Genomic DNA, 56167 nt, shown 5'->3' on the forward strand with positions numbered 1-56167 from the left:
CGCCGGGGTCCCCGCCCCGTACGTGCTGGTCGGCCACTCCCTCGGCGGCGCCTACGCACGCCACTACGCGCAGCGGTTCCCCGGCGAGGTGGCCGGGCTGCTCCTGCTGGACCCGACTCATGAGGACTTCCTCGTCCGCGCGCCGAAGCAGGTGCCGAAGATGCTGGAGAAGATGAAGAGCCAGGACCTGCCGGAGCCGACCGACGAGCAGATCCAGAGCTCCCGGGAGGCACTCGCCCGGCACTTCGCGGCCTGGCCCGACTCCGTACGAGACGCGCTCGTCGAACACCACCTCACCGCGTGGCGGACCGCGTGGAACGAGGACAAGAACCTCTACACCGAGGTCGCCGACGAACTGCGACGCGCGCCCGCCCTGCCCGACGTCCCCCTGATCGTGCTCACCGCCATGGGCCACGACCCGACGCAGGCCCACCTGTGGCCCGGGGACCTCCTACGCGAGATCAACGAGATGAAGCGCACCATCCACGCCGAGCTGACCGCCTCGGTCCCTCGCGGCGAGCATCGCGTCCTCGACGACGCCGGGCACGGCTGGATGCACGAGGAGCGCTCCGACGCCGTGCTCGGCGCCATCACCGACGTCCTCCGCGCCGCGAAGAGCTGACCGTCCCAGGCCCAACGATGCGCGGGCCGGTCCCGGGGCGCCGCCGCTGGAACGACGACTCGCCCGGGACCTCGCCGAGCGAGGTACCGGGCGAACCGTGGTTCGGTCAGGGACGGGCGCCGAGGCTGTTCACCCAGCCCATCGACTCGTACGTCATGGTCAGGGAAGGAGCCTTGCGGTCCCCGGACTCCTGAGCGAGGAGCCCCCCCGTGTTCGAGTCGACGATCAGACGGATCTCCCCGCCGCTCTTGGCCTGCCGGACGGTATCGCCGCCGCTGCCCAGCGCGAGGACCGCGCCTTTGCGACCCATCGGATCGGCGGCCGTGCCGAGGTATCGGATTCCCGGCTGCTTGGCGAGCAACCGGTACAGCGCGGCTTTCGCGCCCGGCGTCAGCGGCCCGGCCAGCAGGTCCTGCGCCTCGCCGAAGACGTATTGGGAGAAGTCATCGCCCATCGGCTCGCCGTCGTGCTGTTGCGCCTCCTGGTTCTCGTGCTTGAACCAGGTGCGCATCACCCTCTCGAGGGCCGCCGGGTCGGACGGCAGCTTCGCCAACGCCTCGATCGTCTTGTCCTGTTGGGTGAGGGAGAGCCGCAGGCGCGAGAAGTCGTAGTTGTTGACCTGCGGCTTCGCGCTCGTATCCAGATCCCACTGCTGCCTCTCCCGGAGGCTCATGCTCTTCCACTTGGCCTCATCGGCCGGCGTGGAGAAGGTGATCTTGGGGTCGATGCCGACGATCGTACGGTCGTGGCGGTTGCGGCCGGACCAGGTGTCCTGCGTCTTGCTCACGGACGCGCTCAGGGGGAAGGAGGGCACTCGGCGCCCTGGCTTCTTATCGCCGAACTTCTTGGCGAACGCCTTCTTCTCCTCGGGCGTCGCGGGACTGACGAGTGAGGTCTCGCGTTCGCGGGTGTACCAGTAGGCCCCGGTGGTCGCGGGCGCCTTGGCGGCGCTCTCGGCACTGGCCAGGAGCACGGCCCGTGCGTCCATGATCCGTACGGTCCCCGACGGGGTCGGTCGGCTTCCTCCGGTGCCTCGCGAACCGTCGGTGGCCACGATGACGCCCGCGGCGGTGGCGGCGACCGCTCCGGCGGCCAGACCGGCCACCAGCACGCGCGGCATCCGGCGTCGCGCGGTCGGCACGGAAACGACGCGGTCGGACCCGCTACCGTCCCATGCCTTGGCGAGGTCCTGCTCGCGGCGGCGGGCGTGCGCCTCGGCGACCATGGTGTCCAGACCGGCGGGCTTGAGCGTACGGAACATGTCGTCGGCGTTGTCGTTCATCTGAACTCCAGGGTTCATCGGGTGGCCTTGTCGGCGACGCGGGAGGCGGCGCGGGGGCGGGTGCGGGACGCGGGGGCGTTCTCGATCGCCTTGGCGAGACGACGGCGGGCACGGTGCAGGCGGACGAAGAACGCCGCGCTCGAGCAGCCGACGACCTTGGCGGCATCGCGCGGGGCGAGGCCGTGCCACATGACGAGCGAGAGCACCTCGAGGTCGTTCTCGGACATCCCGGCGATGGCCGCCAGAGCGCTGTCCCGCTCGACGACGTGGTCCGCTACGTCCCACGCGACGAGGTCGTCATCGGTGGTCATCGCGGCGACGCGGTCGACCAGCGCGCGTTTCCGGAAGCCGCTTTCCCGCTGCTTGAGCAGCAGGTTGCGGGCCACGCCGATGAGCCAGGGCAGCGCCGGCTCGTGGATGTGGTCCAGGCGGCGCCACGCGACGACGAACGTCTCGCTGACGATGTCCTCGGCCATGTGCGGATCGGTACGGGTGATCACGTAGCCGAGCACGCGCCGGTAGTTCTCGTCGTAGAGCTCGGTGAAGCGTTTCCGGGAATCCTCGGAGTCCTCCATGGAATCCCTGCCCTTCGTTGAGTCGGTGACCTTTCACCAGTACTTCCGACGGCCCGTCCGGCGTTTACCGATCATTCCGGAGAAGATCGGATTCGGCGGTAGGCGCGGCCGTTACCTAGGACGTAATCGACCCGGCTCCCTCTCGGCTGGGACGCTTCTCGACGTCAGGGAACGTGAGATCCACGAGAAGGAGCCACCGATGTTCTTCGAGACCACCGACGGGACCCGCCTGGCCTACGAGGACTACGGTCAGGGCCGGCCGATCGTCTTCGTCGCCAGCTGCATGCTCAGCACCGACATGTGGGAGTACCAGATCCCCTTCTTCGCCGAGCGGGGCTACCGGTGCATCGCCCTGGACCGCCGTGGCCACGGGCGGTCGGACCGCCCCTCCGGCGGATACGACCTGGACACCACCGCCGACGACCTGGCCGCGCTGATCGAGCACCTCGACCTGCGGGACGTCATCCTCGTCGGCCACTCACTGGGCGGCGCCGAGGTGGCCAACTACCTCGCCCGCCACGGCGAGGAGCGCGTCGACCGCGCGGTGTTCATCTCCGCGATGCTGCCCTTCCTGAAGCTGACCGACGACAACCCGGCCGGCATCCCGGAGGCCCTGTTCGACGCCATGTACGCCAAGGTCCGCTCCGACCGGCCGAAGTGGCTTTCCGACCAGGCGCAGGTCTTCTTCGCCACCCACCTCGGCCCGGCCGTGTCCCCGGCCGTCATCGACTGGATGATCCGGGAGTGCGAGGCCACCTCGCCGTGGGCCGTACTGAAGTTCCAGCACGCGTTGTTCCACTACGACCACCGCGCGGGCCTTCGGGACATCACCATCCCCACGCTGGTCGTCCATGGCGCCGCGGATTTCTCGGCGCCGGTGGACGTGACCGGCCGCCGCACCGCCGAACTCATCCCGGGCGCGGTGTACAGGGAGTACCCCACCGCCGGACACGGCATCTTCGTCAGTCACCAGGACGAGCTCAACGCCGACCTGCTCGACTTCATCAAGTCCTGACGCTGGTCAGCGGAAGTCGGCGGCGTGGTCGAGCGCCCACTGGGCGAACGTGCGGCCGCGCCGGCCGGTGACCTCCTCGACCGTGGGCGAGACCCAGGCGTTGCCGTCGAGGTACCGGCCCATCTCCAGGAACCATTCGATGACCTGCCGCGGATACTGGTTCTTCCAACGTTCGCGGGCCTCGTCGGGGGTGAGCTCGATGAAGCGGACCTCCCGGCCGATGGCCTCGCCGATCAGCCGTACGGCGTCGCGGCGCCGTACCGGCTCCGGTCCGGTCGGGACGTAGGTCTTCCCCGCGTGGCCCTCGTCGAGCAGGGCGGCCGCGGCGACCGCGGCGATGTCGGCCTCGTGAACCATCGCGCTGGTCCAGTCGCCGAACGGCGCCCGGACGGCGCTCTCCGTCCTGATCGACGCGGCCCACTCCCGGGTGTTGGCCATGAACTCGCCCGGGAAGATGTGCGTCCATTCCAGGCCGGAGCTCTCGATGGCCTTGTGCAGGGCGCGGTGGTCCGACTCGATGGGATCGTCGTCGTCGCGGCCGGGGTCGTTGTGGCCGAGGTGCACCACACGCCGTACGCCGGCCTCCTTCGCCAGGTCGAGGATCCGTTGCCCGGTGGTCAGCGACTCGCCGATGGCGACGAGGTGCATCCGGTCGACCCCGCGCAGGGCGGAGATGAGGGTCTCGGGCCGGCCGAAGTCGCCCGCGACCACCTCGGCCCGCGCGGGCAGGGCGGCCGCCGCGCGGGAGCCGGGGTCCCGGGTCACGGCCCGTACCTCGTGGCCCGCGGCCACGAGTTGACGGACGAGGTTGCTCCCGACGGTGCCGGTCGCTCCGGTGACCAGTATCGGCATGGCGTCTCCCTGAAATGCGCAGTGGAATGCGGGCACGGCGAAACAGACCCTTTCCAGGGCCGGATTCGCGGTGGCCTCATCCTCACCGGCGGATTCGGGTAGGGCAAACGCGAACATGTTGTTCACATTCGCGGCGGACCTGCGGAAACGCAAACGACACCGGAAGGCGGGAAAGAGGATTTTCGGCCTCTTCTTACCTGCTCAGCCGGGCGTTACCCGGCGATTCCGGCGGCGATTTCGAGGTTCCCCGCGCCGGCGGCGGTGCGGAGGGCGGCGACGGCCGTGCGGATGGCGGGGCGGCGGGCCGCCTCGGCTCGCCAGATGCCGTACACGTGGCGGGTCAGCGCCGGGCGTACGGCGACGATGCGGACACCCGGCGGCACGTCGCAGCGCCCCAGGCGCGGCAGGATGGCGCAGCCCAGGCCGGCGGCGACGAGGGCGAGCTGGGTCGCGTACTCATCGGCGGTGTGGTTGATCCTCGGCTCGAGACCGGCGGAGCGGAGGGTGTGCTCGAGCCAGTCGCGGCAGATCGCGCCGGCCGACTGGGCGATCCACGCCTCGCCGCGCAGGTCGTTCAGGTCGATGACGTGGCGGTCGGCGAGCAGGTGGTCGGCGGGCAGCGCCACGTCCGCGACGTCATCGAGCAGGGGCGCCTTGACCAGGCCGTCCGGGATCGCGAGCGGCACGTTGAACCAGTCCTGCACGATGCCGAGGTCGATCTCGCCGCGCGCGATGAGGGGCACGGCCGAGTGCGGCTCCTGTTCGCGGAGGCAGACGGCCAGGCGGGGGTGCTCCTCGGCGAGGATGGCCAGCGCGGGCGGCAGCAGGCCGCGCGCGGCGGTGGGGAACGCCGCGATCGAGAGCTCTCCGACGACGGCCCCACGGTGGGCCTCCAGGTCGGACTCGGCCGCCTCGACCATGGCGAGGATGCGCTCGGCGTGCGCGGCGAGGAGGGCGGCGGCGTCGGTGAGACGGACGCCCCGGCCGTTGCGCTCCAGGAGCTTCTGCCCGGTCTCGCGCTCCAGCTTGGCGACCTGCTGGGAGACGGCGGACGTCGTGACGTGCAGCACCTCGGCGGCGGCGCTGACGGAACCGTACGTGGCCACGGCGTTGAGGGCGCGCAGCCGCTCCAGATCCAGCATGTAGTCATGCTACATGGAGACCTTAAGGAAGATTCGCTTGTCCTAAAACGTCGTGCACCCGACGATCGAAGACATGAGACCTCGCCACGTCGCCATCGCGGTGATGATCGCCGCGATCTGGGGGATCAACTTCGTCGTCATCCACGTCGGACTCGGCGCCCTGCCGCCCCTGCTGTTCGCCGCGCTGCGCTTCGTCGCGGCGGCGTTCCCCGCCGTCCTGTTCGTCCGCCGGCCGGCGATCCCCTGGCGGCGGATGGCGCTCATCGGCCTGCCGCTCGGCGTCGGGCAGTTCGGCCTGCTGTTCATCGGCATGCACATGGGCATGCCGGCCGGGCTGGCGTCGCTCGTCCTGCAGACCCAGGCGTTGTTCACCGCGGCCTTCGCCGTTCCGATGCTGGGCGAGCGGATGCGACGCGCCCAGATCGCGGGCATGCTCGTGGCGTTCACCGGCATCGCGGTGATCGCCGTCTCGCTGGGCCAGGGCGGACCCGTGCTCGCGTTCGCGCTCTGCATCGTCGCGGCGGGCATGTGGGGGCTGGCCAACATCGGCATGCGGAAGGCGCAGCCGCCGGACATGTTCGCGTTCATGGTCTGGGTCAGCCTCGTGCCGCCGCTGCCGCTGCTCGCCCTGTCCCTGATCTTCGAGGGGCCGCACGCCGACCTGCACGCGCTGGCTCACATCTCCGCAGGCGGCCTGGGCGCGCTCGTTTACATCGCCTACCTGTCGACGCTGGTCGGGTTCGGCCTCTGGGGCTGGCTGCTGCGCCGGTACGACGCCGGCCAGGTCGCGATCTACTCGCTCCTCGTGCCGCTGTTCGGCATGTCCTCGGCCGCGCTCGTCCTCGGAGAGGACATCACGATCACCGACATCGTCGCGGCCTGCCTCATCGTCGGCGGCGTCGCCCTCGGCAGCCTCCGCCGCCGTACGCCGTCCGCGGCCACGCCCGACGCCCCGGGTGTTCTCGCCCCGACCCGCTGAAGGAAAAAGTCCCATGCCGCACGGAATCCACGTCCCGCTCGTCACGCCGTTCGGATCCGACGGGACCCTCGACGTCCCCTCGCTCGAACGCCTGGCCCACCACGTCCTCACCGAAGGCGCCGCGGGACTGGTCGTCCTCGCCACCACGGGCGAGGGCTCGCTGCTCACCGCCGACGAGCGCCGCACGGTGATCGAGACCTGCCGGAGGATCAGCGACGCGTACGGCACGCCGCTGACCGTCGGGGCGGGCACGGCCGGCACCGACGAGTCGATCCGGCAGGCGGTGGACCGCGGGGTCGCCGCGGACCTGCTGCTCACCGTCGTGCCGTACTACGTGCGTCCCACCGACGAAGGCGTCCTCGACCACTTCGCGGCGATCGGCGCGGCGGCCGGCGTGCCGCTGCTCGTCTACAACATCCCGTACCGCACCGGGAAGACACTGCACCCCGAGACGCTCCTCAAGCTGCTCACCACCGGGTACGTCGCCGGGATAAAGCACTGTGCCGGAGCGATCGACGCGGACACCCTCACCCTGCTGGCCGAGGGGCGCGGCGTGCTCGGCGGCGACGACGCGTTCCTCTACCCGCTCCTGCAACTCGGCGCGGTGGGCGGGATCACGGCCTCGGCGAACGTCGCCCCGGCCGCATACGCCGCCATGGCCGACGCCGTACGGGACGGGGACACCGCCCGTGCCCGCGACCTCCACAACGCCCTGCTCCCCCTGGTGAACGCCCTGTTCGCCGAGCCCTCCCCCAGCGTGATCAAGGCGGTGCTCGCCAAGCAGGGCCTGATCGCCGACGCCACCGTACGGTCGCCGCTACGGCCGTCGGCCACCGCCTCGGTGACGGCCGCGCTCGATCGGCTGCGAACATTGGAATCATGAGGATCGGATTCGGCGCCCCGGTGTCGGGGGCATGGGCCACCCCACGGAACGTCGGTCACTTCGCCGAGCGGGCGGAGGACCTCGGCTACGCGTCGCTGTGGACGTTCCACCGCCTTCTCACCCCGGCCGACAAGGAGGCGCTGGCCCCGGTCTACCGCAGCGTGCTCGATCCGCTCATCACGCTGGCCTACGCCGCCGCCCGCACGTCCCGCATCCGGCTCGGCGTCTCCCTGATCAACTTCCCGTTCGTCACCCCGGTGTACCTCGCCAAGGAGACCGCCTCGCTCGACGTGCTCTCCGGCGGGCGGCTCGACCTCGGGCTGGGCGCCGGCTGGCAGCACGAGGAGTTCGTCGCCAGCGGCACGTCACCGGAGCGGCGCGGCAGGCGGGCCGAGGAGTTCGTCGCCACACTGCGCACCCTGTGGGAGGACGAGGTCAGCTCGTTCGACGGGGAGTTCCACACCGTCCCGCCGAGCCGGCAGGCCCCCAAGCCCGTCCAGAACCCGCACCCGCCGGTGCTGCTCGGCGGCGTCGCGGAGGCCGCGCTGAAGCGCGCCGGCCGGATCGCGGACGGCTGGCTCAGCCGCAGCGCCACCGACCTGTCCCGCATCCACGAGCAGATCGCGGTCGTCCGGCGCGCCGCCGAGGAGGCGGACAAGGACCCCGACGCGGTGCGCGTCGTCGTCCGCGGCGTCGTACGGGCGGGCGAGGAGGCCCACGACAAATCCGGCGAGCGCCTGCGCCTGTCCGGGTCGTACGACCAGATCCGCGAGGACGCCGCCTGGCTCGGCGAACAGGGCGTCACCGAACTGTTCTACGACCTCAACTGGGACCCGCTCGTCGGCTCCCCCGACATCGAGCCCGCCTCCGCCACCGCTCGCGCCGAAGAGATCATCGAGGCCCTCGCCCCGAAGTCCTGAACCGTCATCACAGGTCATCGCGATACCAGGCGTCGACCTCGGCGTCGAGGGCGGCCTGGTCCAGCCGGGGCGCCTTGGCGTTCTCGGCCCACCGCCGGATGAGACGGGAGAGGACGCCCACGGTCTGGTCGGTCACGACCTGATGGACGGCGAAGAAAGCGGCGATCGGCCCGGTGACCGGATCGTCGACGTCGCAGCGGGCGCACAGCAGGATCTCCGTCGTGCCGCTGACCTCGATGCCCTGCTCGGTCCGCCAGCCGTGGGGAACCCGCAGTGCGGCGAGGATGTCCCCGGCACACCGCGGGCACGCCCGGGAGATCGGGAGCGGATGGCGCGTGGGCTCGGCGGTCATGCGCCGATCGCGTTCGCGCCGAGCAGGGACTTGATGTCCCCGAAGAACGACGGTTCCGGCTGGACGCGGAATCGGTCGAGGTCGATCAGCAGCCCCTTCGTGCCCGGTCGTCGAGGCTGCAGCCTTAGGTGCACGGGAGCGCGGCCGGGATGGGAGTCCAGGATGCGCTTCAACTCCTGGACCACGTCCGCGGATACCCGGGCCTCCGGAAGAGAGATCACCACGGGCGGCTCACCGTCGCTCACCTGAGAGACGTCGAGGACGGTGACCTCCTCCCCGTAGATGCTCAGGGTCTCGTCCCGGACGTTGATCCGGCCGCGGATCGAGACGACCCGGTCCTCGGCCAGCGCCTCGCCGTAGAGGGCGTGGCTCTTGGGAAAGATCAGGCACTCCACGGACGCGTCGTGGTCCTCGAGGGTGACGATCGCCCAGGGGCTGCCCTGCTTGGTGACCTTGCGCTGCAGGCCGGAGATGATCCCGGCGACCTGTGTGAACCCGTCCGTACGGCCGGAGGACAGCAGTCCGGCGAGCGTGCTGTCGCGGGCGGCTTCCAGGATCCGCTCGGCGCCGTCGAGTGGGTGAGAGGAGACGTACAGGCCGAGCATCTCGCGTTCGAACGTCAGCAGGGTGCTCTTGTCCCACTCGCCCTCCGGGATCGCGATGGAGAACGCGCCGCCGGGGTCGTCCTCGGGTTCGTCGATGCCTCCGAAGAGGGAGTCCTGGCCGCGGGCCTCGTTGCGTTTGACGTCGATGACCGAGTCGATGGCCTGCTCGTGGACCATGACAAGGGCCTTGCGGTGGTGGCCGAGGCCGTCGAACGCGCCGGCCTTGGCGAGGGATTCGATGACGCGCTTGTTGCAGACGCTCGCAGGCACCTTGGTCAGGAAGTCGTTGAAGCCGGTGTAGGCGCCCTTCTCCTTCCGGGTCGAGGCGATCGCCTCGACGACGCCCGCGCCGACGTTGCGGATCGCGCCGAGCCCGAAGCGGATGTCCGTCCCGACGGCGGCGAAGTTCAGTTCGGACTCGTTGACGTCGGGAGGCAGAACCTTGATGCCGAGGCGCCGGCAGTCCGACAGGTAGACCGCCATCTTGTCCTTGTCGTCACCGACCGAGGTGAGCAGCGCGGCGAGGTACTCGGCCGGGTGGTTCGCCTTCAGGTAAGCGGTCCAGTAGGAGACGATGCCGTACCCGGCGGTGTGGGACTTGTTGAAGCCGTACCCGGAGAAGGGGACGAGGACGTCCCAGACGGCCTTGGTCGCCTCCGCGGAGAACCCGTTGCCGGCCATGCCCGCCGAGAACGTCTCCCACTGCTGGTCCAGGACCTCCTTCTTCTTCTTGCCCATCGCGCGGCGCAGCAGGTCGGCGCCGCCGAGGGAGTACCCGGCCAGCTCCCGGGCGATCGCCATGACCTGCTCCTGGAAGACCACCAGGTGGTAGGTGTCGCCCAGGATCGGCTCGAGCGCCTCCTTCAGCTCCGGGTGGATCGGCTCGACCTCCTGCCTGCCGGTCTTGCGGAGCGCGTAGTTGGTGTGGGCGTTCATCTCCATCGGGCCCGGCCGGTACAGGGCGTTGACCGCGGCGATGTCGGTGAACACCGTCGGGTGCATCAGCCGCAGCAGGATCCGCATCCCGCCGCTGTCGAGCTGGAACACCCCGAGCGTGTCGCCCCGCGCCAGCAGCTCGTACGTCGTCTTGTCGTCCAGGGGCACGTCGCGGATGTCGATCTCGATGCCCTTGTTGGCCTTGACGTTCGCGATCGCGTCATTGATGACGGTGAGATTGCGCAGGCCGAGGAAGTCCATCTTCAGCAGGCCCATGTCCTCGGCCTGGGTGAAGGGGAACCCGGTGATGATCGGACCGTCGGCCTTCGGCCGTACGAGCGGGAGCACGTCGATCAGCGGATCGGACGACAGGATCACGCCGGCGGCGTGGATGCCGGTGCCGCGGGTCAGGCCCTCGACGCCGACGGCGGTGTCGACGACCCGCTTGACGTCCGGCTCCTCCTCGTACATCTTCCGCAGCTCGGCGGCCTCCCCGTGGCGCGGGTGGTTCCCGTCGTGGATCGCCGACAGCGGGATCTCCTTGCCGCCGACGGCGGCCGGGAACGCCTTGGTGATGCGGTCGCCGAGCGCGTACGGGTAGCCGAGGACACGGCAGGCGTCCTTGACGGCGGCCTTGGCCTTGATGGTGCCGAAGGTGACGATCTGGCAGACCCGGTCGTCGCCGTACTTGCGGGTGACGTAGTCGATCATCTCGTCGCGGCGGCGGTCGTCGAAGTCGAGGTCGACGTCCGGCATGGTGACGCGCTCGGGGTTGAGGAACCGCTCGAAGATCAGTTTGTGCTCGATCGGGTCGAGCTCGGTGATCCCGGTGCAGTAGGCGACCATCGACCCGGTCGCCGATCCTCGGCCGGGTCCGAGGCCGATGCGGTTCTCGCGCGCGTACTGGCAGATGTCGGCGACGACGAGGAAGTAGCCGGGGAAGCCCATGTCGTCGATGACGGACAGCTCATAGTCGATGCGGTCCAGGACCTCCTGGGGCGGTTCGCCCTGGTAGCGGCGCCGCGCGCCGGCCAGGGTCTCCTTCCGCAGCCATGACGACTCGGTCTGCCCCTCGGGCACGGGGAACTTCGGCATCAGGTCGCGGTGGGCGAAGACGTCGCCGTAGTCACCGACGCGTTCGGCGATCAGGAGGGTGTTGTCGCAGGCGCCGGGGACCTCGCCGTCCCACAGAGACCGCATCTCCTCGGCGGTCTTGAGGTAGTAGCCGCTCCCGGAGAACCGGAAGCGGTTCTGGTCGGCGAGCTGCTTGCCGGTGCCGATGCACAGGAGGGCGTCGTGCGCGGCGGCCTGGTCCTCGGTCACGTAGTGGGAGTCGTTGGTGGCCAACGGCGGCAGGTCGAGCTCCCGACCGAGCCTCATCAGGTCGTCACGGACTCGCCGCTCGATCGCGAGGCCGTGGTCCATCAGCTCCAGGAAGTAGTTCTCCTTGCCGAAGATGTCCCGGTACGTCGCGGCGGCCTCGACCGCCTTGTCGTACTGGCCGAGCCGGATCCGGGTCTGCACCGCACCCGACGGGCAGCCGGTCGTGGCGATGATGCCCCTGCCGTGCTCGGCGAGCAGTTCGTCGTCCATGCGCGGGTACTTCTGCACGTGGCCTTCGAGCCAGGCACGCGACTGGAGCCGGAACAGGTTCCGCAGGCCCTCGGCGTCAACGGCCCACATGGTCATATGGGTGTACAGGCCGCGGCCCGCCACGTCGCCGCCCTCGCCGAAGTCGTTCGACTTACGCAGCGAGAGGTTGTCGGACCAGAACACCGACTGCTTGTGGAACCGCGACGCCGGGGCGACGTACGCCTCGATACCGATGATCGGCTTGACGCCCGCCCTGTCGGCCGAGTGGTAGAACTCGTACGCACCGTGCACGTTGCCGTGGTCGCTCATCGCGACGGCGGGCATCCCCAGCCGGTCGACCTCTCCCATGAGGCGCCCGACCTTCGCGGCGCCGTCGAGCATCGAGTACTCCGTATGTACATGCAGGTGGACGAACGAACCCACCGGTCACTCCCTTAGGTTGTACGTCTCAGCGGCGTCCGCCATTCGACCGAAAGGGAGCATGGGGTGTCCAACAACCGACACGCCGATCCGCGACAGCCATCGGTTGTGAACCGAGGTGAGCCGGACCTGCACCTCGCGGCCGTCCGCGCCTTCGTCGCCGTCGCCGAGGAGCGCTCCTTCAGTGAGGCGGCCGCCCGCCTCGGCCTGAGCCAGCAGGCGGTCTCCAAGCGCGTCGCACGCCTCGAAGCCGATCTCGGTACCGTGCTCTTCCACCGCTCGCACAGTGGAACCGAGGTGACCGAAGACGGCGCGTCGTTCCTCACGAACGCGCGTGCGCTCATCGCCCTCGCCGACCAGGCCGTCATGCTGCTGCGCGACCGGCGCCGGCCCCTGCGCATCGACGTGCACCGCAAATGGGTGGCGTCGATCGACATCGTCCGCGGATTCCACGAGGCCGTCGACGAGGTCGACCTGGAGATCGTGACCTCGAACGGGCTCGCCGAGGCACTGCCCGCACTGGCCCGCGGATCGATCGACGCCTTCTTCGCCCGAGCCACCGGGGAACTCGGCGAGGACATCGAGTGCACGCCCGCGTACCTCGAACCGCTCCACCTCCTGGTCGGCCGCCGGCATCCGTTCGCCGGCCGGAGCGAGGTGGCGATGTCCGAACTGGCGGGCGAGACGATCTGGATGCCGGGGATCGCCCGGCCGGACACCGAGTGGGCGGAGTTCTACCGCTTCCTCGGCGACGACTTCGCCGTCAAGTACGACACGTCCGGCCTCCCCCTCTTCGGCCACGAGCACCTGGTGGAACGCGTCGGATCGGACGACCTGGCCACCTTCAACGGGGAGCGGACCCGGCTCCCCTGGCGCCCCGATGTGGTCCAGATCCCGCTCACCGCGCCCACTCCCGCGTACCCGTGGTCGCTGCTGTGGCACGGCCGTAACCGCCATCCGGCGCTGCGCTCCCTGATCTCCCACGTCACGGACCGCTACCTGCCGTTCGACCCGCAGCGCCAGTGGATCCCCACTCAAGATCGGTCCCGCTTCACCACCCCGGCCCGATCGTGAAGCGAGCGGTCAACAGTGCGTTGCCGAACTCGTCGTTGTTCGCCTGAAGCGCTCCGTCCACGCTGATCACGGACACTCTGCGGCGGCCTGACCAGGCGCGCGCGGTCGCGGTCAGCGAACGGTGAGCGGACGGTGAGCGGACGGTGAGCGGCCCCGGCGAAGGTGTGTCCGTTCTCTCGAGAAAGGACAGAGCCGTGAACGTCAAGGCGGGCACGAAGGAATGGATCGGGCTGGCGGTACTGGTGCTGCCGTGCCTGATCGTCTCGATGGACGTGAGTGTGCTGCTGTTCGGGATGCCGTTCATCAGCGCCGACCTCAAGCCGTCCGGCACCCAGCTGCTGTGGATCATGGACATGTACGGCTTCGTGCTCGCCGGCATGCTGATCACCATGGGTGCGCTGGGCGACCGCATCGGCCGGCGCCGGCTGTTGCTCATCGGCGCCGTGGCCTTCAGCGCGGCGTCGGTCGCCGCCGCGTACTCCACCAGCGCCGGGATGCTCATCGGCGCTCGCGCGGTACTGGGGCTGGCGGGCGCGACGTTGATGCCCTCGACGCTGGCGCTGATCCGCAACATGTTCCACGACGCCGGCCGGCGCAAGACCGCGATCGCGGTGTGGACCGGCGCCATGACCGGCGGCGTCACCGTCGGGCCGATCATCGGCGGTCTGCTGATGGACCACTTCTGGTGGGGCTCGGCGTTCCTGCTCAACCTGCCCGCGATGGCGCTGCTCCTGCTGCTGGGCCCGGCGCTGCTGCCGGAGTTCCGCAACCCCGCCGCCGGCCGGTTCGACCTGCTCGGCTCGCTGCTGTCGCTGGGCGCCGTGCTGCCGACCATCTACGGCATCAAGGAGCTCGCCGTGGACGGCTACGCGCTCGTCCCGGTGCTCTCGATCGCCGCGGGTCTCGCCGTCGGGGTCGTCTTCTGGCACCGCCAGAAGACGACCGCCCACCCGCTGATCGACCTGCGGCTGTTCCGGCACCGGACCTACAGCGCGGCGGTCGGCGTCAACACGGTGACCAACTTCGCGATGCTCGGCTTCAGCCTCTACACGATGCAGTACCTGCAGGTCGTCCAGGACATGAGCCCGTTCAAGGCCTCGCTGTGGTCGCTGGCGGTCATGCCGTTCATCCTGGTCGCGATGACGATCGCCGGGATCGCCGCCAAGAAGGTCCGCCCCGCCTTCGTCATCACCGCCGGGCTGCTGGTATCGGCCTGCGGGCTGGCCGTGACCACCCAGGTCCACGTCCACCAGAACCTGGCCGTCATCCTGACCGGCGCCGGGCTGCTCGCCGCCGGCATGCTGGTGTCCACCTCACTGACCGCCGACATGATCCTGGCCGCCGCCCCCGCCGAGCAGGCGGGCGCCGCCTCGGCCGTCTCCGAGACCGGCAGCGAGCTGGGCGGGGCGCTCGGCTTCGCGATCCTCGGCTCGATCGGCACCGCCGTCTACCACCACCAGATGGCCGGCGTACGGGTGACCGGCATCCCCGCCGAGACACTGCGCGCGGCCCGCGACACCCTCGGCAGTGCCGCCCGCGTCCCCGGCCACGGCGGCCTGGCCCTCCTGGAGGCCGCCAAGACCGCCTTCACCCACGGCCTGAACGTCACCGGCCTGTCCGGCGGCATCGTCCTGGCGGCCGCGGCTCTGATCACCCTCGTCGTCCTCCGCGACGTCCCGGTCTCAGCCCCCGCCCCCGCCCCCGCCCCCGTCGAGCAGACGCCCGAACCCGAAATGATCCGTCGATAGAGGCGCGAATCCCGTGCGATCGGCACCCCAGGCCCGCCGATCGCACGGGATCCGCGCTCAGGCGATCGGGGAATTCACATCGCCGGGGAGCACCAGCTGGGGAACCTGGCTGAAGCGCCAGCCCTTGCCGTCTCGGGTGAACACCCAGACCACGTCGAAGCGCTTGCCGGCCCACTTGGCGGGCGGCTTGGGATGAACCGCTCCCATGGCGGCGACGATGTCCGGGATCGCACTGTGCTCCCAGCAGACCAGGACGGTCCCGTGAGCGGAGGCGAGCTTCTTACCGAGCGCGGCCTCGTCACCCTTGCCGTAGGAGAGCTTCGGCTGAAGTCCGAGCCTGGCCGCCAGCGGCGTTATCGTCTCGCTGTGGCGCAGGCCCTTGTCGCCGTTCGGCTGGGCCGCGTAGATGGTGGCAGGTCGCACCAGCCCGGCGCGGAGGCTCCCTTTCTGGGGAGCGAAGAGGTCCACCAGTGCGCCTGCCCGCTGCCACCCGCGTACGGTGAGCGATCCGTCGTTCTGCTGGCCGTCCTCGGTGACACCGAACGGAGCACCCTTCGCCGCCGGCTTCTCCCCATGACGGATGATCATTACGGTGTCGGCGCCCACGGCCGACCCGCCGTCGCTCGCCGAGGCGCCGATGACGTTCCTCGATCTGCCGTCACATCCCGCGGCGAGCGGTACGGCCGCCACCGCGCCACCAGCGGTCAGCAGACGCAGCAGAGAACGACGAGAAGTGGCAGGCTCCATCGGTGCTCCTTTGGAGAGATCGGCGTAAGTCGCCTCCATGAGCTCCCCCGGGACACGGCGGCGAGAGATAGCGAGACGATACCCGCAAGATCGATTAGCCGCCCTGGCCTTCGGCTCATTGCCGCCACCATGGACGTACGACTGCCCGAATCGCCCGGATCATCCGGTGACAACAGCAGCGAACAGGCAACCGTCCTGGAGGACTCGACGTTCGCTTTTCCCGAAGATATATTCGGCTGCACAGCGCTGCTCATCCAGCAAGGCCTACGGCCGACGACGCGCGGCGGTCATCTGGTCGTGGACGAGGCCATGCGTGCGCAGTTCGGCGACACCTTCCGCCCGTTCCGCGCGCTTCGCATCCGCCGCAATGAACTTGAGTATCCCGCGATGCCCGATGACGCGGCCACGTACGACGAGGTGAGGGAGGCTCTCTCTGACGCCGGGCAGATCATCTCGGCCGTCGAGAAACTGCTCCCCCACCTCGGGCTCTTCTGAGTCGCCGTTCAGACGGCTTCGGCGGCGGCGCGGGCGGCGTGGGGCAAGGCGTCGGTGATGCGGTCCAGGGCCGCGGTGTCGTGGGCGGCTGACAGGAACCACGCCTCGTACGCCGACGGGGGCAGGTAGACGCCGTGGTCCAGGGCCGTGTGGAAGAACGCGGCGTAGCGGCGGGTGTTCTGCCGCTGGGCGTGCTCGAAGTCCAGGACCGCCTCGTCGGTGAAGAAGATCGAGAAGAGGTTGCCCGCGGTCTGCAGGCGGTGCGGCACGCCCTCCTTGGTCAGGGCGGCCGTGGCGGCCTCGGCGACGATGGTGGCGGCGTGGTCGATCCGGGCGTACACCTCGTCGGTGGCGGCGCGGAGCGTGGCCAGGCCGGCGGCGGTGGCCAGAGGGTTTCCGGAGAGGGTGCCCGCCTGGTAGACGGGGCCGGCCGGGGCGAGGCGGTCCATGATCTCGGCGCGTCCGCCGAACGCCGCCGCGGGCAGGCCGCCGCCCATGACCTTGCCGAAGGTGTACAGGTCGCCCTGGACGCCCTCCAGGCCGTACCAGCCGGCGCGGGAGACACGGAAGCCCGTCAGCACCTCGTCGATGATGAGGAGGGCGCCGTACCGCTCGCAGATGCCCTTGAGGGCGGCGTTGAAGTCCTCGGTCGGCGGGACGATGCCCATGTTGGCCGGGCACGCCTCGGTGATGACGCAGGCGATCTCGTGGCCGTGCTCGCCGAATGTCTCCTCGACGGCGGCGATGTCGTTGTAGCGGAGCACGATCGTGTCGGCGGTGGCCGCGCCGGTGACGCCCGGCGAGTCGGGCAGGCCGAACGTCGCGACCCCCGACCCGGCCGCGGCCAGCAGCGCGTCGGAGTGGCCGTGGTAGCACCCGGCGAACTTCACGATCTTCGAGCGCTCGGTGAAGCCGCGCGCCAGGCGGATCGCCGACATCGTCGACTCGGTGCCCGAGCTGACCAGGCGGACCTTGTCGATCGGCGTGCGGGCCACCATCTCCTCGGCCAGCAGGACCTCACCCTCGGTGGGCGCGCCGTACGAGGTGCCGTGCTCGGCGGCCCGCCGGACGGCCTCGACGACCTCCGGGTGCCCGTGCCCGAGGATCATCGGACCCCACGAGCAGATCAGGTCGACGTACTCGTTGCCGTCGGCGTCGACGAGGTACGGGCCGCGGGCCGAGGCCATGAACCGCGGGGTGCCGCCCACGGCCCCGAAGGCGCGCACCGGAGAGTTGACTCCGCCCGGTATGACCGCACCTGCCCGGTCGAACAGTGCTTCGGAACGATTCGTGGAAGTCACCCCACGAGTCTCCCAGACGTCAATCGCAGGCGTCGGCCAGGATCTCCAGTAGCCGCACCGGGTCCGGCAGCGGCGCGTCGTGCGGTTCTCTGACCCAGGTCACCGTACGGTCGAACGGCAGCACCGACGGCGGCGCGAGGACGTAGCTGTCCCGGCAGTGCCAGCGCATTCCCGGGCTGTCCTCGATGCTCTCGGGGACGGTGTCGAGGTGGCAGGACCACCACTCGTCCTCGTCGACGGGCGCGCCCCGCGTGGCGACGAAGAAGAGATAGCGCTCGTCGCCGTGGTTGGCGACCGGCCCCACCGCGACGCCCTCCCGCTCCATCTCGTCGAGCGCCGCCTGGCCCGCCTTGGCCGGGACGTCGAAGACGTCGAAGACCCGGCCCGTCGGCAGGACGATGTTGGCGTCCGGGTCCGTCATCCACCAGCGCGCCAGCGTGTCGGCGTCGACCGTGGCCTGCCGCTGCCACACCTGCGACCGGGGATGGGCCGCCGGCGACGGGCAGCCGATCCGGTCGCAGGAACACGCCCGGGTGTCGTCGCCGGTATGCTCACCCGGATAACAGGGCCAGCCCAGGGCGGCGTACTCCTGGACGGCGGTGGCCATACGCTCGCGTCGGACCGACTCGCCCGTCTTGCGGCGGCCGGCCGACCGGTTCGTTCGCTTCGCTGATACATCCAGCATCCTGCTCCCCCTCCGCTCCTCTTCCGATGATGGCGCGCCGGTATCTCGCGGGTTGCGGGAACCCCCGAAAAGCGGCGAAGCCGTGACCCGCCACCGGGCAGGTCACGGAGTGAACCCGCCGCGGTGAGCGGAGCGGCCGGGTGAGGTGCGAGCCCGGCCGGGAAGCGAATGAGGGTGCCGGATCAGGCGCGCAGGGAGCGTGCGACCTCGGTGGCCCAGTAGGTGAGGATGATGTCGGCGCCCGCGCGGCGGATCGAGACGAGCGTCTCCATGATCACTCGGTCGCGGTCGACCCAGCCCTGTGCGGCGGCCGCCTCGACCATGGAGTACTCCCCGCTGACCTGGTACGCGGCGACAGGCACGTGGACCGCGTCGCGCACGCGGCGGATGACGTCGAGGTAGGTCAGCGCCGGCTTCACCATGACGACGTCGGCGCCCTCGTCCAGGTCGAGGAGGACCTCCCGGATCGACTCCTCGGCGTTGGGCGGGTCCTGCTGGTACGCCGACCGGTCGCCGAACTGCGGCGCGCACTCGGCGGCTTCGCGGAAGGGCCCGTAGAACGCCGAGGCGTACTTCACGGCGTACGCCATGATCGCGACGTTGCCGTAGCCGCCCTCGTCGAGGGCGGTACGGATCGCGGCGACCTGGCCGTCCATCATGCCGCTCGGGGCGACGACGTCGACGCCGGCCGCGGCCTGGGCGACGGCGATGGAGGCGTAGCGCTCCAGGGTGGCGTCGTTGTCGACCTCACCGGAGGCCGTGAGGATGCCGCAGTGGCCGTGGTCGGTGTACTCATCGAGGCACAGGTCGGCAATGATCACTGTGGAGTCGCCGAGGTCGCCGCTCAGGTCGCGCAGCGCCTTCTGCACGATGCCGGCCGGGTCGTCGGCGGCCGAGCCGCGGCCGTCCTTGACCGCGGGGATGCCGAACAGAATCAGCCCACCGACACCGGCTTCCGCCGCCTCGTGCGCCGCCTTGCGCAGGGACTCCCTGGTGTGCTGGACGACGCCCGGCATCGACGCGATCGGCTGCGGCTCGGTGATGCCCTCCTTCACGAAGAGCGGCAGCACGAGGTCGCTCGGGTGCAGGTGCGTCTCGGCGACGAGACGCCGCAGCGCCGGGGTGCGGCGGAGCCGACGGGGGCGTGCGACAGGGAACTGCGCGGTCACGGTGACCTTCTTTCAGGGCGATTACTTGCGCCGGCGCGCGCCGCGGCGCATCTCACTCGGCTTGCGGAGCGGGTCGCCGGCCTCGACCTGGGCGGCCCGCCGCTTGGCACCGTACTCCGCCAGCGCCTCGGCGAGAGCACCGACCGAGGGTTTGTCCGCCATGACGTCGACACGCAGGCCGTACTCCTCGGCGGTGTGCGCGGTCTGCGGCCCGATGCAGGCGATCACGGTGACGTTGTGCGGCTTGCCCGCGATGCCGATGAGGTTCCGTACGGTCGAGGACGAGGTGAACAGCACCGCGTCGAACCCGCCTCCCTTGATCGCCTCGCGGATCGGCGCGGGCGGCGGAGCGGCGCGTACGGTCCGGTAGGCGGTGACGTCGTCGCACTCCCAGCCGAGGTCGGTGAGCCCGGCGACGAGCGTCTCGGTGGCGATGTCGGCGCGCGGCAGCAGCACCCGGTCGATCGGGTCCAGATCCTTGTCGTACGGCGGCCAGACCTCGAGCAGGCCCTCGGAGGACTGCTGGTCCTTCGGGGTGAGGTCGGGCTTGACGCCGAACTCCACGAGTGCGGCGGCGGTCTGCTCGCCGACGGCCGCGACCTTCAGGCCGGCGAAGGCGCGGGCGTCCAAGCCGTACTGCTCGAACCGCTCGCGCACGGCGCGCACGGCGTTCGTGGAGGTGAAGATGACCCACTCGTAGCGGCCGGTGACCAGGCCCTTGATGGCACGCTCCATCTGCTGGGGCGTGCGCGGGGGCTCCACCGAGATGGTGGGCACCTCGTCGGGGACGGCGCCGTACGAGCGGAGCTGGTCGGACAGCGAGGCCGCCTGCTCCTTCGTACGAGGCACGAGGACCCGCCAGCCGAACAGCGGCTTGGTCTCGAACCACGACAGCTTCTCGCGCCAGCGGACGACGTCGCCGACGACGAGCAGCGCCGGCGACTCCAGGTGCTTGGTGTCGGAGGCGACCTTCGCGAGGGTGGAGTCGATGGTGTACTGCTCGGTCGTCGTGCCCATCGAGGTGACCGCCACCGGCGTCGTGTCGGACCGCCCGGCGACCATGAGGCCCTTGGCGATCTCGCCCATGGTGTTCTCCGCGCCGAGGATCACGAGGGTCGCCGCGCCGGCGTGGGCGCTCCAGTCGACGCCGCCTTCCTGGGCGTCGACGACCACGGCGTCACGGTGCTTGCCGTCGATCAGCGGGATGCCGGCGTACCCGGGGACGCCGGTGACCGACGAGACGCCCGGGACGATCTCAAAAGGGACCTTGGACCTGGCGCAGACCTTGGCCTCTTCGGTGAGGGCGCAGCTCAGGCCGGGGTCGCCACCGAGCACCCGGGCGACGACCTTGCCCGAACGGGCCAGGGTCACGAGGCTGGCCCCCGCCGGGCCGATCACCTCGGCGGCCGGGTTGAAGTGCGCGCTGAACAGCGGCGCCATCGTCTCATGGACCACGATGGCGTCGGCCGCGCCGAGGATTCTGACCGCACGAAGCGTCAGGAGTTCCGGATCGCCCGGGCCGACGCCGACGAAGGCCACCCTGCCCTGCCGCTCGCCGGACGCCGTCACGCCGGACATCGCGGGGGCCTCGCCCTCGTCGTTCACGGCCTTCTTACTCGCGGGGCTCAAGATGTGCGCTCCCCCATCAACTGGTCGGCCCCCTCCGCGAGCATCCGGAGCGCGAGATCGCGTCCCAGTCGCTCGGAATCGTCAGAGGAACCGCTTTCGGACAACCGAATCTGCCGTTCACCGTCATACCCGACAACGACACCGGTCAGATGCACGATTTCGTCATACCACGCAGCGTATGCGCCCACGGGGGCCGAGCAGCCCGCCTCGAGCGTCGCCAGAAGCGCTCGCTCGGCGGCCACCGCGGCCCTGGTCGGGGCGTGGTCGAGGGTGGCGAGAAGCTCGATGAGATCGGCGCGATCGGCCCGGCACTCCACCGCCAGGGCCCCCTGACCCGGCGCGGGCAGCATCTGGTCCGGCTCGAAGATCTCCGAGACGGCCTCCAGCCGGTCGATCCGGGTCAACCCCGCGAACGCCAGCACGACCGCGTCCACCTCACCGTCGGTGACCTTCCGCAGCCGCGTGTCGGCGTTGCCGCGGATCGGCACGACGTCGAGGTCGGGGCGGAGCGCGCGCAGCTGCGCCATCCGGCGCGGCGACCCGGTACCGATCCTGGCGCCACGCCCCAGGTCGGCCAGCTTGGCCGGCCCGCACAGGGCGTCCCGCGGATCGTCGCGCGGCGGGACCGCCGCGAGCGTGATGCCCTCGGCCGGCCCGGTGGGCAGGTCCTTCAGCGAGTGCACCGCGAAGTCGATCTCACCGGAGAGGAGCCGCTCGCGCAGCCCGTTGACGAACACACCCGTGCCGCCGATCTGGGCCAGCTGCGCCTTCGAGACGTCGCCTTCGGTGGTCACGCCGACGAGCTCGACGGCGCGGCCGGTACGGGCGGTCAGGTCGTCGGCGACCAGCCCGGACTGGGTCATCGCCATCAGGCTGCGCCGGGTACCGAGTTTCAGTGTCGTGCTCATGCCTCGCTCAGCGTTCCTCACTCGTTCCGCGGCCAGGCTCGTGGCTCGTCTGGCCACTCCGGAGCGTTCGCTCGGGGACGTCCTCTGCCCGGATGACCGCCTCCGGGGCCTTGGGATCGAGATCGAAGAGTTCGCGCAACGCGTCGGCGTACGTGTCGCCGCCCGGGGAACCCGCCAACTCTTTCACGCGCACGGTCGGGGCGTGCAGCAGTTTGTCCACGACGCGGCGTACGGTCTGGGCGATCTCCGCACGCGCCTTGTCGTCCAGTTCGGGCAGCCGGCCGCCGAGCCGGCCGAGCTCGGCCTCGACGACGTCCGCCGCCTTGCTGCGCAGCGCGACCACCGTCGGGGCGACCGTCGCCGCCACGAGGCCGAGCTGGAAGGCCTTGACCTCCTCGCACACGATCCGCCGGACGGCGTCGGTGTCGGCCTCGGCAGGCGTGTCGTCGGCCTCGCTGAGGTCGTCCAGGCCCACGAGGGTGACGCCGGGCAGGTCGCGGACCGCCCGGTCGACGTCGTGCGGCAGGGCGAGATCGAGCAGGAACACCGGGCCCTCGAGCATGTCCGGGGTGATGACGAGGCCCGTGGCGCCGGTGCACGAGACGACGATGTCCGCCTCGGCCATCGCCTCCCGCAGGTCCGCGAGCCGGATCGCCCGCGCCGGTGCGTCGGTCGCCTCGGCCAGGCGGACGCCGCGTTCGAAGGTGCGGTTGGCGATGACGATCTCGCCGACGCCTTCCCGGGCGAGTGTCGCGACCGCCAGGGAGCTCATCGAACCGGCGCCCACCACGAGGGCACGCTTACCCTCTAGGGCCCCTGCCCGACTCAGTCCCACGCTGACGAGGGACGCGCCCGCCCGGTCGATGCCGGTCTCGTTCCGCGCCCGCTTGCCGACGCGCAGCGCCTGCTGAATCGCCTCGTTCAGCGCCCGGTCGACGGTGCCGTACTTCTGGGCGAGCTTGAGGGCGGTGCGAAGCTGACCGGCGATCTGGCCCTCGCCGACGACCATGGAGTCCAGACCGCAGGCCACCGAGAAGACGTGCTGGACCGCGCGTTCCTCATAGTGGACGTACAGGTGCCGGGACAGCTCGTCCAACGGCACGTCCGAGTGCTGGGAGAGCAGCTCGGAGATGGCCGAGACACCCGCGTGGAACTTGTCGACGTCGGCGTACACCTCGATGCGGTTGCACGTCGAGACGACCACGGCGCCGCCGACGCTCGGAGCGCCGTGCACGTCGTGCAGCAGCTTGACGAGCCGCTCGCCGGTGACCGCGGCGCGTTCCAGCAGCGCGACGGGGGCGCTGCGGTGACTCAGCCCGACCACGAGAATGCTCACTGGTGCTCCCGTCCCTCACCTGTCGCCCCTGACCAGCGCGTACGTGGCCGTGTCGGCACACCCGCTTGGATCATTGGCCATCCACCGCCTCGAGATACTCCTGTTCCACTCCGGCGGGGCCTCCGGCCTTCCGCTGCTCGTGGAACGCGAGGATTTGAAGCTCGATCGACAGGTCGACCTTACGCACATCCACGCCATCTGGCACAGTCAGGACAACTGGGGCGAAGTTCAGAATGCTCGTGACCCCGCTCGCCACCACCCGATCACAGACCGCCTGGGCGGCCGGCGCGGGCACCGCCAGGACCGCGATCGAGATCCCGCAGTCGGTGATCACCCGCTCGAGCTTGTCGATGTGCTCGACGGTCAGGCCGTTGATGCGCTCCCCCACGATCGTCGGATCGGCGTCCAGCAGAGCGGCCATCCGGAAACCGCGAGAGGCGAACCCGCCGTACCCCGCGAGGGCGCGGCCGAGGTTACCGAGGCCGATGATGGCCACCGACCAGTCCTGGGTGAGGCCCAGCTCGCGGGAGATCTGGTAGACGAGGTACTGCACCTCATAGCCGACACCCCGGGTGCCGTACGACCCGAGGTGGGACAGGTCCTTGCGGAGCTTGGCCGAATTGACGCCCGCGGCGGCGGCGAGCTCCTCCGACGAGACGGTGACGACATCGCGCTCGGCGAGCGTGTGCAAGGCGCGGAGGTAGACCGGGAGCCTGGCCACGGTCGCCTCTGGGATGCCCCGGTTTCGCGCACCGAGGATGGATCGACGGGTCACAAGCCTGCTCTTCGGGACTCGACGACGCGGCCGGTCCTTAAGTCGCCCGGGGCCCGGTCGCCTGGACTTTTCTCAGATTAAGCCTTTGTGAACACGCGCACAAAGTCGGGCCGTACGCCGTTCGGCCGCCCCCGGGCCGCCGGACGACCTCGGAAACCCTGTCGGCGCGCAGCTCAGCGGCATCTCCTCGGCGCGGCGGCCGCTTCTCCCGGCCGCAGAGGATGTGACCAAGGAGACATCGACACCTCACCGGCACCTGCGGTAAAGGCGGACGGTCAGGAGCTGAGGGCGGCGCGCAGGCGGCGCTCGTCGACTCGCCAGAAGTCGTGCTGCACACCGTCGACGAACGTGACCGGGATCTGGTCCCAGTAGCGCCGCGTGTCCTCCTCGGAGGCGGTGATGTCGCGCTCCTCCCAGCCGACGCCGAGGTCCCCGCAGACGCGCGCGATCACTTCGCGCGCGTCATCGCACAGGTGGCAGCCCGGCTTTCCGAGCAGCAGGACGCGGGACGTGTCAGCCATGAGGCCAGCGTACGGATGGGTTCGACGGGTGCGACGGCGGGGACTGGTGCCCGTTCGGCCGCGGCGGCGCCGGACGCGGACCGGTCGTGTCATGGGGCACCGGGCGCGGACCGGTCATGTCCTGCGGAGCCGGACGCGGACCGGTCATGTCGTGGGGCAGGCGATTCGGATCGTGGCCCGGGCGCTGGGCAGGGTACTGCGGCCTCGGTGATTCCCCTGTGGAGTACTGGGGCCTGGGTGACTCCCCCGTGGAGTACTGCGGCCTGGGTGACTCCCCCGTGGAGTACTGCGGCCTCGGCGACTCCCCCGTCGAGTACTGCGGCCTCGGCGGCTCCTGGGCCGGGCGCGGAGGCTCGTAGGCCGGGCGGGCGGCCTCGTGGGGCGGACGGTGGCCGTTCTGCGGCGGACGATGGCCGTTCTGCGGCGGGCGGTGGGCGTCCTGGGGCGGACGCTGGGCGTCGGGAGGCGGCGTTATCTTGGCGGCGGTGGCAGTCAGCTCGATGACGTTCGTGCCCGCGACGTGGGACCGCGCCTCGGACGCGAACCGCTGGACGTGCGGCTGCCGCGTGTGGTGCTCCACCGCGGCGGCGTCGTGGAAGAGCTGGTAGAAGATCCGCTGCAGCGGGGCGTTGTCGACCGCGTGGCAGGCGTAGACCAGGGTGCCCGGGTCACGCTCGATCACCGCGCGGGTGACCTCGACGGCCAGCCGGTCGAACGCGTCCTGGTGCCCGTCGAGCAACGTGTACATGGTGATCCGGCCGTACTGCCCGAGAGGGAACGGCATCGGCCCCGACGTGCCGGGCGCCGGCGCGAACGACGGCTGGCCGGAGTACTGCCCGCCCGCCGGCAGGCCCTGAGAAGGAGTGCCCTGAGGTGGAAGCGCCTGCCGCCCGTGGGGAGGCTGCCCTGCGTAGTTGGCCATCTCGTCGTACGGCTCCGCTTCTTCTTCGTATTCGTCTTCGTCGTCGTGGGCCTGTTGCGGCAGCACGCGGACGGTCCCGAACCAGATCAGGGCGACGGCGCCACCGAGCGCGAGAGGCGCCAGCGGTCCGGGCAGGAAGCCGCGCGTCGCGGTGACCACCAGCACGCCGGCGAGCGCGACCATGGCCACCGTGAGCATGATCTCGGTGGCGGCGCGATCGCGCTTGTTGCCCCGCATCGCGATGACCGCGACGCAGGAGACGAGCGACACGACCGCGAAGACGTGGCCCCCGTCGAGGATGAGCTTGGGCAGCGACGAATAGTGGCCGGCGACCTTCGGCAGGCTCTTGCCGAAAGTGCCGATGATGGGGTCGAGCAGGATGATGACCACGGCCACGACGACGTACGAGCCGGCGATGAGCCGCGCCGCGAAACGCGCCTGCACCGTGCGGGCCACCAGCTCGACGACGCCGAGCGCCAGGCTGAACGGCGCCAGCAGCCCGCCGAACAGCTCGACGAACCGAAGCAGCGCGGGTGAGAAGCCGGTCGCGTACCCGGCGGTCATCGCGCCCAGCGCGAGGCCGAGGGCGGCGAGCGTGCCCGTCCAGGCGAAGAGGTAGATCCGCCGTTCGGGGAACGCGCGCACGGCGAGCAGCCCCGCGCACCCGAGGGCGGCGAGGGTCGCCAGAAGTGCCACCGCGACGTTGACCATCGTCACCATGTTGCCCGATCACAGTAGTGGACAGGTAACGGATCGCCCGGTCCGCCCCGAGAAATCGCTATGCGCTGCATGAGCGCATTTACGAACCGATTCATCATCGGTCGCCATTGCCAACGTTACTCGCCGGTATCTAGCATGTGCGACACATCCGGTGGCCGCTCAGCACCGAGGAGTACTGGATGCGCAGTCTCACGCTCGATCCCCCTCTGGCGTCCCCCGAGGCGGTCGTCGGCACGGTCATCCCGAAGACCGCCGTCGACCAGGCTGAGCTGCGCGAACTCGTACTCCGAGCCCGGGCCGGCGAGTCGGACGCCTTCGCCGCGCTCTACGACCGTTACGTCGACCTCGTCTACCGCTACGTCTACTACCGCGTCGGCGCCCACCCCCTCGCCGAGGACCTCACCAGCGAGACGTTCCTGCGGGCGCTGCGGCGGATGAGCGTGTTCACCTGGCAGGGCAAGGACTTCGGCGCCTGGCTGGTCACCATCGCACGCAATCTCGTTCTTGACCACTTCAAGTCCAGCCGGTATCGGCTGGAGATCTGCACGGCGGAGCCCGATACGGGGGATCGCTGGGAGGAGGGCCCCGAACGCGCCGTCCTCGACGCCTTCACCTACCGGGCGCTGTTCTCGGCGGTCCGGGCCCTGGGGTCGGAACAGCGTGAGTGCGTCGTCCTACGGTTCCTGCACGGCCTGTCGGTCGCCGAGACGGCCATGGTCATGGGAAAGAACAGCGGGGCGATCAAGGCGCTCCAGCACCGCGCCGTGCGCTCCCTCGCCCGGGCCGTCCCGCCCGACGTTCACTCAAGAGACACCGACGACTGACGGTCCTTGTCGATTACGGCTGATCGAAAGTGGTTACCCTCGACTCATGCGGTTGTGGCCATGGAGTGACGATGCCGACGACGCCGAACTGGCAGGTGAGGCGGCGGCAGCGGCCGCGGAGATCGATGCGCCGCCGCCGGTGCTCGACCCCGGCGCCGCGGCGTTCTTCGACGTCGACAACACGTTGATCCGAGGCGCGTCCATCTACCACTTCGCGCGCGGCCTCGCCGCCCGCAAGCTGTTCACCTTCCGCGACCTGGCGCTGTTCGCGCTGGGCCAGGCGTCATTCCGGGTGCGCGGCTCGGAGAACGCCGAGCACATCAGCACCGCGCGCGAGGCCGCCCTGGCGTTCGTCGCCGGACGCAGCGTGAGCGAGCTCGTCAGCCTCTGCGAGGAGATCTACGACGAGAAGATGGCCGACCGGATCTGGCACGGCACGCGCGCCCTCGCCCTCAAGCACCTGGACGCCGGCCAGCAGGTCTGGCTCGTCACGGCCACGCCGGTCGAGCTCGCCCGGATCATCTCCCACCGGCTCGGCCTGACCGGCGCCCTCGGCACCGTCGCCGAGACCGAGGACGGCGTCTACACCGGGCGGCTGGTCGGCCACCTCCTGCACGGCCCCGCCAAGGCCGGTGCCGTACGGGCGCTCGCCAAGCGCGAGGGTCTCGACCTGTCGCGCTGCTCGGCGTACAGCGACTCCTACAACGACCTGCCGATGCTGACGGCGGTCGGCAACCCCCACGCCGTCAACCCCGACGCCGAACTCCGCGAGCACGCCCGCGAACACGACTGGCCGGTCCACGACTTCCGCACCGGCCGCCGGGCCACCATGGCCGCGCTGCCGGTCGCCGCCGGAGCAGGCGCCCTCGCGGGCGGCGTCGCCGCCGGGGTGGCGCTCCGCCGCCACTACCGCGGTCACTGAGCTGAGGGCGGCCCGATCGGCCGTCCGGTGTAAGGCTCACCCACCGAGCACGCCCAGGACGGGCCTGCCCGCCGCCTGGATGCCCGCCCGCACGCCGACGGCGCGACCCGCCGGAGGAAGCCTCCCCGGCGGCCCGATCGCCGGTGGCCGTCCGCCGTGAGGCTCACCCGCCGAGCACGCCCAGGACGGGCGTACCCGACGCCCGGATGCCCGCCAAGGCCCCAGGGCACGCTGACGCCGCGGCCCGCCTGGGAACGCCCGGAGGCACCTCCCCGGCGGGCCTGCCGCGTCCGCTCAGCGGCCGCTGAGGCGCAGCATCTGCTCCGGGTAGCGGGCGCCGGCGACCGGCAGCTCCAGCTCCTTCAGCTCCGCCTCGCTGAGCTCGATCTCGGCCGCGCCGAGGTTCTCCTCGAGCCTCGAACGCCGCTTGGTGCCGGGGATCGGCACGACGTCCTGACCCTGGTGCAGCAGCCAGGCCAGGGCCAGCTGCGCCGCCGTCACGCCCTTGCGCGCGGCCAGGTCCCGGACGGCCTCGGCGGCCTTCACGTTGGCGTCGTAGTTGGCGCCCTGGAAGCGCGGGTCGTTGCGACGGTAGTCGTCCTCCCCGTACTCCTCGGCCCGGCGGACCTCGCCGGTCAGGAAGCCGCGCCCGAGCGGCGAGTACGGCACGAGCCCGATGCCGAGCTCCCGGACGGCCGGCAGGATCTCGTCGTCCAGGCCCCGCTCCCACAGCGAGTACTCCGACTGCAGGGCCGACACGGGGAACGTGGCGTGGGCCCGGCGGATCGTCTCCGCGCCGGCCTCGGACAGGCCGAAGAACCGGACCTTGCCCTCCTGGACCAGCTCGCCGACGGCGCCGGCGACGTCCTCGATCGGCACCTCCGGGTCGACGCGGTGCTGGTAGAGCAGGTCGACGTGGTCGGTGCCGAGACGCCGCAGCTGCTGCTCGAGCACCTGCTTGATGTGCTCGGGGCGACTGTTCAGACCGCGGCGCGCGCCGTCGTCGCCGATGTCCCAGCCGAACTTCGTGGCGATGACTGCCTCGTCGCGGCGGCCGTGCAGCGCCCGGCCGAGGAGCTCCTCGTTGGTCCAGGGGCCGTAGATCTCCGCCGTGTCGAAGAAGTCACCGCCGAGCTCCAGCGCCCGGTGGATCGTGGCGATGGACTCCTCGTCGTCGCCCTGACCGTACGCCCAGGTCATGCCCATGCAGCCGAGGCCGAGCGCCGACACTTCGAGTCCCTGCGTACCCAGTCTTCTCTTCTCCATGGCGACCAGACTTCCCCTTAGAGCGCGCTCTAAGTCAAGCCGGGGTCAGAAGAAGATCGAGGCGCGGCGGCGGAGCTGGTCGTACAGCATGTTCTGGATCGTCTCGCGGACCTGGTCGGTCAGGTTGAGCACGGTCATGTGGTCGTCGGCCTGATCGGGGGCGTACTCGTCCGTCATGATCGGCTCACCGAACGCGATGATCCACTTCGAGGGCAGCGGCACCAGGCCGAGCAGCCCGAACATCGGCCACGTCGGCGTGATCGGGAAGTACGGGAGGCCGAAGAGCCGGGCGATCAGCCGCAGGTCGGCGATCTTCGGGTAGATCTCCTCCGCACCGACGATCGCGGCCGGGATGATCGGCACCTGGGCGCGCAACGCGGTGGCGACGAACCCGCCCCGGCCGAACCGCTGAAGCTTGTACCGCTGGCTGTACGGCTTGCCGACGCCCTTGAACCCCTCGGGGAACACCCCGACCAGCTCGCGCTTTCCCAGCAGGCGCGCGGCGTCGGCCTGGCAGGCCAGCGTGTGCCCGCTCTTGCGGGCCAGGTGGGCCAGCACCGGGATCTGATAGACGAGGTCGGCGCCGAGCAGGCGCAGGTTGCGCTTTGCCGGGTGGTGGTCGTGCAGCCCGACCTGCAGCATGACGCCGTCCAGCGGCAGCGTGCCGGAGTGGTTGCCGACGACCAGGGCGGGCCCCTCGTCGGGGACGTTCTCCAGTCCGAGCATCTCGACGCGGAACCACCGCTCGTACAGCTGGCGGGCCATCGGCATCAGCAGGCCGTCGTTCAGCTCCGGGTCGAAGCCGAACTCGTCGACCTGGTAGTCGCCGCTCAGCCGATGGCGCACGAAGCGCAACGCCCCCGCGATCTTCTGCTCGAGCTCTCCGGGCAGCTCGGTACCGCGGTCGCCGCGCTGCTGGTCGGCACCTTTGTCGCCGTGGAGCGGGATCACCTCGGCCTCGTGGCGCATCTCCGCTCTCGCTTCCTCGGACATCAGATTGTGGTCACCTCCTGCTGAAGCCCCCTACCCCGCCGGTGACCAGGTCAAAGATTCCCGTCGGGAGGCTGCGGCCGAGCCCCTGCGAATCGGCGAAATCCGCGAAAGCCTCTTCGGAGCTGTACTTGGGCCGCCAGGAGAGCTCGTTCGTCAGCCGGGTCGTGTCGATCACGCGGCCGTACGTCAGCCAGCGCAGCATCTCGGGCGAGAAACCCTTCAGCCCGCCGAACCGGCGGCCGACGTCGCCGAGCGTCTGCACGGCGTTCGCCGGGAGCGGGACCATGGGCCGGCCGGCCCGGCGCAGGGCCTGGGAGAGCAGCACGACGCCATCGCCGGCCGCGTTGAACAGGCCGGGATGGTCATCCACGGCCATCCGGCGCAGGATCTCGACCCCGTCGTCCTCGTGGATGAACTGCAGGCGCGGGTCGTAGCCGAACACCGTCGCCACCACCGGCATGTGGAAGTAGCGGCTGAGCGGATTGTCGACGCTGGGGCCGAGGAAGTTCGCGAAGCGCAGCACGGAGACCGTCAGGTCGGAACGGCGCCGGGCCAGACCGCGGACGTACCCCTCGACCTCGACCGCGTCCTTGGCGTAGCCGTGCGTCGGAGGGACCACCGGCTCGTCCCGCTCGGTGAACACGGCCGGGTCGCGAGGCGACGAGCCGTACACCGCCGCGGACGAGCGCACCACGATCTTGCGCATGGCCGCCGACCGCTGGCAGGCGGCCAGCAACTGCATCGTGCCGATGACGTTGACTTCCTTGGTCGTCATCCGCGCGGCCGCGGTCATGGTCACCAGGTTGAGGTGCACGACCGTGTCCACTCGCGCCGAATCTATGACCTTGGCGATACTCGGCGTGCGGATGTCGACCCGGACGAACTCGGTGCGCCCGAGAGGCGCCGCGGGCGGCACGGTGTCGACGCCGATGACCCGCTCGATGCCCGGCTCGGCCTGTAGTGCGTCGGCCACCCGTGCTCCGAGCCACCGGGACACGCCCGTGACCAGGACCACCCGGCTCGCGCCGGGGCCTGACGCTGCGCTCGCGGAGGGACGCGTCGAAGGCACCGGTGTCCCCCCATCCGTGGACGGCTGCGTTACTTCTTGTTGCGACGCTGGATGCGCGTCTTCTTCAGCAGCTTACGGTGCTTCTTCTTGGCCATGCGCTTACGACGCTTCTTGATGACAGAGCCCACGGAACCCTCACTCGATGATCAGCAGGAGACGGGCGATCAGCACCCTTGGCGGGCACATGGCCCGGTGCCCAAGGGTACCGCCGCCTCGACGCCGATCGGTCGCGGGCCGCCGCCGCCATGCCGCGGCGGCCGCGCGTCAGCCCGCTTCGATGTACGCGTCCCGCAGATAGTCGTGGACAGCCTGTTCTGGTACGCGGAACGATCGTCCCACGCGAATCGCCGGTAGTTCTCCCGAGTGAACGAGGCGGTATACGGTCATCTTGGACACCCGCATCACCGACGCCACCTCGGCCACAGTCAGAAACCTGACCTCGCTCAGAGGTCGCTCGCCTGAGCTCATCGGACGCCCTCTTCCACACGCCGCGCGTCAGACCTTTGGGTGACTTTGATCACGGCCGTGTACTTTCCTCCAGCGTAAATCGTGAATCGCGAGTCGCAAGAGGGGAGTTCAATCAATCAGGCCCGAATGTGTCAAAAGATACACAGTGAGCGGCGTGTAGTGATGCGGGAGCACGTTGTCGTCCAGCGGTACCACAGTGTGCACCTTCCCCTCCGCCTCCCCCGCGAACAGGGCGGGGTCATTGCAGTCGGCGAAGCCCACCGTGTCGATGCCCGCCTGACCGGCCGCCCCGGCCCATCCGTGGTCCGCGATGGCCAGATCCGGCCAGGGTCCGGCGGCCTCGGAAAGTTCTCGCAAAATCGCGCGCATCGGATGCGGATCATGCGTATGGTGCAGCGACGCGCCGCCGCTCAGCGCCGCGACGCTCTCGATGTAGCGGATCTGCCGCCGCTCCACCCCGCGCGGCGTCTCCACGTCGTACACCCAGCCCGCCGCGGGCGTCAGCACCCGGCAGCCCCGCGCCCGCAGTGCCCTTCCCACCGCGAGGTACACCGGCAGCAGCCCCGCCGGATGCCCGGTGGCCAGCAGCACCGTCTCCCGGCGCTCCGCCGCCTCCCTGAGCCGCCCGGCCATGGCCTCCAGGGCGTCGATGGTGAGGTCCGGGTCGATCGTGTCGTCCCCGTACAGGTGCGACGGATCCGGATCGATCCCGCACTTCTTCACCATCAGCGCGAAGATCTCATCGAACGTCCAGTCGTTCTCCAGTTCGAGACCGAACAGGTAGTACGGCTTGCGCGCCGCCATCCGCCGGTAGTGCAGAAGGTTGCCCTGACGCGGCGTGGCGACCGGCCCCGCGATGAGCGTGCGGACCAGGTGCTCCCGCAACTCGTCACGGGTCGGCACCGCCTGGTCCGCGAGACTCACATCATCGGGTCCAGACCGTGCTCCGGGAACACCGCCTGCCGTGTCGCCATCACCGCTCGGTCCACCGGATCCGCCGGGTCGTACCCGCTCTCCCACCTTCGCACCTCCGTGTCGGCTCCATCGGTCATGCGCTCGGGCGCGTGCCGCCCGGTGCGGTCGCGAACGAACTCGCGCCAGGACTCCGGTGTCGGCGTGTCGGGCGTGATCGGCCGCCCCGACGCCTCGGCCAGCAGATGGGTCCAGGCGCGCGGGACCACGTGCACCAGCTCGTAACCGCCGCCGCCGGTCAGCATCCACCGACCGCCGGCCGTCTCGTGGGCCAGCCGGTGCAGGGCCTGGTACGCGGCGCGCTGCCCGTCGACGCTCAGCGTCAGATGAGCCAGCGGGTCGAGCTCGTGGCTGTCGCAACCCTGCTGGGTGACCAGGATCTCCGGGGCGAACGCCCGAAGCAGCGGCGGGACGACGGCGTCGAAGGCGCGCAGCCAGTGCCGGTCGCCGGCGCCCGGCGGCAGGGCGACGTTGACCGACGTGCCCTTCGCGCCGGTCTCCTGCGGCGTACCGGTGCCGGGGAAGAGCGTGCGCGGCGTCTCGTGCAGGCTGATCGTGAGCACCCGCGGGTCGTCGTAGAAGGCCGCCTGGACGCCGTCGCCGTGGTGGACGTCGACGTCCACGTACGCGACCTTCTCGGCGCCCTGCTCCAGCAGCCAGGCGATGGCGATGGCCGGGTCGTTGTACACGCAGAACCCGGACGCGGCGCCGTGCATCGCGTGGTGCAGCCCGCCGGCGATGTTGGCGGCGTGCTCGGCCTCGCCCGTCCACACCGCCCGCGCGGCCGCCACCGACGCCCCGGCCACCAGCGCGGACGCGTCGTGCATGCCGGCGAAGACCGGGTTGTCGGCCAGCCCGAGCCCGCGCGCGACGTCGAGCCGCTCCGCCCGTACGGCCTCGATGTAGGCCGGGTCGTGGACGAGTGTCAGCAGCGCGTCGTCGGCCGGCTCGAACCCCTCGACCGACACGCCGGGCGCGTCGAACACGCCGAGCTCGCGGGCGAGCGCCATCGTCAGCTCGATACGGACCGGGTTCATCGGGTGCTCGGCCCCGAAGTCGTACGACACGAGCCGGTCGTCCCAGAAAACCCGAAACGAGGTACTCACCGGCATGCCTCCCCTAGTCAATGGGATCGCTCCGCTCGTCCCCGGATAACGCTAGCGGTACGCTGCGCGATCATGGCGCTCGAGATGCGCGGCGCGTGCGAGCGCTGCGCCGCAACCCTTGACCAGAACGGCCTGGCCTACATCTGCAGCTACGAGTGTTCTTTCTGCGGGCGCTGCACCCGGCAACTCGCCCACAAGTGCCCCAACTGCGCCGGCGAGCTGGTCCGCCGCCCCACACGCATCTGAGGCACCGTGGCGAGGGCCGCAGCCGCGCAGGCGAACGGAACGGCCGGCAGGACATAGCGGTAGTCGAAGTCCGTCGTCAGGACGGGTACCAGGAGCAGGAAGCACGCGACCGTCCAGGTGAGCGCGCCATCGAGTCCACGGCGGAGGACCCCCGCGAAGCCGACCGCGAGGATCGCGGCGAGCACGGTCCCGCGCAGGAAGACGTGGTCCTGGTAGGCGCGGAGCCATCCGGCCCAGGGCTCGGCGATCCCACCGGTCGCCCCGCCGCCCGCGTAGGCGCGGACGACCGGCGGCTCGGTGCCTCCGAGGTCCGGAGCCGCCGGCATCCGGGTCGCGTCGTCGGGGAACCGGTAGAGGGCGGCCGTGTAGTCGGTCGGATAGGGGCGGCGCTCCCAGCCGAAGGTGAGCCGGAGGCCGTCGGCGACGACGGTCGCGTAGTCGAGGGGCTGGGCGGCGATCGCCCGCAGGGCGAAACGGCGCGCCCGGTCGTTGGTCTCTGCGGTGAAGGTGTGCCTGCTCGACCAGCCGGTGGGCGACCCGTACTGCCAGATCTGGGTGGACGACGCGGCCCGCTCACCGGGCCGGCCGTGCGGGCACATCGCGGCGAGGTCGCGCGGGGGCTTGATCTTCGCGCAATCGGCGAAGGCGGCGGTGCGCCCCCACAGGAAGACACCGTCGGTCTCCGTGACCGCGTACCGGCCGTTCGCGGACGAGAACCACAGCCCGTACGCGACGACCGGCAGCGCGGCGGCGAGGACGAACGCGCCCACGGTGCGCCAGGGCGCCCGCCGGATGAGCAGGAAGACGACGAGGACGACGATCAACGGCATGCTCACGGTCCGCGTGAGCGTGGCCAGGGCCAGGAGAAGGCCGGTCGCGGCACCGGCCCGCCGGCTGATCGCGGGATTCCACAGGACGACGGTGATCGCGGCCGTGAGCAGCAGCATGAACAGCGTGTCCGACATGACGAGGTGTTCGAGCTCGAGTTGGTAGGCGTCGAAGAGCACCGGCGCGGTGGCCAGGACCGCGACCGATGGCCGCGCCCGGCGGCGCCGGGCCAGCGCGTAGATCATGACTGCCGTGGCCAGTCCCATGAGGTGCTGGAGAGCGACCAACAGGGCGAAACTGTGGAACGGGCGCAGTGCCCAGAGCAGCAGCCCGTAGCCGGCGGGTCGTATCGCGTCCGGGTGCGGGGCGAGGCCGATCCGCAGGTAGTCGAAACTGTCGTTGAACCACAGCGCGGGCCGGTAGGCCGCCATGGCGACGACCCGCAGGACGACGGCGGTGGACAGGACGGCGATGAAGGCGGCGTGTGGGCGCAGGCGTGCCACTGAGCGCTCCCGAGGGCATGGGTCGGACACCGCACGCGCGGAAGCGCGCGGTGTACGCGTCGTGATGGTCTAGGGGACTCCGGAGCCGCACCCGTTGTTGCCGAGCGGACAGCGAACGCTTCCCGCCGGTTCGGCCCGTGCCGCCTCGGTTCAGTTCCTCTTGATCGCGGGGGCGTGGTCGGCGACGGAGATCTTCAGTAGCGCCGAGGACGCCAGCACGCTCCCGACCGGTGCCTTGGCCCGCGCGGAGTTCGTGACGACGCTCCGCTCGCCGAGGTACTGGTAGGTCGCCGGGTCGAGGATGAACTCATCGCGGATACCGAGCCCGTCGTCGACCAGCGCCACGCCGATCCCGGTGCGACCCGCCGCGTCCGTGACCCGGCCGGTCATGGTGACCCCGTGGATCGCCGACGCCGCGCGGAACAACGCGGCCCGCTGAGCGGGGGGCAGGTACGCCCCGAGAAGGCCACCGACGTTGTCCCAGGCGTGCACGTCGGCCGAGGGACCGGCGCCCTCGTACAGGTAGAGGTACTGGTACATCCCTGTGGACGTGGTGGGCAGATGGCTGGTGTGGGCGTAGTCCGTACGGCGGTAGTCGGGCGTCCGATCCTCGTCGACGAACTTCTCCGGGCCGGTGTGCCCGACGGTCTCCCACGCGTCAGGCGGAATCGGCCAGCCCGGGTACGCCTTGGGCGGCAGCACCGCCCCCTCGAAGACTCCACCGGTCGCGTCGCCCTCCACGGGATACCAAACGGTGTCGCGGCGCCGGGACAGGTACCGCGACTGATGATGCGCGCTCTCGTTCGACTCGACCGGGCTCATGCGCTGTGACTCGTAGACCAGGTACTGGCCGGGCTTCGGGTGCAGTTCCGGCTGCGTGCTCACCTTCTCCGCCGCCCGGTTGAGCGCCTCGACCGCCGCGACCGGCATGGTGCGCGCGACCGATGGGGAGCGCGGCTTGCCGACGCCGACCACGACGAGGCCGGTCGCCACGGCCGTGGCGGCCAGCCCGGCCGCGAGGCCGAACCGCAGCCGGCGGGCGCGGGCGTGTGCTCGTTCCGGACGGGCGGGTGCCGAGGCGATCATCGCGCCCAGCAGCCGGTTCTCCTCGGCCTGGAGATCGATGCGGTCGGGTCGGGGGACCTCCGACCGGAAGCGCCGGAGTCGGGTCATGTCATCCATGGACGGCCTCCTCGATCAAGACGGTCATCGCGTGGACGTCACCGAGGTCCCGGCGGAGCTTCTTGCGGGCCCGGTTGATGCGCGAGCGCACCGTCCCGATGCGCACGCCCAGCGCCTGCGCGACTTCGGGATAGGTGAGGTCGGCCCAGGCCACCAGCAGCAGCGCGTCGCGGTGGCCCTTCGGCAGCGCCGCGAGCGCGCCCGCCAGCCGGCGACCGGACGCCTCGGCGGTGACCCGTTCGTCGCTGCGCTCGGTGAACGGCTCCGTCACCGGGTCCTCACCGGTGCTCTCGAGGACACGCAACTGGCGGACCTCGTTCCGGACGTACCGGCCCATGAGATTGGTCGCGATGCCGTACAGCCACGGCCGCGCGCTGGGCCGTGTCAGGTCATAGCCGTCCCGCTGGTGGAAGGCGGCCAGGAACGTCTCGGCGACGACGTCCTCCGCGGCGTCGGGACCCAGCCTGCGGGTGACATAGCGCTTGATGTCCGGCGCGTGCCGGCGGAAGACCTCGGCGAACGCCTCGGGCTCCTGCCGGGAGCATCCGATGTAGTGCGCGTCATCGGCCTCCGCCCGGCTCGTTTCGCTCATTCTCTGCCTCTCGGCTCCGGGTCCGTACACGGGTTGTTGCCGAGCGGTCGGCGAACGGTTCCCGCCGGTTCGGGCGGCACGGATGAGGCGATCTTGCCCGGATCGGGAACCCGTACGGTTCGAGCGGGCTACAGAGGGTGTCCTGACCGACGCCGAGAGGCCGGAGTATGAGCGAGATGAGCCGGACCGCCACGGAGGCCGACGACGCCGCCGTGATCGAGCGGTCCCGGCGAGAGCCCGAAGTGTTCGCCGAGGTGTTCCGTCGGCACGCCCCTGAGATCAAGCGGTACGTCACCCGGAGGCTGGGTCCCGACGCCGCGGAGGACGTCGTGGCCGAGACGTTCCTGACGGCGTTCCGGCAGCGGGAGCGGTACGACCTGACCTGCCCGAGCGCGCGGCCGTGGTTGTACGGCATCGCGACGCACCGGATCGGGCGGCATCAGCGCACCGAGGTACGGCGGCTGCGTGCCCTCGAACGGAGCGGGGTCGATCCGGCCGCCGAGCCGTTCACGGATCGCGCGGACGAGCGGGTGAGCGCGGTGGCCGTGCGCAAGAGCCTGGCGGCCGCCCTGAGGAGACTGCCGGCCGGGCACCGGAACGCCCTGCTGCTGGTGACGTGGGGCGACCTCGGTTACCAGGAGGCGGCGCAGGCCCTCGGAGTGCCGATCGGAACGGTGCGCTCCCGCGTGAACCGGGCCCGGAAGAAGCTGCGCGCGGAACTCGGCGGCGTCAACCCCACTTCTGTCAGCGAGGAGCTCAACCATGGATGAGATGGCCCAGCTCAACCTCATGGGGTCGGATATTCCGACGCCCACCCCGGCAGAGCTGCGGGGCGAGGAACGGCGGCTGCTCGCCGAGATCGCCACGCCGGGGTCCGAGCGGCTGCCGGGCTCGGGTGTCCTGGAACGCCTGATGCGCCCGGTCGGCGGGGGCCGCCCCCGGCCCGTTCTCGTGGCCGGTGTCGCCACCGGGCTGGCCGCCGCGTCCGTCGCCGGTGTCGCGCTCACCGGGGTGCATTCGCGCGGCCCGGGATCGTCGTACCTGCCACAGGCCGTCCCGGTCGCGGTCGTCCAGACCCTCGGCCACGCCGCCGACGCGGCGAGCCGGCAGCGTGAACTGCACCCGAAGCCCGGCCAGTTCCTGGTCTTCGAATCGCAGACCATGGAGCCCACCGATTCGAATTCGAAGGAACACGGTCACTCCCGCTACCTCAGCCGCGCCAGGCGGACGATCTGGCTGCCCGTGTCCGGCCGGGCCACCGGCGGCGTCCTGCTGGAGCGGGGCCTGCCGGCCAAGCAGTACGGGAACTGGCCGCTCCCGCCCGAGGCCCGGCAGGAGGTCGGGACGACGGGTCCGACGCGGGCGGCCGACGTCGACAACCGGGCCGAGTACCTGCGGACCGACTACGCGTACCTGAGCCGGCTGCCCGCCGACCCGAAGGGCATGCGGGCACACCTGTACACGGGCCTGAAGGCGGGGACCGCCCAGGGTGACCTGGAGGCGTGGTCGCGCGTCGGCGGCATGCTCACGGAGGCGTACATGCCGGCCGCGCAGCGCGCGGCGCTGTTCCGGGCCGCCGCGACCATTCCCGGGGCGGAGGCCGTCGGGTCCGCCGAGGACGCCGCCGGCCGTACGGGCGTGGCGGTCGCCAGGGTCGAGCCGGCGGCGGGCGAGCGGACGGAGTACATCTTCGACCGCCGGACCTACACGTTCCTCGGTCAGCGGACCGTGGTCGTGGACGCCGAGAAGGCGCAGGCGCCCGTCGGGACCGTCACGGAGTCGACCGCTCAGCTGAGCGTCCGGGTCGCCGACAGCGCGCCCAAGGTCAGCGGCGGCTGACGAGAACGGGTTCGGGTTCGGCGCCGATCGTGCGAGCGCGGCCGGCGCCGAGACCGGGCACCACCAGGGTCAGCATCACGATCATCATCACGATGGATGGAACGCTCCAGCCGTGGGTGGCGTCGTGCAGTGCGCCGATGGCGAGCGGGCCGAGGGCGGCGATCACGTAACCGACGCCCTGCGCCATCCCGGACAGCTGGGCGGCGACGTGCGCGTCGGGGGCGCGCAGGCCGATGAACGACAGGGCGGTGGCGAACCCCATGCCCTGTCCCAGCCCGAGCACGATGATCCACAGCCAGACCGAGCCGATCGGCGCCCAGGCGGTGCCGGCGAAGCCGACGATGCCCAGCGCGATGGTCAGCACGACGAGCGGCCGTTGGTCGCGCAGCCGGCGTTCGATCACCGGCACGGCCAGCGCGCCCACGGCCTGCAGGAGGCTGGTGACGCCGAGGGCGTACCCGGCCGCGGTCTCGCTCAGCCCACGGTCCTGGCAGAGGGTCGGCAGCCAGCCGGAGACGACGTACGCCCCCAGCGACTGGATCCCCATGAACGCGGTGACCTGCCAGGCCAGCCCGGAGCGCCAGACCTGCGGCGATCCGGCGGCGGGCGGCACCGTCGCGGCGGCCGTCCGGGCGCGGGGCAGCCAGGCGAGCCCGGCCACGGCGGCCGGGATGGCCAGCAGCGCGAGGGGCAGCCGCCAGGTCGACCCGGCGGCGTGCTCGACCGGCACCGCCACGGCCGAGGAGACGGCCGCGCCGCAGGTCACCGCGATCGTGTAGATCGCCGTGACCGCCGTGATCTTCTGCGGGTGGTCCCGCTTGATGATCGCCGGGACGGCGATGTTGCCGACGCTGATCGCGATCCCGGCCAGGAGCGCCCCGCCGAACAGCGCGACCTGCGAGGGGAGCACGCGCACCAGCAGCGCGACGACGAGCAGGAGCATGCTGCCGACCAGCAGGGGCTCTCCGCGCGGCGAGCGCCGCAGCAGGGGAAGGACCAGCCCGAACGAGCCGAAGAACACCAGCGGCAGCGTGGTCAGCGCGCCCGCCGCCGTACTAGACAGGTGCAGGTCGCCCTGGATCTGGCTGAGCAGCGGGCCGACGGCGACGATCGCCGGGCGCAGGTTCAGCGCGACAAGGACGATCAGCGCAATCCCGGCGTAACGCCTCACAGAACCTCCTCCAGCGCGCGAAGGGTCGGTTCGACGACGCGGGCCGCCGCGCGGCCGGCCGCCTCGGCGTCGCGCTCGGCGATCGCCGCCAGCACGACGTGGTGCGCGGCCGGACCGGCCTCGGGCAGGTCGCGGTCCTCGCGGAGCACGCTCAGCGACTCGCGCAGCCGGTGCCGGAAGAACCGGAACGCCTCGGCCAGCAGCGGGTTGCCAGCCGCCTCGACGACGCCCAGGTGGAACCGGGAGTCCGCCTCGCCGAAGACGGCCGGGTCCTCGGCGACGTCGCGGTCGTGCAGGAGCTCTTCGAGACGCCGCAGGTCGTCCTCGGAGCGGCGCACGGCCGCGAGCTTGGCCGCCTGGACGTCGTACGCGAGCTGGACCTCGAAGACGTCGCGCAGCGACGCCCGCTCGACCCGCCGCAGCAGCGGACGCGGGTCGGCGGCGCTGCGCACGTACGTGCCGTCGCCCCGGCGCACCTCCAGCACGCCGACGTGGCTGAGGGCGCGGATCGCCTCGCGTACGGCGGGCCGGCTGACCCCCAGCGCTGCGCACAGTTCGTGCTCGCCGGGGATCCGGTCGCCGACCGCCCACGCGCCGGAGGCGACCTGTTCGTGCATCTGGTCGAGCACGGCCTCGACCGCCGACCCGCGTTGCACCGGCTGCAGTGACACGCCGGGCCCCCCTCCTGCCAGATGTCAGACGTCTGATGTCCGACTCTACACGTTTGTGACGTGAGGAAGCGGACTTGTGGGGCATCTAACTAAGCAGGTGACTTCTGGCCCGGGAGGCGGTTGCGATGGCCGATGTCGAAGACGCCGGACTTCCCCCGTACGTACGGGTCCCCAGCTCGCAGAGCCGCGCGCTCGCCGCGGCCATCCGGCTGGGGATCCGGCCTTTCTCCGGCCGCGTCAAAGGCGGGCCGGCCGGCGTCCGGCTGTGGCGCACACTCCTGGGCGCGGGCTCCCACTGCCTGCGAGCCGACCCCCGCGTCAGCGTCGAGCCGTTCAACGACCCGTGCGTGGAGATCCCCGCGATCCGGCGCGCGGTCCGCGGCGAGTGGCTCCGCCCGCCCGGCGGCGACGCACGGAACGGCGTGATCCTCTACCTGCACGGCGGGGCGTACGCGATCTGCTCCCCGCGCACCCACCGGGTGATCACCACCCGGCTCGCGATGGACACGGGCCTGCCGGTGCTCGCGCCGCGCTACCGGCAGGCGCCCGAGCACCCGTTCCCGGCGGCGTTCGAGGACGCGCTGGACGCGTACCGGCTGCTGCTGGCGCGCGGCCTGCCCCCAGAGCGGATCATCGTCGTGGGGGACTCCTCCGGCGGGCATCTCGCGACGGCCCTGACCGGCGAGGCCTGCCGCACGGACCTGCCCGCACCGGGCGGCGTCGTGCTCTTCTCCCCCTGGATCGACCTGACCGGCGAGCTGGCGATGACCTCGCCGATGCTGCGCAAAGATCCCTTCATCGTCCCGGCCGTCGCGACGCGATTCGGCCGGCTGTACGTGGGGTCCGGCGATTGGAACGATCCACGACTGTCCCTGCTCAACTGCGCGAGCGCCGATCTCCCGCCGTTCCTCATCCAGGTCGGCGGCATCGAGGTGCTGCGTGACGAGGCGGAACGGTTCGCCGAGGTGCTGGCCGAGGCCGGAGCCGCCTACGAGCTGCAGGTGTGGCCTGGGCAGATGCACGTCTTCCAGATGTTCAACCGGCTGCTCCCGGAGTCCGACGCCGCGATGCGGGAGACCGCCCGCTTCATCCACCGCCACGTCGGCCACGGCTCGCTCCCCGAAGCCGCCTGACGCCGCCCCTCACAGGACCCACCACCCGGACCCAACGAGACCCGTCCCCCTCACAGGCCCCGCCGCCCTCACAGGACCCGCTCTCTGCGAAGGACCCGCCGCCAACGCGACCGGCCCCTCACACGACCCGCTCCCTCACACGCCCGCCGCCTCCACGAGACCGCCACCCTCATGCGGCCGCCTCCCGCACCGTCCGCCGTCCGGCCGCCTCCCCGTCTGGCGACCGGACGGCGGGCGCACCTTCAGGCGGTCAGCCCGATGGCACTCCTCGCCGCCGCGAGCGTCGGCTCGGCCAGGGCGCGGGCCTGCTCGGCCCCGGCACGGAGCACCGCCTCCAGTTCCGTACGGTCCGCGGCGATGGCGGCGTAGCCCTTCTGCAGCGGCTCGAGGACTGCGATCACCGCCTCCGCGGTGTCCCGCTTCAGCGCGCCGTACGAGTCGTACGACAGCGCCTCGACCGGCACGTCCGTGCACGCGGACAGGATGCTCAGCAGGTTGGACACCCCTGGCTTGGCCGCCGGGTCGTACGTCACCTCGGAGCCGGAGTCGGTGACCGCCCGCATGACCTTGCGCCGTACGACGTCGACCGGGTCGAGCAGGTAGATCGTTCCAGGGGAGTCGACCGACTTGCTCATCTTCCGCGACGGCTCGGCCAGGTCCATGACGCGGGCCGCCGCGGCGGGGTGCACCGCGCGGGGCAGTGCGAACACCTCGCCGTACTGCCGGTTGAAGCGCTCGGCCAGGTCCCGGGTCAGCTCGACGTGCTGGGACTGGTCCGCGCCGACCGGCACCTCGGTGGCCTGGTAGAGCAGGATGTCCGCGGCCATCAGCGTCGGGTAGGTGAGCAGCGACAGGCGGACGGCCTCCTGGCGCGCGGATTTCTCCTTGAACTGGATCATCCGGTGCATCTCGCCGTAGTAGGCGGTGCTCTCCATGAGGTACGCCAGTTCGGTGTGCCCGGGAACGGTGCTCTGCCGGAAGAACACGCACCGCTCCGGGTCGATCCCGGCTGCGATCGCCAGTCCGGCGAGTTCCAGGGACCGCTCGTTCAGCTGCGCCGGATCGTGCGGGGTCGTGAGGGCATGCAGGTCGGAGATGCCGTACACGTGGTCCGTACGGGACGCGTCCGGGCCGAGCCGCTGCGCGGACGGGCGTAGCGCGCCGAGCAGGTTGCCGAGGGTCGGGCGACCGGACGGGGTGAAGAGGCTGAGGACGCGGGTCACGGTGACTCCCTGGAGAGAGCCGCCTCGCCGGCGCATGCGAAACGGCCGCCGAGGCGGCGGCCGTTGGATGATCGCGAGGTCGGATCGGCCGCCGTCAGGCGGCCCACCAGCTGCTGTTGTTGATCAGCGTTCCTCGCATGCCGCAAGTATAGCCCGCCGGAAACGTCCGACCCCCTTGCGACCATCGAGATATGAGCGAAACCGTCGCATTTGCGGTTCAAGGGCCGTTCGACCTGGCGGCGAGCATCCAGTTCCTCGAAGGGTTCACGCCGGCCGGGCGGCCGGACGCGGGACGCCACCGCGGCACCCTCGCGCTGGCCTTCCCTGCCGCACCGTCGTGGCGGCCCGTGGGCGTGCGCCTCCGACAGGAGGGTGACACGGTCCTCGCCGAGATCGACGCGCACCCCGACGACGTGGGCCCGGCCGCCGAGCATGCCCGGCGCATCCTGTCGGTGGACGTCGACGGCACCGGCTTCGCCGCGATCGACGACCCGCACGTCGCCCGGCTGCGCCAGGAGCATCCGGGGCTGCGGCCGGTGCTGTTCCACTCGCCGTACGAGGCGGCCTGCTGGAGCGTGATCGGGCACCGCATCCGCATCGTGCAGGCGGCCGCGATCAAGCAGCGCATGGCCGAGCGCCTCGGCGATCGGGTCGGCGGACTCGCGAGCTTCCCCGGGCCGGAGCGGCTGCTGACCGTCACCGACGTGCCCGGGCTGCCGCCGGTCAAGATCGAGCGGCTGCACGGCATCGCCCACGCCGCGCTCGACGGCGATCTCGACGCCGGTCGGCTGCGGGCCATGGAGACCGCGCAGGCCCTCGTCGAGCTACAGCGGATCCCCGGCATCGGGCTGTTCTCCGCCGAGCTCATCCTCATCCGGGGCGCGGGGCACCCCGACGTGTTCCCCGCCTCGGAGCGCCGGCTGCACGACGAGATGGCCCACGAGTACGGCCTGCACGACCCCAGCCCGGCGCGGCTGGCGGCGATCGCCGAGGCCTGGCGGCCCTACCGGTCGTGGGTGGCGCTGCTGCTGCGCGCCCGGCGCGAGCTGGAGACGGCCGAGATCGCCCGGGGCCGCCGCGTCACCCGCTGACCGGCTCCCCGCGTCGACGCCGCCGAGAACGCCTGTCACCGCCGACGGGCGTCGGAACCGGGATGCCGCCCGTCACCCGCCGGTCAGCCGTTGACGCGCTCCCGTACGGAGACGTGCCAGAGGCCGAGGGCCGCCGCGACGGTCGCCACGGCCTCCGCGACCGTCGTGGCGACCTTCTCGGCGTACCACACCGGCTCGTACATGTCCGGCAGCGGTCCGAGCGATCCGACGTCGACGTACCGGTACAGGAGCACGGCGCCGAGCGCGCTGGCGGCGACGAGGAAGGCGATCCCGTACGTGAGACGGTTCGCGCGGATGAGCACCAGGACGGCGACGAGTGCGGCGACGACCCCCTGGATCCAGAACAGCGTGCCCTCTGTGAGGCCGCTGCCCCGGGATCCCATGTCTCCGGCCAGGTGGAAGTGAATGATCGCGTCGACCGCGAGTCCCGCGACGACGAGCAGGCGAAGTATCAGGCCCATACCCGACTTACCGTTTCTGCGGGCCGATCGGTTCAATTCTCCGCGTAAAAAGTCCCGATCTCGCTGGTCAGCCGGCGCCGAGCTCGCGGCCGCGGTCGCGGGCGGCCTCGATCGCCTCGATGACGGCGGCGCGGACGCCGTGGCGCTCCAGCTCGCGGATGGCCGAGATCGTCGTCCCGGCAGGCGAGGTGACCGCCTCGCGCAGCATGACCGGGTGGTCGCCGGAGTCGCGCAGCATGACCGCCGCGCCCACCGCCGACTGGATCACCATCTCGAGTGCGGCGGCGCGCGGCATGCCGAGCAGGATGCCCGCGTCGACCATCGCCTCGACGAGGTAGTAGAAGTACGCGGGGCCGCTGCCGGACAGCGCGGTCGCGGCGTCCTGCAGTGACTCGGGGATGCGCAGCACCTTGCCGACCGGCGTGAGCAGCTCCTCGGTCAGCTTGAGGTGCTCCTCGCCCGCGTGCGTGCCGGCGGAGATCACGCTCATCGCCTCGTCGACGTGGACGGGCGTGTTGGACATGACGCGCACGACGGCGACGTCCTCCGGCAGCCGCTCCTCGATGAACGCGGTCGGGATGCCCGCCGCCAGGGAGATGACCAGCCGACCGGCCGGGACGTGGTCCTTCAGCTCCGCGAGCAGCGTGCCCATGTCCTGTGGCTTGACGGCCAGGATGAGGGTGTCGGCGGTCGCCGCGGCCTCGGCGTTGGTGACGACCTGGACGCCGTACCGCTCGCGCAGCAGCGCCCCGCGCTCCTCACGCCGCGTCGTGACCAGCAGCTCGGACGACTTGCGCCCGGCCCGGAGCACCCCGGACAGCAGTGCCTCACCCATCTTGCCGGCACCGAGAATCGCGATCATTCGTGCAGCCTCCTGTCCTATCCGAGAGCGTACCGAACGGGGAGACGTCACCGGCGACGCATTACATCCGGCCGGATACACCCCGAATTCGCCGGAAAGAAGCTGACTTCTGCGGGTGATCATCTGCGACCGATGTCGTCAAAGAGGATCGAGTCGCTGAATGAGAAGACCGAGAGCGAGCGTGGTGATCACGCTCGCCGCCGTGGCGGCCGCCGGAATCCCGGCCACCGCGAACGCCGCGCCCGCCACCCCCACCGTCGAGTCCCCGACCAGTGCGAAGACGGCCGCGTCCAGGCTTCCCGCAGACCGATCGTGGAAGGTGACCCTGCTGACCGGGGACACCGTCCAGGTGCATACGGTCAAGAACCGCCCGGCGATGGTGTCCGTCCAGCCGGGGAAGGGCCGGACGAACGTGCCGTTCGTCCGGGACATCCGGCCTGACGGAACGATCCGCGTCATCCCGGCCGACGTCGGACGGCTCATCGGCAAGAAGATCGATCCCGCCCTGTTCAACGTCACCACGTTGATCAAGGAGGGGGACGACGACGCCTCTCGTTCGACCCTCCCGTTGATCGTGCAGGGCGGCGACAGTAAAGGCCGCAGCCTGAAGGCCGTCCACGCGACCGCCGTACGCCAGACGAAGGGCAAGCGCCCGGCCGCGCTGACCGACTCCGGGAAGCTCGCCTCCGGCGTGCAGCACATCTGGCTGGACCGCAAGGTCAAGGTCAGCAAACTGGACCGCAACCTGGACCAGATCGGCGCTCCGGCCGCCTGGAAGGCGGGTGCGACCGGGAAGGGTGTCAAGGTCGCCGTCCTGGACACCGGCGTCGACGCCACCCACGCGGATCTGAAAGGCCAGATCGCGGAGCAGGAGAACTTCGCCACCGGCAGCACCGACACCGTCGACCGCTTCGGCCACGGCACCCACGTCGCCGCCACCATCGCCGGCACCGGAGCCGCCGCGAACGGCGAGCGCAGGGGCGTCGCGCCCGACGCCCAGCTGCTGATCGGCAAGGTCCTGGGCGACAACGGTGAGGGCAACGAGTCGGACGTCATCAAGGGAATGGAGTGGGGTGCTTCCCAGGCCAAGATCGTCAGCATGAGCCTGGGCAGCGCGGTCGACGACACCCCCGATCCGGACAGCGATCCGGTGGCCAAGGCCGCCGACGACCTCACCGCCCAGTACGGCACCCTGTTCGTGGTCGCGGCCGGCAACGACGGCGGCTCCGGCGACAACACCATCGGCTCGCCCGGAATCGCGCCGTCCGCGCTGACCGTCGGCGCCGTGGACGGGGATGACAGGCTCGCCTCCTTCTCCAGCCGCGGCGGCGTCCTCATGAAGCCGGACATCGCCGCGCCCGGCGTGGACATCGTCGCCGCCCGCGCGGCGGGCACCACGATGGGCAGCCCGGTGGACGCGACCTACACCGCCGCCAGCGGCACCTCGATGGCCACCCCGCACGTCGCCGGAGCAGCCGCCGACCTGCTGCAGAAGCACCCCGACTGGACGCCCGCGCGGCTGAAGGCGGCACTGACCTCCACCGCGCACGCCGTCCCGGGCACGGTCTACCAGGTCGGCGCCGGACGACTCGACGTCGCCGCAGCGACCTCCGCCACCGTCACCGCCGACGACTCCGGCGTGGCATTCGGTCACATCGCCCACGGCTCCACCGAAGCCGTCACCAGGAAACTCAGCTGGACCAACACCGGCACATCCCCGGTCGAGCTACGGCTGTCGGCCACGCTCGCCGATCACGCCGGCCACGATTCCGGCGCCGCCCAGGTGCCCGCCTCGGTGACCGTCCCGGCAGGCGGAACCGCCTCCGCGACGCTCACCCTGAACCCGGGCCGTCTCACGACCGCCGGCTACTACAGCGGCGCGGTCACCGCACAGGCCGACGGCATCACTCTCCACACCCCGATCGGGGCCTATGCCGAGCCGGAGACCCACACCCTGACCCTCAAGGCGACGCCCTATCCGGGAACGGCCGACGGTGACTTGTCCGCGTACGTGGGGGTGCTCAACCTGGCCGACCCGAACAACTTCAGCCAGGTTCCGGACTTCGACGCCTCGGGTGTCGCCACGCTGCCGGTCGCGGCGGGCCGCTACGCCGTGCTCGGCAACGTCGACTCGAAGGTGGCAGGAGGGAGTGGGGCGTATCGCACCGCGCTCGTGGGCACCGCCGAGGTGAACATCGACCGGGACACCACGGTGACGCTCGACGCCTCGAAGGCCGAGCCGGTGAAGCTCGCAGCCCCCGGCGCGTCGAACGCGAGCAACGTCCTCGTTCACGCCGAACGCGGCACCCCGGACGGCATCTGGGGTTTCGACGTCATCACCTTTAACAGCTCGATCTCTCCGAGCGTCTTCACCAACCCGATCGAAAGCCCACAGACCGGGACGTTGCAGGTCTACGTCGGCGGCCGGGTGTCGAGCGACGACGGCAAGACCGTGTACGACCTACTGCACGACGTCGGTTCCCGGGTCCCCGAAAAGATCGACTACACCGCGGACCCGAAGGACCTGGCCCGCATCGACGAGCGCTTCCACGCACTCGGCGGCGACACGACCAAGCCGGTCTGGCAGAAGCGCTACGGCGTCACCCCTGCGGGCGCCCTGACCACAGAGGTCTCGGGGGACGTGGCCGGCGGCTCGGCCCGTACCGACCACGTCAGCGCCGAAACGGGAATCGGCTGGCTGGAGGAGGCAGTACCCCCGAACAACGCCGGTCTCGACTCTTGGGTCACCGAGGTGCCGTTGCGGCACTACTCCGCCGGTTCGTCGTACGCCGACGACTGGGCCCGGCAGCCGATCCGGCCCGGCCCGTACTCCGCGACCGGGGTCACCCCCAGCGGGTGCGTCCCGGGTCCGACCACACGGGCGCGCGGCAACATCCACGTCCAGTTGGTCGACCTGCAGGACCGAATCGACGGATTCGACTGTGTACAGGGGGACATGGACAACGTCAGCACGCGCACGATGAAGCTGTACGCGAATGGGACGCTCGCCGGTACGACCACGCACTACTACGGCGACTTCACCGTGCCGGCCATGGCAGGCACCTACCAGCTCGTCTACGACCTGGACGCGTCCAAGGTCGTGCCGGTGTCGGGGAAGACGTCGACGACGTGGACGTTCCGCTCCAAGCCGGGTGAGACCCGGGTGCCGCTGCTGACCGTGGACTACGCCCTGCCGCTGGACCTGCTCAACCACCCCAGCGGCGACACCGCCACGTTCACCGTCGCCCGGGTCAAGGGATCGGCCGCCGCCAAGGCCACCGGCCTGAAGCTGTGGACCTCCCTCGACGACGGCAAGACCTGGCAGCCCGCCACCATCGCCGACGCCGGAAACGGCAAGTACACCGGCACGCTCCCCAAGGCCGGCAAGGACCAGGGCGTGTCCCTGCGCGTCCAGGCCACCGACAACGGCGGCGGAATGATCGACCAGACCATCATCCGCGCCTACACCGGCGGCTGATCGCGGGAAAGGGATCGGCTTGAAACGGCAATAAAGATCGGGACTGTATGTCCTGAGCCCGGGCCTTCGGGCCCGGGTCCGGCGGACCGCCCCGGCTCGCACCTCCCGTGTGCGTTGTCCCCTGAGCCGGGGCCGGTCCGCCTCCCGCGTTCTTCAGGACTTCGAGGCGAGCGAGCGCAGGAAGAAGCCGACGTTGGCGGGCCGCTCGGCCAGCCGCCGCATGAGGTAGCCGTACCACTCCGCGCCGTACGGGATGTAGACCCGCACCTGCCCGCCGAGTTCGGTCAGCCGGCGCTGCTCGTTCGGGCGGATGCCGTACAGCATCTGGTACTCGAAGCTGTCGTGCCTGCGATCGTTGAGTACCGCTAGCGCCCCGGCGATCTCGATCAGCCGCGGGTCATGGGTGGCCATCATCGGGTACCCGCGCCCGGCCATCAGGACCCGCATGCACCGGACGTAGGACTTGTCGACGGCGTCCCTGCCGGTGAACGCCACCGAGTCGGGCGCGTTGTAGGCGCCCTTGCACAGCCGGACCCGCGACCCCTCATCGGCGAGGTCGGCACAGTACTCCTCGGCGCGGCGGAGGTACGCCTGGATGACCGCCCCGGTGTCGGGGAAGTCCTGGCGTAGCTCCTTCAGGATGCGCAGGGTGGAGTCGACCGTGGTGTGCTCCTCCATGTCGAGGGTCACGGTCGTGCGGGCGTTCCGGGCGGCCGCGCAGATGCGCCGGGCGTTCTCCAGGGCCGTCCGCTCGCCGTCCGGGAGCAGCTGTCCGAGCGCGGTGAGCTTGACCGACACCTCGGCGCGGGACCCGTACCCGGCCCCGGCGATCCGCTCGAGGAGTCGTTCGTACTCGGCGGTGATCGTCTTGGCCTGGACGGCCTCGACGGTGTCCTCGCCGAGATGATCGATGGTGACCATCAGCCCGTCGGAGATGAGCCCGTCGGTGATGGCGAGGGCGTCGGCCACGGTCTCCCCCGCGACGAACCTGCGGACGACGCTTCTGGTGTACGGCGCGGTCTCGACGATCCGGCGTACGCCGCCGCTGCGTGAGGCGGCCAAGAGAGCCTGGCGGAGCAAGCCTCCCCCTTCAGCCAAGGGACCACACTGTCCCGATCGCCCATCAGGCTATGCCAGGCGCTGATCGGAGCACCGGCGGCGCGGATCACGGGGTGCGGCGCGGGAGGGTGGCGGCGCCCAGCAGCAGGGCGAGGGCGGTGCAGCCGGCGATGACCGTCATGTCGCGGACGAGCGTCCCGGTGAGCCCCGGGTGGCCGGTCAGCTCCCGCATCGCCTCGACGAGGTAGGCCAGCGGCATCGCGTCGGCCGCCCAGCGCAGTGCCGTGGCCATCTCGTCGCGGGGCACGAACAGCCCGGCCAGCAGGAGTTGCGGGAGCACGAAGGCCGGCATGAACTGCACCGCCTGGAACTCCGTGCGGGCGAACGCGCTGGCGAACAGCCCGAGCGCCACGCCGAGCAGCGCGGCGAGCAGGGTCAGCGCGAGCAACGTCCACACCGAGCCGCGCAGGTCGAGGCCGAGCCAGGTGAGCGCGACGGTGGAGACGACCCCGACCTGGACGAGGGCGGTGAGGCCGAAGGCGATCGCGTACCCGAGGAGCAGGTCGAGCCTGCCGAGCGGCGTCGTCATCAACCGCTCCAGCGTGCCGCCGGTCCGCTCGCGCAGGGTGGCGATGCTCGTCACGATGAACATCACGGTGAAGGGGAAGACCGCCAGGAGCATCGGCCCGAACCGGTCGAACGCCTCCGGCCGGTCGAGGACGTAGCGCAGCAGGATCATCAGCAGCGTCGGCAGGCCGACGATCAGTCCGAGCGTGCGGTGGTCGTGACGGAGCTGGGTCAGGATGCGCCGCGCCGTCGCGAACGTGATCGCCAGGCTCACGACGCCACCTTCTCTCGCTCGATGATCTTGAGGAACGCCTGTTCGAGGTCGTCGGTGCCGGTGTGCTCGCGCAGCGCGTCGGGGGTGTCGTCGGCGAGGATCCGCCCCTCGCGCATGAGGATCAGCCGCTCGCACCGGGCGGCCTCGTCCATGACGTGGCTGGAGACGAGCAGCGTCACGCCCCGGCCGGCCAGTTCGTGGAACAGCTCCCACAGCTCGCCGCGCAGCACCGGGTCCAGCCCGACGGTGGGCTCGTCGAAGACCAGCAGCTCCGGCCTGCCGAGGAGCGCGACGGCGAGGCTCGCCCGGTGCAGCTGCCCGCCGGACAGACTCGCGGCGACCTGGTCGCGGGCGCCGCCCAGGCCGACCTCCTCGACGACCCGGTCGACGTCGCCCCGGCCGGCGCCGAGCGCGGCGGCGAAGTACCGGAGGTTCTCCCGGACGGTCAGGTCGGCGTAGACGGCCGGGTTCTGAGTGGCGTACCCGACGCGGCGGCGCAGCTCGCGGTGGCCGGCCGGGCGTCCGAGGACGGTGACCGTGCCGCTCTGGACGATCTGTACGCCGACGACGGCGCGCATGAGCGTGGTCTTGCCGCAGCCGCTCGGCCCGAGCAGCCCGACGACGGAGCCGCGTGGCACCTCGAAGGTCAGGTCGTGCAGGACCGTCCGCCCGCCTCTGGCGACACGGAGGTCCCGGACCTCGACGGCAGAATTCATCATGCGTTGAATTTATGCCTGCGACGCGATGCCGTCAAGGTTCCGAGACCACCCCTTCGACCGTCAGCCCGGTGCCTTGCGGCTGAGGTGCTCCCAGGCTTGGTACTCCGCGGTGCGAGCCTGGTCCATCTGCTGGACGATGTCGTAGGAGGCGCCGCCGACGATCAATCGCAGGGGCGGGTCCGGCAGGTCGACCAGCTCCATGATGACCAGGGCGGCCGTCTTCGGATCCGGGCCCGCGTCATCGCCCCACATCTCCGCCAGCTCGGCGCGCAGCGGCTCGTACTCCCGCCGTGCCTCCGTCGTCGTGGTGCCCACCGTGAACAGCCCGGTGTCGTACCCGCCGGGCTGGACGATGGTGACCTTGATCCCGAAGGGCTCGACCTCCATGGCGAGGGCCTGACCGACCGAGTCCAGCGCCACCTTGCCCGCCGCATACAGCCCGACCGAGGGGAATCCGCCACCCGAACCCATCGAGGTGACCTGGAGGATGTGCCCGGACCCCTGAGCCCGCAGGTACGGAACGACGGCCTGGGCGACCCAGATCGCGCCGAAGAGGTTGACGTCCAGATGGGCGCGGATCTGCTCCTCGGTGGCCTCCTCGACCATGCCGAGCAGCAACCCTCCGGCGTTGTTGACCACCACGTCGAGCCGCCCGAAGGCCGCCGCGGCCCGGTCGACCCCTTCCCACACGGCCGCACGGTCGGCGACGTCCAGCGGCAGCCGCACGAGGGCATCCGGATACTCCTCGGCCAGATCAGCGAGCCCGAGTACGCCGACGCCCTCGTGGATCTCGCCCTGAAGGCCCTCCGCCCCTGAGGGCTCAGTCGGCGAGGTAGCGCTGCAGGGTCGGCGCGAGCAACGCCACCAGGTCGTCCTCGGTCGCGGACGCCAGCGGCTCGACCTCCAGGACGTACTTCAGCATCACGATGCCGACCATCTGAGCCGCGGCGGCGGTGATGTTCAGCTTCGGCGTGCCCAGAACCTCGGCGACGCGGACCAGCATCGTGCCGGTGACGAACTCCCGCAGCAGCGCGGCCCCCTGCTCGTTGGTGGCCGCCGACCGCAGGATCCCGATGAACTGCGGCCTGAGCCGCGGATCCGACCAGAGCCCGAGGAACGTCCGGGCCAGCCGCTCGCCGAGCTCGGAACGCGGGCCCGCCAGCACCTGTCCCAGGAACATGCCCGGCTCGACCGGAAACCGCATCGCGGCCGCGAAGAGCTGCTCCTTCGCGCCGAAGAAGTGGTGGACCAGCGCCGGATCCACACCGGCCTCGCGGGCGATCGCCCGGATGGAGGCCTTGTCGTAGCCGCGCTCGCCGAACAGCACCCGCGCCGCCGCCAGGATGTCCTCACGCGACGAGGTGGGACCCGGTCGGCGCCCCGGTCGGCGCGTCGGCGTCGTCATCCGCGCGCCTCCGTGAGCCGACCGCACTCGGGCACGGCCCGTACGATCGCCGACGCCGTCATCCGCGAGCCTCCCCGAGCCGCGTCCGCTCCGGCACGGCCCGTGCGGGCGACGGGGCCGCGGCGGCGGTCACGACGGTGAGACCTCGCCCTCGGAGTTCACCTGCCAGGAGCCGGCGTGGGCGGCCGCGGCCAGGTGGAGGCGGGCGAACGCCAGCGACTCGGCGAGGTCGTCGGCGCGCTGGTCGCGGTCGACGGCGCGGCGCGTGTTGATCTCGACGACGATCTGGCCGGTGTAGCGCTGGGCGGCCAGGCGCTCCAGCATCTCGGCGCACGGCTGGTTGCCCCGGCCGGGGACCAGGTGCTCGTCGCGGTTGACGATGCCGATGCCGTCCGCGAGGTGGACGTGCGCGAGCCGGTCGCCGAGGGCGTCCGCCATCTCGAGGGGGTCCGAGCCGGACACGGCGGCGTGCGAGAGGTCGACCGTGACGTTGGGGTACGGCAGGTCGACGGGGTTCCAATGCGGGGAGTACATCCCGACCTCGGCCGTCCGCGCGCGTACGGGGAACATGTTCTCCACCGCGAAGACGACGTCCGTCTCCTCCTGCATGCGGGCGAGGCCCTCTTCGAACTCGCGGGCGTACTCCCGCTGCCAGCGGAACGGGGGATGGACCACGACGACCTCGGCGCCGAGCTTCTCGGCGGCATCCTTGGAGCGCACCAGCTTGCCCCAGGGCTCACGGCCCCAGACGCGCTGGGTCAGCAAAAGGCAGGGGGCGTGGATCGACGTGATGGGGATCTGGTGATAGTCGGAGAGTCTGCGCAGCACGTCGATGTCCTGGCTCGCCGGATCGGCGGTGACCATGATTTCGATGCCGTCGTACCCGAGGCGCGCGGCGAGGTCGAACGCGGCCGGCGTCTTCTCCGGGTAGACCGACGCCGAGGACAGCACGATGGGCGCGTCGGGGACCTGGAGGACTTCTTCCACAATCGGCAAGCCTATGCGTTCCATCGCCTGGTCCGGCCCGCCGTCCCGGCGTCTACCGTGGAGGCGTGATCGCCGCCGGAGCCATAGCGAGCCCCAACATCTGGAACAGTCCGCAGGTCTACGAACTCGAGAACCGCGCGGCCGACCCGGACGCCCGGATCGAACGGGCCATGCGGGAGATCCGGCCCTGGGACGGCGCGGTCGTACTCGACGTGGGCTGCGGCACCGGCTTCCATCTGCCCGCGTTCGCGCGCACCGCCGCCAGGGTCGTGGGTGTCGAACCGCATGCGGGCCTGGCCGGTCTGGCCCGCCGCCGCGTGGCCGAGGTCACGAACGTCGCCGTGCGCGTCGGCGCGGCCCAGGCGCTGCCCGTTCCCGACAAGTCGGTGGACGTGGTCCACGCCCGCTGGGCGTACTTCTTCGGGCCGGGATGCGAACCGGGGCTTGCGGAGCTCGGCCGGGTCGTCCGGCGCGGCGGCGCGGCGTTCGTCATCGACAACGACGCCACGCGGTCGACCTTCGGGACGTGGTTCCGGCGCTGGCTGCCGTCCTACGACCCCGACGCGGTCGAGCGGTTCTGGTCTCGGCATGGGTTCTCCCGTACGCCACTGGACATTCGCTGGCGCTTCGACGACCGCGCGCACCTCGAGGCCGTACTGAAGATCGAGTTTCCGGCCGAGCTCGCCGAGGAGTTCCTCGGCGAGGTCGAGGGCTGCGAGGTCGACTATGCCGTCAACCTATGGTGGCGGCAATACTGACAAGTACCCCCTCAGTCGGCGGCTACGCGGGACGCTCCGAGCACGGCGAGGACCCGGTCGGCGACGGCCTGCATGCCCTTGGCGTTCGGGTGGACCGGCGCGGCCGGGTTGGTGACGAAGATGCCCTCGACCCACCGGTCGGCGGCGCACATGTCGTGCCGCCGGCCGCTGGTGTAGGCGTCGACGAAGCCCGCACCGCCGAGCCGGGCCTGCTCGGCGAGCATCGTGTTGAGGTGTCGCTCGAACGCGTCGAGGAACGGGACGTCGCCGTCGGCCGTGGGCACGTTCGGCCAGCAGCCCTTACGTGCGGGCAGCATGCGGGGATAGCCGACGAGCAGGACGCGGGCGCGTGGCGCGCGGGCGTGCACGGCCTCCAGGAGCGCCGCGATCTTCGGCGCGGTCGCGGCGATCCGCTGGTCGAGGGTCGCGCCGTAGTACCGCGTGCAGGGCGTCCCGTGGGGCGCGGTGAGGCTGAGCGTCGCGCAGGCGAGGACGATGCGGCTGTAGCCGATGTCGTTGCCGCCGATGCCGATCGTCACCAGCGAGGTGTCCCGGGTCACCGCGTCGAGCTGGGGGGCGTTGTGCCCGAACAGGACGGACTGGGCCCGGGTCATGTCCTCGGTCGTGGCGGCGCTGCAGCTCACATCGGTGAACGCGACCGGCTCGAGCATCCGCGCCACCAGGGACGGGTAGTTGTGGTCGGAGCGCAGGCAGGCGATCGGCGAGCCGTGCCGGTGCGGGATGAGGGGCCCCGCCGTGAACGAGTCGCCGAGCGCGACGTAGCGGCTGATGGCCGCCCGCGCGGGACCGCCCATGATGAGCGTCGGAACCATCGCCACGAGCGCCATCCACCTGCGCATCGCACCCTCCCCTGCCCGTCTGGCCGCCAGTAAGGCCCGGCGGACAGGATCCGTCAATGCCCCTGTCCGGAGTCGGCCGGTGATTACTATGTCACCCTCGGTCATCAAGGTCACTCTCATTTGTCGTCGGCGGGCCGTACAGTCACGGCCATGGCGAAGAGCGTTAAGCAGGCGTACCGCTGCGCCGAGTGCGGCTGGCAGACGTCCAAGTGGGTCGGGCGCTGCGGGGAGTGCCAGGCGTGGGGCACGGTCGACGTGGCGGGCGCGGCCAAGCCCGCGCGGGTCGTGACGCCCGGCCCGGTGAGCGCGCCGGCCCGGCCGATCGGCGAGGTCGACGTGCAGGCCGCGCAGACCGTTGCCACCGGGCTGGACGAGCTGGACCGCGTGCTGGGCGGGGGCATGGTGCCGGGC

Annotated in this window: 56 protein-coding genes (2 of these 56 running past the window's edge); 18 read left to right on the top strand and 38 right to left on the bottom strand. The window is 71.0% G+C overall.

Annotation, left to right across the window (positions count from 1 at the left end; all coding sequences use genetic code 11):
- A protein-coding gene (locus tag AB0I04_RS16170) for an alpha/beta hydrolase (RefSeq protein ID WP_360884735.1) crosses the window boundary here: on the top strand, positions 1-622 show its 3' portion. It extends 269 nt beyond the left edge of the window; 622 of the gene's 891 nt are visible here — the last part of the coding sequence; the start codon falls outside the window, past its left edge; its stop codon occupies positions 620-622.
- A gap of 106 nt (positions 623-728) precedes the next feature.
- Here the strand turns inward: AB0I04_RS16170 and AB0I04_RS16175 are convergent, their stop codons facing one another.
- Positions 729-1904 (bottom strand): CU044_5270 family protein, encoded by a 1176-nt coding sequence (locus tag AB0I04_RS16175; protein WP_360884738.1) that lies wholly within the window; start codon positions 1902-1904, stop codon positions 729-731.
- Positions 1905-1918: 14 nt separating this feature from the next.
- Entirely contained in the window at positions 1919-2479 is a 561-nt protein-coding gene (locus tag AB0I04_RS16180; protein ID WP_360884741.1) for an RNA polymerase sigma factor, read from the bottom strand.
- 199 nt (positions 2480-2678) lie between these two features.
- On the opposite strand from AB0I04_RS16180, the gene AB0I04_RS16185 reads away from it, so the two are divergent.
- Complete coding sequence (locus AB0I04_RS16185; protein ID WP_360884744.1) at positions 2679-3494, top strand: alpha/beta hydrolase; 816 nt, start codon at positions 2679-2681, stop codon at positions 3492-3494.
- Between the two features lie 6 nt (positions 3495-3500).
- On the opposite strand, the gene AB0I04_RS16190 is transcribed toward AB0I04_RS16185, so the two are convergent.
- Positions 3501-4346 carry an NmrA family NAD(P)-binding protein gene (locus AB0I04_RS16190; protein ID WP_360884747.1) on the bottom strand — a complete coding sequence of 282 codons (846 nt, stop codon included), beginning with the start codon at positions 4344-4346 and terminating at the stop codon, positions 3501-3503.
- Positions 4347-4558: 212 nt separating this feature from the next.
- Positions 4559-5488 carry a LysR family transcriptional regulator gene (locus tag AB0I04_RS16195; RefSeq protein WP_360884750.1) on the bottom strand — a complete coding sequence of 310 codons (930 nt, stop codon included), beginning with the start codon at positions 5486-5488 and terminating at the stop codon, positions 4559-4561.
- Positions 5489-5561: 73 nt separating this feature from the next.
- Here AB0I04_RS16195 and AB0I04_RS16200 point away from each other — a divergent pair, with 73 nt between their 5' ends.
- Genes AB0I04_RS16200 through AB0I04_RS16210 form a run of 3 tightly spaced genes read left to right on the top strand, consistent with a single transcriptional unit; the run spans position 5562 to position 8270 of the window.
- A complete protein-coding gene (locus AB0I04_RS16200) occupies positions 5562-6467 on the top strand; it encodes an EamA family transporter (RefSeq protein ID WP_360884753.1) in 906 nt (301 codons plus the stop codon).
- 13 nt (positions 6468-6480) lie between these two features.
- Positions 6481-7350: a dihydrodipicolinate synthase family protein gene (locus AB0I04_RS16205; RefSeq protein WP_360884756.1), complete on the top strand. Its 870-nt coding sequence runs from the start codon at positions 6481-6483 to the stop codon at positions 7348-7350.
- Positions 7347-8270 carry a TIGR03619 family F420-dependent LLM class oxidoreductase gene (locus AB0I04_RS16210; RefSeq protein WP_360884760.1) on the top strand — a complete coding sequence of 308 codons (924 nt, stop codon included), beginning with the start codon at positions 7347-7349 and terminating at the stop codon, positions 8268-8270. Before AB0I04_RS16205 ends, AB0I04_RS16210 begins: the two co-directional genes overlap by 4 nt.
- A gap of 7 nt (positions 8271-8277) precedes the next feature.
- Here the strand turns inward: AB0I04_RS16210 and AB0I04_RS16215 are convergent, their stop codons facing one another.
- Positions 8278-8622 (bottom strand): DUF6300 family protein, encoded by a 345-nt coding sequence (locus AB0I04_RS16215; protein ID WP_360884763.1) that lies wholly within the window; start codon positions 8620-8622, stop codon positions 8278-8280.
- The gene (dnaE, locus tag AB0I04_RS16220; RefSeq protein WP_360884766.1) at positions 8619-12179 is read right to left on the bottom strand and encodes a DNA polymerase III subunit alpha; all 3561 of its coding nucleotides are present in this window, start codon (positions 12177-12179) and stop codon (positions 8619-8621) included. Before dnaE ends, AB0I04_RS16215 begins: the two co-directional genes overlap by 4 nt.
- Before the next feature lie 63 nt (positions 12180-12242).
- On the opposite strand from dnaE, the gene AB0I04_RS16225 reads away from it, so the two are divergent.
- Together AB0I04_RS16225 and AB0I04_RS16230 are read left to right on the top strand one after the other, a co-directional pair.
- Positions 12243-13250, top strand: a complete 1008-nt coding sequence (locus AB0I04_RS16225; RefSeq protein WP_360884769.1) for a LysR family transcriptional regulator — start codon at positions 12243-12245, stop codon at positions 13248-13250.
- Positions 13251-13444: 194 nt separating this feature from the next.
- The gene (locus AB0I04_RS16230) at positions 13445-14998 is read left to right on the top strand and encodes an MFS transporter (RefSeq protein WP_360884771.1); all 1554 of its coding nucleotides are present in this window, start codon (positions 13445-13447) and stop codon (positions 14996-14998) included.
- Between the two features lie 57 nt (positions 14999-15055).
- Here AB0I04_RS16230 and AB0I04_RS16235 read toward each other — a convergent pair whose 3' ends face one another.
- Positions 15056-15745: a hypothetical protein gene (locus AB0I04_RS16235; protein WP_360884774.1), complete on the bottom strand. Its 690-nt coding sequence runs from the start codon at positions 15743-15745 to the stop codon at positions 15056-15058.
- A 129-nt stretch (positions 15746-15874) separates the two neighbouring features.
- On the opposite strand from AB0I04_RS16235, the gene AB0I04_RS16240 reads away from it, so the two are divergent.
- Positions 15875-16240, top strand: a complete 366-nt coding sequence (locus tag AB0I04_RS16240; protein ID WP_360884776.1) for a hypothetical protein — start codon at positions 15875-15877, stop codon at positions 16238-16240.
- A gap of 8 nt (positions 16241-16248) precedes the next feature.
- Here the strand turns inward: AB0I04_RS16240 and hemL are convergent, their stop codons facing one another.
- From hemL to AB0I04_RS16285, 9 genes are all read right to left on the bottom strand, one after another.
- The gene (gene hemL / locus AB0I04_RS16245; protein WP_360884779.1) at positions 16249-17541 is read right to left on the bottom strand and encodes a glutamate-1-semialdehyde 2,1-aminomutase; all 1293 of its coding nucleotides are present in this window, start codon (positions 17539-17541) and stop codon (positions 16249-16251) included.
- A 19-nt stretch (positions 17542-17560) separates the two neighbouring features.
- Positions 17561-18226 carry a bifunctional DNA primase/polymerase gene (locus tag AB0I04_RS16250; RefSeq protein WP_360884782.1) on the bottom strand — a complete coding sequence of 222 codons (666 nt, stop codon included), beginning with the start codon at positions 18224-18226 and terminating at the stop codon, positions 17561-17563.
- Positions 18227-18408: 182 nt separating this feature from the next.
- Positions 18409-19395, bottom strand: coding sequence for a porphobilinogen synthase (gene hemB, locus AB0I04_RS16255; RefSeq protein ID WP_360884785.1), 987 nt, complete (start codon positions 19393-19395; stop codon positions 18409-18411).
- Positions 19396-19416: 21 nt separating this feature from the next.
- Positions 19417-20973, bottom strand: a complete 1557-nt coding sequence (locus tag AB0I04_RS16260; protein ID WP_360885337.1) for a uroporphyrinogen-III synthase — start codon at positions 20971-20973, stop codon at positions 19417-19419.
- 47 nt (positions 20974-21020) lie between these two features.
- A complete protein-coding gene (hemC, locus tag AB0I04_RS16265) occupies positions 21021-21932 on the bottom strand; it encodes a hydroxymethylbilane synthase (protein ID WP_360884787.1) in 912 nt (303 codons plus the stop codon).
- 7 nt (positions 21933-21939) lie between these two features.
- The gene (locus AB0I04_RS16270; RefSeq protein WP_360884790.1) at positions 21940-23268 is read right to left on the bottom strand and encodes a glutamyl-tRNA reductase; all 1329 of its coding nucleotides are present in this window, start codon (positions 23266-23268) and stop codon (positions 21940-21942) included.
- A 70-nt stretch (positions 23269-23338) separates the two neighbouring features.
- Positions 23339-24043 carry a redox-sensing transcriptional repressor Rex gene (locus AB0I04_RS16275; protein ID WP_360884792.1) on the bottom strand — a complete coding sequence of 235 codons (705 nt, stop codon included), beginning with the start codon at positions 24041-24043 and terminating at the stop codon, positions 23339-23341.
- Between the two features lie 275 nt (positions 24044-24318).
- A complete protein-coding gene (locus tag AB0I04_RS16280; RefSeq protein ID WP_360884795.1) occupies positions 24319-24564 on the bottom strand; it encodes a glutaredoxin family protein in 246 nt (81 codons plus the stop codon).
- Positions 24557-26206: an antibiotic biosynthesis monooxygenase gene (locus tag AB0I04_RS16285; RefSeq protein WP_360884798.1), complete on the bottom strand. Its 1650-nt coding sequence runs from the start codon at positions 26204-26206 to the stop codon at positions 24557-24559. The genes AB0I04_RS16280 and AB0I04_RS16285 overlap by 8 nt, the downstream gene beginning before the upstream one ends.
- Positions 26207-26385: 179 nt before the next feature.
- Here AB0I04_RS16285 and AB0I04_RS16290 point away from each other — a divergent pair, with 179 nt between their 5' ends.
- The gene (locus tag AB0I04_RS16290; RefSeq protein WP_360884800.1) at positions 26386-27030 is read left to right on the top strand and encodes a sigma-70 family RNA polymerase sigma factor; all 645 of its coding nucleotides are present in this window, start codon (positions 26386-26388) and stop codon (positions 27028-27030) included.
- Between the two features lie 46 nt (positions 27031-27076).
- Positions 27077-27952 (top strand): HAD-IB family hydrolase, encoded by an 876-nt coding sequence (locus tag AB0I04_RS16295; RefSeq protein ID WP_360884803.1) that lies wholly within the window; start codon positions 27077-27079, stop codon positions 27950-27952.
- A 294-nt stretch (positions 27953-28246) separates the two neighbouring features.
- Here AB0I04_RS16295 and AB0I04_RS16300 read toward each other — a convergent pair whose 3' ends face one another.
- From AB0I04_RS16300 to AB0I04_RS16330, 7 genes are all read right to left on the bottom strand, one after another.
- Positions 28247-29218 carry an aldo/keto reductase gene (locus tag AB0I04_RS16300; protein WP_360884805.1) on the bottom strand — a complete coding sequence of 324 codons (972 nt, stop codon included), beginning with the start codon at positions 29216-29218 and terminating at the stop codon, positions 28247-28249.
- 45 nt (positions 29219-29263) lie between these two features.
- Positions 29264-30211, bottom strand: a complete 948-nt coding sequence (locus AB0I04_RS16305; RefSeq protein WP_360884809.1) for a lysophospholipid acyltransferase family protein — start codon at positions 30209-30211, stop codon at positions 29264-29266.
- 10 nt (positions 30212-30221) lie between these two features.
- The gene (locus AB0I04_RS16310; protein ID WP_360884812.1) at positions 30222-31280 is read right to left on the bottom strand and encodes an NAD-dependent epimerase/dehydratase family protein; all 1059 of its coding nucleotides are present in this window, start codon (positions 31278-31280) and stop codon (positions 30222-30224) included.
- A gap of 29 nt (positions 31281-31309) precedes the next feature.
- Positions 31310-31408, bottom strand: a complete 99-nt coding sequence (locus AB0I04_RS16315) for an AURKAIP1/COX24 domain-containing protein (protein ID WP_018654693.1) — start codon at positions 31406-31408, stop codon at positions 31310-31312.
- Positions 31409-31544: 136 nt separating this feature from the next.
- A complete protein-coding gene (locus tag AB0I04_RS16320) occupies positions 31545-31748 on the bottom strand; it encodes a helix-turn-helix domain-containing protein (RefSeq protein WP_067466901.1) in 204 nt (67 codons plus the stop codon).
- Between the two features lie 108 nt (positions 31749-31856).
- The gene (locus AB0I04_RS16325) at positions 31857-32672 is read right to left on the bottom strand and encodes a phosphatase (RefSeq protein ID WP_360884815.1); all 816 of its coding nucleotides are present in this window, start codon (positions 32670-32672) and stop codon (positions 31857-31859) included.
- Entirely contained in the window at positions 32669-33757 is a 1089-nt protein-coding gene (locus tag AB0I04_RS16330) for an acetoin utilization protein AcuC (RefSeq protein WP_360884818.1), read from the bottom strand. Before AB0I04_RS16330 ends, AB0I04_RS16325 begins: the two co-directional genes overlap by 4 nt.
- 3 nt (positions 33758-33760) lie before the next feature.
- Between AB0I04_RS16330 and AB0I04_RS16335 the strand changes: the two genes are divergently transcribed.
- A complete protein-coding gene (locus AB0I04_RS16335; RefSeq protein ID WP_360884825.1) occupies positions 33761-34072 on the top strand; it encodes a DUF1272 domain-containing protein in 312 nt (103 codons plus the stop codon).
- Here the strand turns inward: AB0I04_RS16335 and AB0I04_RS16340 are convergent.
- From AB0I04_RS16340 to AB0I04_RS16350, 3 genes are all read right to left on the bottom strand, one after another.
- Positions 33976-35403, bottom strand: a complete 1428-nt coding sequence (locus AB0I04_RS16340) for a hypothetical protein (protein WP_360884828.1) — start codon at positions 35401-35403, stop codon at positions 33976-33978. The genes AB0I04_RS16335 and AB0I04_RS16340 overlap by 97 nt on opposite strands.
- A gap of 150 nt (positions 35404-35553) precedes the next feature.
- Positions 35554-36585, bottom strand: coding sequence for a CU044_5270 family protein (locus AB0I04_RS16345; RefSeq protein WP_360884831.1), 1032 nt, complete (start codon positions 36583-36585; stop codon positions 35554-35556).
- The gene (locus tag AB0I04_RS16350; protein WP_360884834.1) at positions 36578-37177 is read right to left on the bottom strand and encodes an RNA polymerase sigma factor; all 600 of its coding nucleotides are present in this window, start codon (positions 37175-37177) and stop codon (positions 36578-36580) included. Before AB0I04_RS16350 ends, AB0I04_RS16345 begins: the two co-directional genes overlap by 8 nt.
- A 167-nt stretch (positions 37178-37344) precedes the next feature.
- On the opposite strand from AB0I04_RS16350, the gene AB0I04_RS16355 reads away from it, so the two are divergent.
- Positions 37345-37947: an RNA polymerase sigma factor gene (locus AB0I04_RS16355; RefSeq protein WP_360884837.1), complete on the top strand. Its 603-nt coding sequence runs from the start codon at positions 37345-37347 to the stop codon at positions 37945-37947.
- Complete coding sequence (locus tag AB0I04_RS16360) at positions 37940-39016, top strand: CU044_5270 family protein (RefSeq protein ID WP_360884839.1); 1077 nt, start codon at positions 37940-37942, stop codon at positions 39014-39016. The genes AB0I04_RS16355 and AB0I04_RS16360 overlap by 8 nt, the downstream gene beginning before the upstream one ends.
- Here AB0I04_RS16360 and AB0I04_RS16365 read toward each other — a convergent pair.
- Entirely contained in the window at positions 39003-40187 is a 1185-nt protein-coding gene (locus AB0I04_RS16365) for an MFS transporter (RefSeq protein WP_360884842.1), read from the bottom strand. The two genes, AB0I04_RS16360 and AB0I04_RS16365, sit on opposite strands and share 14 nt — an antisense overlap.
- Complete coding sequence (locus tag AB0I04_RS16370) at positions 40184-40858, bottom strand: FCD domain-containing protein (RefSeq protein WP_360884845.1); 675 nt, start codon at positions 40856-40858, stop codon at positions 40184-40186. The genes AB0I04_RS16365 and AB0I04_RS16370 overlap by 4 nt, the downstream gene beginning before the upstream one ends.
- Positions 40859-40983: 125 nt before the next feature.
- Here AB0I04_RS16370 and AB0I04_RS16375 point away from each other — a divergent pair, with 125 nt between their 5' ends.
- Positions 40984-41991, top strand: a complete 1008-nt coding sequence (locus tag AB0I04_RS16375; RefSeq protein WP_360884848.1) for an alpha/beta hydrolase — start codon at positions 40984-40986, stop codon at positions 41989-41991.
- 242 nt (positions 41992-42233) lie between these two features.
- Here AB0I04_RS16375 and trpS read toward each other — a convergent pair whose 3' ends face one another.
- The gene (gene trpS, locus AB0I04_RS16380; protein WP_360884851.1) at positions 42234-43214 is read right to left on the bottom strand and encodes a tryptophan--tRNA ligase; all 981 of its coding nucleotides are present in this window, start codon (positions 43212-43214) and stop codon (positions 42234-42236) included.
- A gap of 191 nt (positions 43215-43405) precedes the next feature.
- On the opposite strand from trpS, the gene AB0I04_RS16385 reads away from it, so the two are divergent.
- Positions 43406-44305, top strand: a complete 900-nt coding sequence (locus tag AB0I04_RS16385; RefSeq protein ID WP_360884854.1) for a hypothetical protein — start codon at positions 43406-43408, stop codon at positions 44303-44305.
- Between the two features lie 83 nt (positions 44306-44388).
- On the opposite strand, the gene AB0I04_RS16390 is transcribed toward AB0I04_RS16385, so the two are convergent.
- Positions 44389-44787, bottom strand: a complete 399-nt coding sequence (locus AB0I04_RS16390) for a hypothetical protein (protein WP_360884857.1) — start codon at positions 44785-44787, stop codon at positions 44389-44391.
- A 67-nt stretch (positions 44788-44854) separates the two neighbouring features.
- Positions 44855-45649 carry a pyrroline-5-carboxylate reductase gene (gene proC / locus AB0I04_RS16395; protein ID WP_360884860.1) on the bottom strand — a complete coding sequence of 265 codons (795 nt, stop codon included), beginning with the start codon at positions 45647-45649 and terminating at the stop codon, positions 44855-44857.
- 160 nt (positions 45650-45809) lie between these two features.
- Between proC and AB0I04_RS16400 the strand changes: the two genes are divergently transcribed.
- Positions 45810-49127 carry a S8 family serine peptidase gene (locus tag AB0I04_RS16400; RefSeq protein ID WP_360884863.1) on the top strand — a complete coding sequence of 1106 codons (3318 nt, stop codon included), beginning with the start codon at positions 45810-45812 and terminating at the stop codon, positions 49125-49127.
- A gap of 153 nt (positions 49128-49280) precedes the next feature.
- Here the strand turns inward: AB0I04_RS16400 and AB0I04_RS16405 are convergent, their stop codons facing one another.
- From AB0I04_RS16405 to AB0I04_RS16430, 6 genes are all read right to left on the bottom strand, one after another.
- A complete protein-coding gene (locus tag AB0I04_RS16405; RefSeq protein ID WP_360884866.1) occupies positions 49281-50207 on the bottom strand; it encodes a proline dehydrogenase family protein in 927 nt (308 codons plus the stop codon).
- A gap of 85 nt (positions 50208-50292) precedes the next feature.
- Positions 50293-51027 (bottom strand): ABC transporter permease, encoded by a 735-nt coding sequence (locus tag AB0I04_RS16410; protein WP_360884869.1) that lies wholly within the window; start codon positions 51025-51027, stop codon positions 50293-50295.
- A complete protein-coding gene (locus AB0I04_RS16415; protein ID WP_360884872.1) occupies positions 51024-51746 on the bottom strand; it encodes an ABC transporter ATP-binding protein in 723 nt (240 codons plus the stop codon). Before AB0I04_RS16415 ends, AB0I04_RS16410 begins: the two co-directional genes overlap by 4 nt.
- A 60-nt stretch (positions 51747-51806) precedes the next feature.
- Positions 51807-52535 carry an SDR family NAD(P)-dependent oxidoreductase gene (locus AB0I04_RS16420; RefSeq protein ID WP_360885339.1) on the bottom strand — a complete coding sequence of 243 codons (729 nt, stop codon included), beginning with the start codon at positions 52533-52535 and terminating at the stop codon, positions 51807-51809.
- 31 nt (positions 52536-52566) lie between these two features.
- Complete coding sequence (locus AB0I04_RS16425; protein WP_360884875.1) at positions 52567-53151, bottom strand: TetR family transcriptional regulator; 585 nt, start codon at positions 53149-53151, stop codon at positions 52567-52569.
- A 129-nt stretch (positions 53152-53280) separates the two neighbouring features.
- The gene (locus AB0I04_RS16430) at positions 53281-54138 is read right to left on the bottom strand and encodes a sugar phosphate isomerase/epimerase (protein WP_360884878.1); all 858 of its coding nucleotides are present in this window, start codon (positions 54136-54138) and stop codon (positions 53281-53283) included.
- A 65-nt stretch (positions 54139-54203) separates the two neighbouring features.
- Here AB0I04_RS16430 and AB0I04_RS16435 point away from each other — a divergent pair, with 65 nt between their 5' ends.
- A complete protein-coding gene (locus tag AB0I04_RS16435; RefSeq protein WP_360884881.1) occupies positions 54204-54896 on the top strand; it encodes a class I SAM-dependent methyltransferase in 693 nt (230 codons plus the stop codon).
- Positions 54897-54907: 11 nt separating this feature from the next.
- On the opposite strand, the gene AB0I04_RS16440 is transcribed toward AB0I04_RS16435, so the two are convergent.
- Positions 54908-55756, bottom strand: a complete 849-nt coding sequence (locus AB0I04_RS16440; protein ID WP_360884884.1) for an SGNH/GDSL hydrolase family protein — start codon at positions 55754-55756, stop codon at positions 54908-54910.
- A 150-nt stretch (positions 55757-55906) separates the two neighbouring features.
- Between AB0I04_RS16440 and radA the strand changes: the two genes are divergently transcribed.
- Positions 55907-56167, top strand: the 5' portion of a protein-coding gene (gene radA, locus AB0I04_RS16445; protein WP_360884887.1) for a DNA repair protein RadA. 1140 nt of this gene lie beyond the right edge of the window; the window shows 261 of its 1401 coding nt (coding positions 1-261); the start codon lies at positions 55907-55909; its stop codon lies beyond the right edge, outside the window.

This window comes from Actinoallomurus sp. NPDC050550 (assembly GCF_040655075.1).
Taxonomy (GTDB): domain Bacteria; phylum Actinomycetota; class Actinomycetes; order Streptosporangiales; family Streptosporangiaceae; genus Actinoallomurus.

Excerpts from the sequence above, each read along its gene's own strand:
- AB0I04_RS16175 (WP_360884738.1), bottom strand. The coding sequence starts at position 1,904 with ATGAACGACAACGCCGACGACATGTTCCGTACGCTCAAGCCCGCCGGT.
- AB0I04_RS16180 (WP_360884741.1), bottom strand. The coding sequence starts at position 2,479 with ATGGAGGACTCCGAGGATTCCCGGAAACGCTTCACCGAGCTCTACGAC.
- AB0I04_RS16185 (WP_360884744.1), top strand. The coding sequence starts at position 2,679 with ATGTTCTTCGAGACCACCGACGGGACCCGCCTGGCCTACGAGGACTAC.
- AB0I04_RS16190 (WP_360884747.1), bottom strand. The coding sequence starts at position 4,346 with ATGCCGATACTGGTCACCGGAGCGACCGGCACCGTCGGGAGCAACCTC.
- AB0I04_RS16195 (WP_360884750.1), bottom strand. The coding sequence starts at position 5,488 with ATGCTGGATCTGGAGCGGCTGCGCGCCCTCAACGCCGTGGCCACGTAC.
- AB0I04_RS16200 (WP_360884753.1), top strand. The coding sequence starts at position 5,562 with ATGAGACCTCGCCACGTCGCCATCGCGGTGATGATCGCCGCGATCTGG.
- AB0I04_RS16205 (WP_360884756.1), top strand. The coding sequence starts at position 6,481 with ATGCCGCACGGAATCCACGTCCCGCTCGTCACGCCGTTCGGATCCGAC.
- AB0I04_RS16210 (WP_360884760.1), top strand. The coding sequence starts at position 7,347 with ATGAGGATCGGATTCGGCGCCCCGGTGTCGGGGGCATGGGCCACCCCA.
- AB0I04_RS16215 (WP_360884763.1), bottom strand. The coding sequence starts at position 8,622 with ATGACCGCCGAGCCCACGCGCCATCCGCTCCCGATCTCCCGGGCGTGC.
- AB0I04_RS16235 (WP_360884774.1), bottom strand. The coding sequence starts at position 15,745 with ATGGAGCCTGCCACTTCTCGTCGTTCTCTGCTGCGTCTGCTGACCGCT.
- AB0I04_RS16240 (WP_360884776.1), top strand. The coding sequence starts at position 15,875 with ATGGACGTACGACTGCCCGAATCGCCCGGATCATCCGGTGACAACAGC.
- AB0I04_RS16250 (WP_360884782.1), bottom strand. The coding sequence starts at position 18,226 with ATGCTGGATGTATCAGCGAAGCGAACGAACCGGTCGGCCGGCCGCCGC.
- AB0I04_RS16260 (WP_360885337.1), bottom strand. The coding sequence starts at position 20,973 with ATGTCCGGCGTGACGGCGTCCGGCGAGCGGCAGGGCAGGGTGGCCTTC.
- hemC (WP_360884787.1), bottom strand. The coding sequence starts at position 21,932 with ATGAGCACGACACTGAAACTCGGTACCCGGCGCAGCCTGATGGCGATG.
- AB0I04_RS16280 (WP_360884795.1), bottom strand. The coding sequence starts at position 24,564 with ATGGCTGACACGTCCCGCGTCCTGCTGCTCGGAAAGCCGGGCTGCCAC.
- AB0I04_RS16285 (WP_360884798.1), bottom strand. The coding sequence starts at position 26,206 with ATGGTGACGATGGTCAACGTCGCGGTGGCACTTCTGGCGACCCTCGCC.
- AB0I04_RS16290 (WP_360884800.1), top strand. The coding sequence starts at position 26,386 with ATGCGCAGTCTCACGCTCGATCCCCCTCTGGCGTCCCCCGAGGCGGTC.
- AB0I04_RS16295 (WP_360884803.1), top strand. The coding sequence starts at position 27,077 with ATGCGGTTGTGGCCATGGAGTGACGATGCCGACGACGCCGAACTGGCA.
- AB0I04_RS16300 (WP_360884805.1), bottom strand. The coding sequence starts at position 29,218 with ATGGAGAAGAGAAGACTGGGTACGCAGGGACTCGAAGTGTCGGCGCTC.
- AB0I04_RS16305 (WP_360884809.1), bottom strand. The coding sequence starts at position 30,211 with ATGTCCGAGGAAGCGAGAGCGGAGATGCGCCACGAGGCCGAGGTGATC.
- AB0I04_RS16320 (WP_067466901.1), bottom strand. The coding sequence starts at position 31,748 with ATGAGCTCAGGCGAGCGACCTCTGAGCGAGGTCAGGTTTCTGACTGTG.
- AB0I04_RS16330 (WP_360884818.1), bottom strand. The coding sequence starts at position 33,757 with ATGAACCCGGTCCGTATCGAGCTGACGATGGCGCTCGCCCGCGAGCTC.
- AB0I04_RS16345 (WP_360884831.1), bottom strand. The coding sequence starts at position 36,585 with ATGGATGACATGACCCGACTCCGGCGCTTCCGGTCGGAGGTCCCCCGA.
- AB0I04_RS16350 (WP_360884834.1), bottom strand. The coding sequence starts at position 37,177 with ATGAGCGAAACGAGCCGGGCGGAGGCCGATGACGCGCACTACATCGGA.
- AB0I04_RS16355 (WP_360884837.1), top strand. The coding sequence starts at position 37,345 with ATGAGCGAGATGAGCCGGACCGCCACGGAGGCCGACGACGCCGCCGTG.
- AB0I04_RS16360 (WP_360884839.1), top strand. The coding sequence starts at position 37,940 with ATGGATGAGATGGCCCAGCTCAACCTCATGGGGTCGGATATTCCGACG.
- AB0I04_RS16375 (WP_360884848.1), top strand. The coding sequence starts at position 40,984 with ATGGCCGATGTCGAAGACGCCGGACTTCCCCCGTACGTACGGGTCCCC.
- AB0I04_RS16385 (WP_360884854.1), top strand. The coding sequence starts at position 43,406 with ATGAGCGAAACCGTCGCATTTGCGGTTCAAGGGCCGTTCGACCTGGCG.
- AB0I04_RS16390 (WP_360884857.1), bottom strand. The coding sequence starts at position 44,787 with ATGGGCCTGATACTTCGCCTGCTCGTCGTCGCGGGACTCGCGGTCGAC.
- proC (WP_360884860.1), bottom strand. The coding sequence starts at position 45,649 with ATGATCGCGATTCTCGGTGCCGGCAAGATGGGTGAGGCACTGCTGTCC.
- AB0I04_RS16400 (WP_360884863.1), top strand. The coding sequence starts at position 45,810 with ATGAGAAGACCGAGAGCGAGCGTGGTGATCACGCTCGCCGCCGTGGCG.
- AB0I04_RS16415 (WP_360884872.1), bottom strand. The coding sequence starts at position 51,746 with ATGATGAATTCTGCCGTCGAGGTCCGGGACCTCCGTGTCGCCAGAGGC.
- AB0I04_RS16425 (WP_360884875.1), bottom strand. The coding sequence starts at position 53,151 with ATGACGACGCCGACGCGCCGACCGGGGCGCCGACCGGGTCCCACCTCG.
- AB0I04_RS16440 (WP_360884884.1), bottom strand. The coding sequence starts at position 55,756 with ATGCGCAGGTGGATGGCGCTCGTGGCGATGGTTCCGACGCTCATCATG.